Source organism: Streptomyces sp. NPDC059002 (genome assembly GCF_042740435.1).
Taxonomy (GTDB): Bacteria; Actinomycetota; Actinomycetes; order Streptomycetales; family Streptomycetaceae; genus Streptomyces.
Map to the genome: position 1 here is coordinate 30,595 of NZ_JBHYJI010000008.1, position 57,671 is coordinate 88,265.

At 71.3% G+C, this 57,671-nt stretch carries 46 protein-coding genes (1 of these 46 running past the window's edge); 17 read left to right on the plus strand and 29 right to left on the minus strand.

What is annotated here, in order from left to right; all coding sequences use genetic code 11:
- Positions 1-143: 143 nt before the first annotated feature.
- The 9 genes from ACFWZ2_RS09965 to ACFWZ2_RS10005 form a co-directional block, all read right to left on the minus strand.
- Positions 144-1,421 (minus strand): thymidine phosphorylase, encoded by a 1,278-nt coding sequence (locus ACFWZ2_RS09965; RefSeq protein ID WP_384544253.1) that lies wholly within the window; start codon positions 1,419-1,421, stop codon positions 144-146.
- 122 nt (positions 1,422-1,543) lie between these two features.
- Positions 1,544-1,948 (minus strand): cytidine deaminase, encoded by a 405-nt coding sequence (locus ACFWZ2_RS09970; protein WP_384544255.1) that lies wholly within the window; start codon positions 1,946-1,948, stop codon positions 1,544-1,546.
- Positions 1,945-3,207, minus strand: coding sequence for an ABC transporter permease (locus ACFWZ2_RS09975; RefSeq protein ID WP_384544257.1), 1,263 nt, complete (start codon positions 3,205-3,207; stop codon positions 1,945-1,947). Before ACFWZ2_RS09975 ends, ACFWZ2_RS09970 begins: the two co-directional genes overlap by 4 nt.
- Entirely contained in the window at positions 3,204-4,340 is a 1,137-nt protein-coding gene (locus tag ACFWZ2_RS09980) for an ABC transporter permease (protein ID WP_384544259.1), read from the minus strand. The genes ACFWZ2_RS09975 and ACFWZ2_RS09980 overlap by 4 nt, the downstream gene beginning before the upstream one ends.
- Positions 4,337-5,950: an ABC transporter ATP-binding protein gene (locus ACFWZ2_RS09985; protein ID WP_384544528.1), complete on the minus strand. Its 1,614-nt coding sequence runs from the start codon at positions 5,948-5,950 to the stop codon at positions 4,337-4,339. Before ACFWZ2_RS09985 ends, ACFWZ2_RS09980 begins: the two co-directional genes overlap by 4 nt.
- A 242-nt stretch (positions 5,951-6,192) precedes the next feature.
- Positions 6,193-7,245, minus strand: a complete 1,053-nt coding sequence (locus tag ACFWZ2_RS09990) for a BMP family protein (protein ID WP_384544261.1) — start codon at positions 7,243-7,245, stop codon at positions 6,193-6,195.
- 219 nt (positions 7,246-7,464) lie between these two features.
- Entirely contained in the window at positions 7,465-8,550 is a 1,086-nt protein-coding gene (locus ACFWZ2_RS09995; RefSeq protein WP_384544263.1) for a BMP family protein, read from the minus strand.
- A gap of 124 nt (positions 8,551-8,674) precedes the next feature.
- The gene (locus ACFWZ2_RS10000; protein ID WP_384544530.1) at positions 8,675-9,910 is read right to left on the minus strand and encodes a M20 family metallopeptidase; all 1,236 of its coding nucleotides are present in this window, start codon (positions 9,908-9,910) and stop codon (positions 8,675-8,677) included.
- 260 nt (positions 9,911-10,170) lie between these two features.
- Positions 10,171-10,881, minus strand: a complete 711-nt coding sequence (locus tag ACFWZ2_RS10005; RefSeq protein ID WP_384544265.1) for a DUF4232 domain-containing protein — start codon at positions 10,879-10,881, stop codon at positions 10,171-10,173.
- Between the two features lie 290 nt (positions 10,882-11,171).
- Between ACFWZ2_RS10005 and ACFWZ2_RS10010 the strand changes: the two genes are divergently transcribed.
- Positions 11,172-11,627, plus strand: coding sequence for a protein-tyrosine phosphatase family protein (locus ACFWZ2_RS10010; RefSeq protein WP_384544267.1), 456 nt, complete (start codon positions 11,172-11,174; stop codon positions 11,625-11,627).
- A gap of 7 nt (positions 11,628-11,634) precedes the next feature.
- On the opposite strand, the gene ACFWZ2_RS10015 is transcribed toward ACFWZ2_RS10010, so the two are convergent.
- The 4 genes from ACFWZ2_RS10015 to ACFWZ2_RS10030 all read right to left on the minus strand — a co-directional run bounded on the left by ACFWZ2_RS10015 (position 11,635) and on the right by ACFWZ2_RS10030 (position 16,508).
- The gene (locus ACFWZ2_RS10015) at positions 11,635-12,738 is read right to left on the minus strand and encodes a hypothetical protein (protein ID WP_384544269.1); all 1,104 of its coding nucleotides are present in this window, start codon (positions 12,736-12,738) and stop codon (positions 11,635-11,637) included.
- A 53-nt stretch (positions 12,739-12,791) separates the two neighbouring features.
- The gene (locus ACFWZ2_RS10020) at positions 12,792-13,751 is read right to left on the minus strand and encodes an N-acetylneuraminate synthase family protein (protein WP_384544271.1); all 960 of its coding nucleotides are present in this window, start codon (positions 13,749-13,751) and stop codon (positions 12,792-12,794) included.
- 13 nt (positions 13,752-13,764) lie between these two features.
- Positions 13,765-15,081: a cytidylyltransferase domain-containing protein gene (locus tag ACFWZ2_RS10025; protein WP_384544273.1), complete on the minus strand. Its 1,317-nt coding sequence runs from the start codon at positions 15,079-15,081 to the stop codon at positions 13,765-13,767.
- A 74-nt stretch (positions 15,082-15,155) separates the two neighbouring features.
- Positions 15,156-16,508: a DUF6716 putative glycosyltransferase gene (locus tag ACFWZ2_RS10030; protein ID WP_384544532.1), complete on the minus strand. Its 1,353-nt coding sequence runs from the start codon at positions 16,506-16,508 to the stop codon at positions 15,156-15,158.
- Positions 16,509-16,730: 222 nt separating this feature from the next.
- Here ACFWZ2_RS10030 and ACFWZ2_RS10035 point away from each other — a divergent pair, with 222 nt between their 5' ends.
- From ACFWZ2_RS10035 to ACFWZ2_RS10045, 3 genes are read left to right on the plus strand one after another with little or no spacing between them, the layout of a single operon-like run.
- Positions 16,731-17,708, plus strand: coding sequence for a glycosyltransferase family 2 protein (locus ACFWZ2_RS10035; RefSeq protein ID WP_384544275.1), 978 nt, complete (start codon positions 16,731-16,733; stop codon positions 17,706-17,708).
- On the plus strand, positions 17,708-19,096 hold the full coding sequence (locus ACFWZ2_RS10040) for a polysialyltransferase family glycosyltransferase (RefSeq protein WP_384544277.1): 1,389 nt from the start codon (positions 17,708-17,710) through the stop codon (positions 19,094-19,096). The genes ACFWZ2_RS10035 and ACFWZ2_RS10040 overlap by 1 nt, the downstream gene beginning before the upstream one ends.
- A complete protein-coding gene (locus ACFWZ2_RS10045) occupies positions 19,093-20,238 on the plus strand; it encodes an acyltransferase family protein (RefSeq protein WP_384544279.1) in 1,146 nt (381 codons plus the stop codon). The genes ACFWZ2_RS10040 and ACFWZ2_RS10045 overlap by 4 nt, the downstream gene beginning before the upstream one ends.
- Here the strand turns inward: ACFWZ2_RS10045 and ACFWZ2_RS10050 are convergent.
- On the minus strand, positions 20,222-20,872 hold the full coding sequence (locus tag ACFWZ2_RS10050) for a TetR/AcrR family transcriptional regulator C-terminal domain-containing protein (RefSeq protein ID WP_384544281.1): 651 nt from the start codon (positions 20,870-20,872) through the stop codon (positions 20,222-20,224). The genes ACFWZ2_RS10045 and ACFWZ2_RS10050 overlap by 17 nt on opposite strands.
- A 37-nt stretch (positions 20,873-20,909) precedes the next feature.
- Between ACFWZ2_RS10050 and ACFWZ2_RS10055 the strand changes: the two genes are divergently transcribed.
- Together ACFWZ2_RS10055 and ACFWZ2_RS10060 are read left to right on the plus strand one after the other, a co-directional pair.
- On the plus strand, positions 20,910-22,379 hold the full coding sequence (locus tag ACFWZ2_RS10055) for an FAD-dependent monooxygenase (protein WP_384544283.1): 1,470 nt from the start codon (positions 20,910-20,912) through the stop codon (positions 22,377-22,379).
- Positions 22,380-22,413: 34 nt separating this feature from the next.
- Positions 22,414-22,884 (plus strand): MarR family winged helix-turn-helix transcriptional regulator, encoded by a 471-nt coding sequence (locus tag ACFWZ2_RS10060; RefSeq protein WP_384544285.1) that lies wholly within the window; start codon positions 22,414-22,416, stop codon positions 22,882-22,884.
- Positions 22,885-22,974: 90 nt separating this feature from the next.
- Here the strand turns inward: ACFWZ2_RS10060 and leuE are convergent, their stop codons facing one another.
- Complete coding sequence (leuE, locus tag ACFWZ2_RS10065; protein ID WP_384544287.1) at positions 22,975-23,634, minus strand: leucine efflux protein LeuE; 660 nt, start codon at positions 23,632-23,634, stop codon at positions 22,975-22,977.
- Between the two features lie 164 nt (positions 23,635-23,798).
- Here leuE and ACFWZ2_RS10070 point away from each other — a divergent pair, with 164 nt between their 5' ends.
- Genes ACFWZ2_RS10070 through ACFWZ2_RS10080 form a run of 3 tightly spaced genes read left to right on the plus strand, consistent with a single transcriptional unit; the run spans position 23,799 to position 29,054 of the window.
- Entirely contained in the window at positions 23,799-24,953 is a 1,155-nt protein-coding gene (locus ACFWZ2_RS10070; protein WP_384544289.1) for a tetratricopeptide repeat protein, read from the plus strand.
- Positions 24,937-28,500: a CHAT domain-containing protein gene (locus tag ACFWZ2_RS10075; protein WP_384544291.1), complete on the plus strand. Its 3,564-nt coding sequence runs from the start codon at positions 24,937-24,939 to the stop codon at positions 28,498-28,500. Before ACFWZ2_RS10070 ends, ACFWZ2_RS10075 begins: the two co-directional genes overlap by 17 nt.
- 59 nt (positions 28,501-28,559) lie before the next feature.
- Entirely contained in the window at positions 28,560-29,054 is a 495-nt protein-coding gene (locus tag ACFWZ2_RS10080; RefSeq protein ID WP_384544293.1) for a hypothetical protein, read from the plus strand.
- 13 nt (positions 29,055-29,067) lie between these two features.
- Here ACFWZ2_RS10080 and ACFWZ2_RS10085 read toward each other — a convergent pair whose 3' ends face one another.
- Entirely contained in the window at positions 29,068-30,648 is a 1,581-nt protein-coding gene (locus ACFWZ2_RS10085) for a methylmalonyl-CoA mutase (RefSeq protein ID WP_384544295.1), read from the minus strand.
- Between the two features lie 91 nt (positions 30,649-30,739).
- Here ACFWZ2_RS10085 and ACFWZ2_RS10090 point away from each other — a divergent pair, with 91 nt between their 5' ends.
- Positions 30,740-31,597 (plus strand): L,D-transpeptidase family protein, encoded by an 858-nt coding sequence (locus ACFWZ2_RS10090; RefSeq protein WP_384544534.1) that lies wholly within the window; start codon positions 30,740-30,742, stop codon positions 31,595-31,597.
- 195 nt (positions 31,598-31,792) lie between these two features.
- On the opposite strand, the gene ACFWZ2_RS10095 is transcribed toward ACFWZ2_RS10090, so the two are convergent.
- From ACFWZ2_RS10095 to ACFWZ2_RS10115, 5 genes are all read right to left on the minus strand, one after another.
- On the minus strand, positions 31,793-32,935 hold the full coding sequence (locus ACFWZ2_RS10095) for a hypothetical protein (protein WP_384544297.1): 1,143 nt from the start codon (positions 32,933-32,935) through the stop codon (positions 31,793-31,795).
- On the minus strand, positions 32,935-33,600 hold the full coding sequence (locus ACFWZ2_RS10100; protein WP_384544299.1) for an RNA polymerase sigma factor: 666 nt from the start codon (positions 33,598-33,600) through the stop codon (positions 32,935-32,937). Before ACFWZ2_RS10100 ends, ACFWZ2_RS10095 begins: the two co-directional genes overlap by 1 nt.
- A 273-nt stretch (positions 33,601-33,873) precedes the next feature.
- Positions 33,874-34,134 (minus strand): hypothetical protein, encoded by a 261-nt coding sequence (locus ACFWZ2_RS10105; protein ID WP_384544301.1) that lies wholly within the window; start codon positions 34,132-34,134, stop codon positions 33,874-33,876.
- Entirely contained in the window at positions 34,131-34,757 is a 627-nt protein-coding gene (locus tag ACFWZ2_RS10110; protein ID WP_384544303.1) for an RNA polymerase sigma factor, read from the minus strand. The genes ACFWZ2_RS10105 and ACFWZ2_RS10110 overlap by 4 nt, the downstream gene beginning before the upstream one ends.
- A gap of 115 nt (positions 34,758-34,872) precedes the next feature.
- Positions 34,873-35,733, minus strand: coding sequence for a hypothetical protein (locus ACFWZ2_RS10115; protein ID WP_384544305.1), 861 nt, complete (start codon positions 35,731-35,733; stop codon positions 34,873-34,875).
- 357 nt (positions 35,734-36,090) lie between these two features.
- Here ACFWZ2_RS10115 and ACFWZ2_RS10120 point away from each other — a divergent pair, with 357 nt between their 5' ends.
- A complete protein-coding gene (locus ACFWZ2_RS10120; protein WP_384544307.1) occupies positions 36,091-38,715 on the plus strand; it encodes an FG-GAP-like repeat-containing protein in 2,625 nt (874 codons plus the stop codon).
- Between the two features lie 25 nt (positions 38,716-38,740).
- Here ACFWZ2_RS10120 and ACFWZ2_RS10125 read toward each other — a convergent pair whose 3' ends face one another.
- Both ACFWZ2_RS10125 and ACFWZ2_RS10130 read right to left on the minus strand, forming a co-directional pair.
- On the minus strand, positions 38,741-40,339 hold the full coding sequence (locus tag ACFWZ2_RS10125; protein WP_384544309.1) for an amino acid ABC transporter substrate-binding protein: 1,599 nt from the start codon (positions 40,337-40,339) through the stop codon (positions 38,741-38,743).
- A 77-nt stretch (positions 40,340-40,416) separates the two neighbouring features.
- Positions 40,417-42,627, minus strand: coding sequence for a hypothetical protein (locus ACFWZ2_RS10130; protein ID WP_384544311.1), 2,211 nt, complete (start codon positions 42,625-42,627; stop codon positions 40,417-40,419).
- Positions 42,628-43,031: 404 nt separating this feature from the next.
- Here ACFWZ2_RS10130 and ACFWZ2_RS10135 point away from each other — a divergent pair, with 404 nt between their 5' ends.
- A complete protein-coding gene (locus tag ACFWZ2_RS10135; RefSeq protein WP_384544313.1) occupies positions 43,032-43,856 on the plus strand; it encodes a Scr1 family TA system antitoxin-like transcriptional regulator in 825 nt (274 codons plus the stop codon).
- Positions 43,843-44,148 (plus strand): DUF397 domain-containing protein, encoded by a 306-nt coding sequence (locus tag ACFWZ2_RS10140; RefSeq protein WP_384544315.1) that lies wholly within the window; start codon positions 43,843-43,845, stop codon positions 44,146-44,148. The genes ACFWZ2_RS10135 and ACFWZ2_RS10140 overlap by 14 nt, the downstream gene beginning before the upstream one ends.
- Positions 44,149-44,160: 12 nt before the next feature.
- On the opposite strand, the gene ACFWZ2_RS10145 is transcribed toward ACFWZ2_RS10140, so the two are convergent.
- The gene (locus ACFWZ2_RS10145) at positions 44,161-44,748 is read right to left on the minus strand and encodes an RNA polymerase sigma factor (RefSeq protein ID WP_384544317.1); all 588 of its coding nucleotides are present in this window, start codon (positions 44,746-44,748) and stop codon (positions 44,161-44,163) included.
- A gap of 124 nt (positions 44,749-44,872) precedes the next feature.
- Complete coding sequence (locus tag ACFWZ2_RS10150; protein WP_384544536.1) at positions 44,873-45,271, minus strand: hypothetical protein; 399 nt, start codon at positions 45,269-45,271, stop codon at positions 44,873-44,875.
- A 276-nt stretch (positions 45,272-45,547) separates the two neighbouring features.
- Here ACFWZ2_RS10150 and ACFWZ2_RS10155 point away from each other — a divergent pair, with 276 nt between their 5' ends.
- The gene (locus ACFWZ2_RS10155; RefSeq protein WP_384544319.1) at positions 45,548-46,105 is read left to right on the plus strand and encodes a hypothetical protein; all 558 of its coding nucleotides are present in this window, start codon (positions 45,548-45,550) and stop codon (positions 46,103-46,105) included.
- Between the two features lie 97 nt (positions 46,106-46,202).
- On the opposite strand, the gene ACFWZ2_RS10160 is transcribed toward ACFWZ2_RS10155, so the two are convergent.
- Positions 46,203-52,910 (minus strand): DNRLRE domain-containing protein, encoded by a 6,708-nt coding sequence (locus tag ACFWZ2_RS10160; protein WP_384544321.1) that lies wholly within the window; start codon positions 52,908-52,910, stop codon positions 46,203-46,205.
- 280 nt (positions 52,911-53,190) lie between these two features.
- Here ACFWZ2_RS10160 and ACFWZ2_RS10165 point away from each other — a divergent pair, with 280 nt between their 5' ends.
- Positions 53,191-53,676, plus strand: coding sequence for a hypothetical protein (locus ACFWZ2_RS10165; RefSeq protein ID WP_384544323.1), 486 nt, complete (start codon positions 53,191-53,193; stop codon positions 53,674-53,676).
- Between the two features lie 5 nt (positions 53,677-53,681).
- Here the strand turns inward: ACFWZ2_RS10165 and ACFWZ2_RS10170 are convergent, their stop codons facing one another.
- From ACFWZ2_RS10170 to ACFWZ2_RS10180, 3 genes are all read right to left on the minus strand, one after another.
- A complete protein-coding gene (locus tag ACFWZ2_RS10170; protein WP_384544325.1) occupies positions 53,682-54,290 on the minus strand; it encodes a hypothetical protein in 609 nt (202 codons plus the stop codon).
- 70 nt (positions 54,291-54,360) lie between these two features.
- On the minus strand, positions 54,361-54,867 hold the full coding sequence (locus ACFWZ2_RS10175) for a hypothetical protein (protein ID WP_384544327.1): 507 nt from the start codon (positions 54,865-54,867) through the stop codon (positions 54,361-54,363).
- Between the two features lie 145 nt (positions 54,868-55,012).
- The gene (locus tag ACFWZ2_RS10180) at positions 55,013-56,596 is read right to left on the minus strand and encodes a glycoside hydrolase family 20 protein (protein ID WP_384544329.1); all 1,584 of its coding nucleotides are present in this window, start codon (positions 56,594-56,596) and stop codon (positions 55,013-55,015) included.
- A 285-nt stretch (positions 56,597-56,881) separates the two neighbouring features.
- Here ACFWZ2_RS10180 and ACFWZ2_RS10185 point away from each other — a divergent pair, with 285 nt between their 5' ends.
- Positions 56,882-57,481, plus strand: coding sequence for a 2-oxo-4-hydroxy-4-carboxy-5-ureidoimidazoline decarboxylase (locus tag ACFWZ2_RS10185; protein WP_384544538.1), 600 nt, complete (start codon positions 56,882-56,884; stop codon positions 57,479-57,481).
- 171 nt (positions 57,482-57,652) lie between these two features.
- Positions 57,653-57,671: the beginning of a succinate dehydrogenase, cytochrome b556 subunit gene (gene sdhC, locus ACFWZ2_RS10190; protein WP_384544331.1), read on the plus strand. It continues 362 nt past the right edge of the window; 19 of the gene's 381 nt are visible here — the first part of the coding sequence; its start codon is at positions 57,653-57,655; the stop codon falls past the right edge of the window.

The following is a 57,671-nucleotide window of genomic DNA, read 5'->3' on the forward strand; positions in this document are numbered from 1 at the left end:
CCGCACCCGAATCCTCACGCCCCCGTGGCCCCTGGGGCTCCGCCCCAGACCCTGCTCCTCAAACGCCGGAGGGGCTGGATTTTGCCCCGCCGGAAGGGCTGGATTTCGCTCCGCCGGAGGGGCTGATTTTACGAGGGGCTGAATCAGCCGATCCGGTCCAGCACAATCGCCCCCGGCGAGAAATCCGTTCCGGTGGGAGCGATGTCGTATGCCCCCTCCAGGGACTGGATCGCGTACGGGAAGCGCTCGGGCGTATCCGTGTGGAGGGTGAGCAGGGGCGCCCCCGCCTCGACGGAGTCGCCCGGCTTGGCGTGGAGTTGGACTCCCGCGCCCGCCTGCACGGCATCCTCCTTGCGTGCCCGCCCCGCGCCGAGGCGCCACGCGGCGACGCCGATGTCGTATGCGTCGAGGCGGGTGAGGACGCCGGAGGAGGGCGCCGTGACGACGTGGGTCTCGCGGGCGACCGGAAGGGCCGCGTCGGGGTCGCCTCCCTGGGCCGCGATCATCCGGCGCCAGGCGTCCATCGCGGAGCCGTCGGCGAGTGCCTTCGCGGGGTCCGCGTCCTTGAGGCCGGCCGCGTCCAGCATCTCGCGGGCAAGCGCGAGGGTGAGCTCGACGACGTCCGCCGGGCCACCGCCGGCGAGGACTTCCACCGACTCCCGGACTTCGAGGGCGTTGCCCGCGGTCAGGCCGAGCGGGGTGGACATGTCGGTGAGCAGCGCGACCGTGCGGACACCGCTGTCCGTGCCCAACTCGACCATGGTGGAGGCCAGTTCGCGGGCGTCGTCGAGGTTCTTCATGAAGGCGCCGGTGCCGACCTTCACGTCGAGGACGAGGGAGCCCGTGCCCTCGGCGATCTTCTTCGACATGATCGACGAAGCGATCAGGGGGATCGCCTCGACCGTGCCCGTGACGTCGCGCAGGGCGTAGAGCTTCTTGTCGGCGGGGGCGAGGCCGTCGCCCGCCGCGCAGATGACGGAGCCGACGCCGTCGAGGACGTTCAGCATCTCCTCGTTGGAGAGCAGCGCGCGCCAGCCGGGGATGGCCTCCAGCTTGTCGAGGGTGCCGCCGGTGTGGCCGAGGCCGCGGCCCGAGAGTTGCGGGACGGCCGCGCCGCACGCGGCGACCAGCGGGGCGAGCGGCAGCGTGATCTTGTCGCCGACGCCGCCGGTGGAGTGCTTGTCCGCGGTGGGGCGGGTCAGGGAGGAGAAGTCCATGCGCTCGCCGGACGCGATCATCGCGGCGGTCCAGCGGGCGATCTCCTTGCGGTTCATGCCGTTGAGGAGGATCGCCATGGCGAGGGACGACATCTGTTCGTCGGCGACCGCGCCGCGCGTGTAGGCGTCGATGACCCAGTCGATCTGTTCGTCGCTGAGCTCGCCCCGGTCACGCTTGGTGCGGATGACAGAGATGACGTCCATGGCATGTCCTTCCAGCAGTACAACGGCGTACGTACGTAAGTACCGTCGCGACTCTACGCGCATAGAGCCGGGAGATGAAGGCGGCCCCGCACCCAAGATCTCCAAGGGGGCGGGGCCCGCGTTCAGTTGAGGTGCTCGGGGCCGAACGCGTCCGGCAGCAGATCGCCGAGCGTGCGCACCCCCGACGACGTCTCCAGGAGGAGGCCCGCGCCCCCGAACTCGTACAGGAGCTGGCGGCAGCGGCCGCACGGCATCAGGATGTCGCCCTTGCCGTCCACGCACGTGAAGTGGGTGAGGCGGCCGCCGCCGGTGAGCTGGAGCTGGGAGATCAGGCCGCACTCTGCGCACAGGCCGAGGCCGTACGAGGCGTTCTCGACGTTGCAGCCGGAGACCGTGCGGCCGTCGTCGACCAAGGCCGCGGCGCCGACCGGGAAGCCCGAGTAGGGCGCGTACGCACGGGACATGGCCTCGCGCGCCGCCTCCCGCAGGGCGTCCCAGTCGGTGTCCGCGGCAGCACCGTTCGTCACTTGCCCTGGCCCTTTCTGTACGGCATTCCGTCCGCCTTCGGCATCCTCAGCCGCTGGGCGGAGAGCGAGAGGACCAGCAGGGTCACCACGTACGGGGTCGCGGTGACGACCTGGTTGGGCACCTCGTCGGTCAAGCCGTACCACAGGAACATCAGCGCGGAGACGGCCGCGGTGATCACCGCGGGCACATACCGCTTGCGCCACGCGAGGTAGATCGCGCCGATGACCAGCAGGATCGCGATGAGGAGCAGCAGCGCGTGGACGTTCGTGCCGCCGCCCCGGAGCTTCAGGCTGTCGGTGTAACCGAACAGGCCCGCGCCGAGCGCGAGTCCGCCCGGCATCCAGTTGCCGAAGATCATCGCGGCGAGGCCGATGTAGCCGCGGCCGCCGGTCTGGCCCTCCAGGTAGATGTTGGAGGCGACCAGGGAGAGGAACGCGCCGCCGAGTCCGGCGAGGCCGCCGGAGATGACCACGGCCAGGTACTTGTACTTGTAGACGTTCACGCCGAGGGACTCGGCCGCGATCGGGTTCTCGCCGCAGGAGCGCAGCCGCAGACCGAACGAGGTGCGCCACAGGACCCACCAGCTCAGCGGGACCATCGCGACGGCGACCACGGTGAGCGGCGACAGGTTGGTGATCAGGCCGCCGAGCAGCCCGGCGAGGTCGGAGACCAGGAACCAGTGCTTGCCGTTGAGGTCGGCCAGCCAGTCGGAGAGTCCCGGCACGGAGAAGCTGCCGAGCGAGTCGACGGGCGGCGACTGCTTGGACGTGCCGCCCTCCTCGCCCTCGAAGGCGAAGGTGGCGAGGTAGCGGGTCGCGCCCAGGGCGAGGATGTTGAGGGCCACACCGGAGACGATGTGGTTGACGTTGAAGGTGACCGTCACGATCGCGTGCAGCAGACCGCCGAGCGCGCCGCCGACGATGCCGAACAGGACGCCCACCCACGGGCCCCACTGGAAGCCCGCCCAGGCGCCGAACCAGGTGCCGAGGATCAGCATGCCCTCGAGGCCGATGTTGACGACGCCCGCGCGCTCGGCCCACAGGCCGCCGAGGCCCGCGAGGCCGATCGGCACGGCGAGTTGGAGGGCCGTCGACATCTGTCCGGTGGACGTGATGCCGTCGGCGCCGGTGATGATGCGGACCGCGGAGGTCAGCACCAGGACGCCCGCGATGACCAGCATGAGGACGGGGAGCGAGATGCGGCGGCGGCCCGGGGCGGGCTGCTTGGCCGGGGGCTTGGCCACGGATGCCGTACTCATCGGGCAGCCACCTCCTTCACGGAGTCGTTGTTGCCGTTGCCGTTCGCCCGTGCGGCGGCGGCCAGTTCCTCACCGACGCGCTGCTGCTGGCGGCGCAGGCCCCAGCGGCGCACGGCCTCGTAGGAGACGACGACCGCGATCACGATGAGGCCCTGCATGATCACCGCGATCTCCTTGTCGTACGCGACCGGGGTGGCGTAGTCGAGGGCGGGCGACGCCTTGTCGAGGAAGGCGATGAGCAGGGCGGCGAAGGCGATGCCGACCGGGTTGTTCCGGCCGAGCAGGGCGATGGTGATGCCGGTGAAGCCGAGTCCGGTGGGGAAGCTGAGGCTGTAGGTGTGGACGTCGCCGAGCAGGATCGGCAGGCCCGCGAGGCCCGCGACCGCGCCGGAGATCAGCATGGCGCTGAGCACCATGCGCTTGGCGTTGACGCCGGAGGCCGCGGCGGCCGACTCGGAGGCGCCGGTGGCGCGCAGGTCGAAGCCGAAGCGGGTGCGGTTGAGGACCAGCCAGTACAGGACACCGGCGAGCACCGCGACGAACACGAAGCCGTAGACCTCGCCGCCCGCCAGCTTGATGCCGGGGAACCAGCCGGACTTCTCCATGACGCCGGTGGTCTGGTTGTTGCCGACCGGGACGCCGAAGTTCTTGGTGAGCGTGAGGTAGCCGATGACGCTCGTCGCGATGGCGTTGAGCATGATCGTCGCGACGACCTCGCTGACGCCGCGGGTGGTCTTGAGGATGCCCGCGATACCGGCCCAGAAGGCGCCGGTGAGCATGGCGACCAGGATCAGGAGCGGGATCTGCAGCGGGGCGGGCAGCGCGACATGCGCGCCGACGACCGCGGTGACCATCGCGGCGAGCCGGTACTGGCCGTCCACACCGATGTTGAACAGGTTCATCCGGAAGCCCACGGCCACCGCGAGGGCGGCCAGGTAGTACATCCCGGCCTGGTTGATGATCAGCACCTGGATGTCGGAGTAGGTGGCCTGCTCGAACATCAGGGTGTACGGCTCGATCGGGCTCTTGCCCGAGGCGACCAGCACGACCGAGGTCAGCGCCACGGCCGCGATCAGCGCGATGACCGGACCGGCCACCGCGAGGAGCACGCGCTCCTTGTCGAACTTCTTCATCGGGCCTCGTCCTCCGGGGCGTCTTCTTCCACGTGCTCCAAGTGACCCGAGGCCGCGCCGGTCATCGCCGAACCCAGCTCCTCCGGCGTGATGGTGGCCGGGTCGGCGTCCGCCACGAACCGTCCGCGGTAGATCACGCGGAGGGTGTCGGAGAGGCCGATCAGCTCGTCGAGGTCGGCGGAGATCAGCAGGACGGCGAGGCCCTCGCGGCGTGCCTCGCGGATCTGGTCCCAGATCTGCGCCTGCGCGCCGACGTCCACGCCGCGGGTGGGGTGGGCGGCGATCAGGAAGCGCGGCGTGTGGCTCATCTCGCGGCCGACGATCAGCTTCTGCTGGTTGCCGCCGGACAGGGAGGCCGCCGTGACGTCGATGCCGGGCGTACGGACGTCGTACTCCTCGACGATGCGCCGGGTGTCGGCCTGGGCGCCCTTCGGGTCCAGCCAGAAGCCCAGTTTGCCGCGGGTGTTGGGCTGCTCGGTGACGTGGCCGAGGATGCGGTTCTCCCACAGCGGCGACTCCAGGAGGAGGCCGTGGCGGTGGCGGTCCTCGGGGATGTAGCCGATGCCGTCCTCGCGGCGCTTGCGCGTGGGGTGTCCCGTGATGTCCTCGCCCGCCATGCGGATCACGCCGGAGTCGGCGTGCTTGAGGCCGATGAGCGCGTCGATCAGCTCGGTCTGGCCGTTGCCCTCGACGCCCGCGATGCCGAGGACCTCGCCCTCGTGGATCGTGAAGGAGATGTCGTCGAGCAGCGCACGCCCTGACTCGCCGTCGGCGAGCAGCTTGAGGCCATCGACCTGGATCATCGGGCGGTCGGTGACCGTCGACTCCGCGGTCTCCGGCGTGGGCAGTTCGCTGCCGACCATCAGCTCGGCGAGCTGGCGGGGCGTCGTCTCGGACGGGATCGCCGTGCCCACCGTCGTACCGCGGCGGATGACGGTGATGTCGTCGGCGACGGAGAGGACTTCACCGAGCTTGTGCGAGATGAAGATGACGGACAGGCCCTCGGACTTGAGCTCGCGGAGGTTGTCGAAGAGCGCGTCGACCTCCTGCGGCACGAGCACGGCGGTCGGCTCGTCGAGGATCAGCGTGGTGGCGCCGCGGTAGAGGACCTTGAGGATCTCCACGCGCTGCCGGTCGGCGACGCCGAGGTCCTCGACGTACGCGTCGGGGCGCACCCCGAGGCCGTACCGGTCGGATATCTCGACGATCTTGCGGCGGGCGGCGCCGCCGATGCCGTGCAGCTTCTCGCTGCCGAGGACGATGTTCTCCAGGACCGTCAGCTGGTCGGCGAGCATGAAGTGCTGGTGCACCATGCCGATGCCGCGGACGATCGCGTCGGCGGGGCTGGCGAAGGAGACCTGCTCGCCGTCGACGGTGATGGTGCCCTCGTCCGGCTTCTGCATGCCGTAGAGGATCTTCATCAGGGTCGACTTGCCCGCGCCGTTCTCGCCGACGAGGGCGTGCACGGTGCCCTTGCGGACGGTGAGGTGGATGTCGTGGTTGGCCACGACGCCCGGGAAGCGCTTGGTGATGCCGTTGAGCTCAACGGCGGTGCCACCGGAGGCGGTTGACGTCTTCGCGGTGGGCGGAGGGCTGGTGGACGCGTCGATGGCGCACTCTCCTCGGAGGCCGAAAGGCCTTGAAGGGCCTGAGGGAAAGGGGCCGCCTACGCGCGCAGTGCCCCTGCTGTTAGGGAACTTCCCTGCTGTGGGGGGAAGTTGGGATGTGGCCCGCGCGAACGGGGCGCGGGTGAACCATCGTCCCCCACACCCCGTCACACGAGAATCACGCTGCTGTTACGGCAGTCGTACGGCCGCCGCGCCCGACGGCGTCCGGCGCGGCCGTCGCGCCGTTACGGCTTGGCCTTGACCTTGATCTTGCCGCTCTTGATGCCCTCTTCGGCCTTCTTCACGGCGGCCTGGACATCGGTCATCTTCTTGAACTCGGGGTTCGAGTCGGTGAGCGCGACACCGCCGGAGGCGAGGTCGGCGCGGACGACGCCGCCCTTGGCGGTGCCGCCCTCGACGGCCTTCGCCAGGTTGTAGACCGAGCCCGCGACGTCCTTGGTCGCCGAGGTCAGGATGTACTTCTTGTACTTGGCGAGCGCGTCCTGCTTGTACTGGTCGGAGTCGACGCCGATCGCCCAGACCTTCTTGGCGGCGGCGGCCTCGATGACGCCCTGACCGGAGAGGCCCGCGGCGTGGTAGACCACGTCGGCGCCCTTCTCGATGTGGCCCTGGGTGGCGGTCTTGCCCTTGTCGGGGCTGGTGAACCCGCCGTCCTCGGCCTTCTCCGTCAGGTACTGCTTGACGACCTTGACCTTGGGGTTGGTGTCCTTGACGCCCTGCACGAAGCCGGCCTCGAACTTGTGGATGAGCGGTACGTCCACGCCGCCCACGAAGCCGACGGTCTTCGACTTGGTGACCTTGGCGGCGGTGACGCCCGCCAGGTAGGACGCCTCCTGCTCGCTGAAGACCAGGTCGGAGACGTTGTCGGCCTTGACGGTGTCGTCGTCGACGATGCCGAAGGAGACCTTCGGGAACTTCGCCGAGACCTCCTTGATGGCCGGGGCGTAGGCGTAGCCGACACCGATGACCGGGTTGTAGCCCTGCTTCGCGAGCTGTGTGAGGCGCTGCGCCTTGTCGGCGTCGGACTCGCCGTCGACCGGCTCGACGGCCTTCTCGCCGGTCTTGAACTCGGCGGCGGCCTTCTTCATGCCCTCGGTCGCGGCGTCGTTGAAGGACTGGTCGCCGGCGCCGCCGACGTCGTAGGCGATGGCGACGCCCTTGTTCTTGTCGTCCTTGCTCGCGGCGGCGTCGCTTGACGTGCCACCACAGGCAGAGACGGAGACGGCGAGGGCGGCGGTCGCGGCGCCCGCGACAGCTATTCGAGACACCCGGCGCATAGAGACGAACTCCTTAGTACAAGCAAGCACAAGCACGTACGAGCGCCTCACCCGGCGCTGATTTCGCCGCAGCGTAACGCGCGTAGACCTGACATAAGAACCCTTCTGTCCGGTCCGTTATCGAGCTGTGGCCACGAGGCGTCCGGGGGAAGAACGGACGGTGGGCGCCCCCTTGTCGGGGACGCCCCAAGCGCCGCAAGACGTACTACGTAAAACGTTTTACGGGACGGTCTTGACCTCGACCTTCCCGCTGATGATGTCCTTCTTGGCCTTCTCCACGGCGGCGACGACGTCCTTCATCGCCGTGTATTTCGGATTCGAGTCGGAGAACCCCACCCGTCCCGACTTGAGGTCGTACCGCTGCTCGCCCTTCATGGGCTTGCCCTCGACGACCGACTTCGTCAGGTCGTACACCGCGCCGCCGACGTCCTTGTACGCCGAGCCGAGGATGTGGTCCTTGTACTTGGCGAGGGCCTTCTGCCTGTACTGGTCGGAGTCGACGCCGATCGCCCACTTCTTCTGCGATCCCGCCTCCTGGATGACGCCCTGCCCGGAGAGGCCCGCCGCGTGGTAGATGACGTCCGCACCGGCCTCGATCTGTCCGCTCGCGGCGTTCTGCCCCTTGTCGGGGCTGGAGAATCCGCCCTCCTCGGGCTTCTCGGTCAAATACCGCTTCTCGATTTCGATCTTGGGATCGACGGACTTCACGCCCTGCACGAATCCGGCCTCGAATTTGTGGATGAGCGGAATGTCCACTCCCCCGACGAATCCGACGTGCTTGGCCTTGGTCGCCTTCGCGGCGGCGACGCCCGCCAGATAGGAACCCTGCTCCTCGTGGAAGACCAGGTCGACGACGTTGTCCGCCTTCACGGTGTTGTCGTCGATGATCCCGAAGGTGGTCTTGGGGAACTTCTTCGCCGCGGCCTCCACGGCGGGCGCGTAGACGAAGCCGACACCGACGACCGGGTCGTAGCCCTGCTGGGCGAGCTGTTCGAGGCGCTGGACCTTGTCCGCGCTGGACTCGCCGTCGCCCGGCTCCATGTCCACGCCGCCGATCTTCAGCTCCTTGCGGGCCTTCGAATAGCCCGCGTACGCGGCGTCGTTGAAGGACTGGTCGCCCTGCCCGCCGATGTCGTACGCCAGGCCGATGCCCTTGCCCTTGTACGAGGACGAGCCCGCGGAGCCCCTGTCCTTGCCGTCGTCGTCCTGCGAGGCCTCGCTGCTGGTCTTGCCGCACGCGGAAGCCGCGAGGGCGAGGGACGCCACCGCCACGGCCACTTGGGAAAGTTTCGATACACGACGCATAGGACGTACTCCTTACGTTCCCCAACGCACCGTTGACGGCGCTGATTTCGGCGCACAGTAACGCGCGTAGAAAGGGAGGGGAACGGGGATCAGCACGGCTGTTACCTATTCGTGCCGAGCTGAGTCACTCCCGTTCCGCGTCCAACAGGGCTGCCGCGGTGAAGAGTTCCACGCCCACGGCGATGGCCGACTCGTCCGCGTCGAAGTCGCCCTGGTGCAGATCGCGGACCGTGCGCTCGCCCGGCCTGCGCACCCCGAGCCGCGCCATGGCGCCCGGCACGTGCTCCAGATACCAGGAGAAGTCCTCGCCGCCGAGGCTCTGTTCGGTGTCCTCGACGGAGAGCGGGCCGCACCGCTCCGTCATCGCCTCGCGCAACAGCTCGGTCACCTGCGGGTCGTTGACGACGGGCGGCACACCGCGGATGTAGTTGATCTCGGACTTGGCGCGGTAGAGCTCGGCGATCTCCTGGATGGCGCCGTGCACCAGGTCGGGCGCCTGCCGCCAGGCCTTGAGGTCCAGGCAGCGCACGGTCCCGGAGAGTTCGGCGTGCTGCGGGATGACGTTGCAGGCGTGCCCCGACTCGATGCGGCCCCAGGTCACCGAGAGACCCGAGCGGGCGTCGATGCGCCGGGCGACCAGGGCCGGGACCTCGGTGACGACCTTGGCGGCCGCGGTGACCAGGTCGGTGGTGAGGTGCGGGCGCGCGGTGTGTCCGCCGGGGCCGTCCAGGGCGACTTCGAGGCGGTCGCAGGCGGAGGTGATGGGGCCGTGCCGCAGGCCGATGCGGCCCGCGTCGACGCGGGGGTCGCAGTGCACTCCGATGATCCGGCCGACGCCATCGAGGACACCCGACTCGATGGCGTCGGGTGCACCGCCCGGCAGGACCTCCTCGGCGGGCTGGAAGATCAGCCGGACGGGGCAGGGCAGTTGGCCCCGCGCGGCCAGGTCGGCGAGGACCAGGCCCGCGCCGAGCACCACGGTGGTGTGCACGTCGTGACCGCAGGCGTGGGCGCGGTCCGGCACCGTCGAGCGGTACGGAACGCCCAGCTTGGTGTCGGGGATGGGCAGCGCGTCGATGTCCGCGCGCAGCGCGAGCATGGGGCGTACGCCGTCCCAGTCGCCGATGTCGCAGGTCAGCCCCGTGCCGATGGCGAGCACACGGGGCTCGAGGCCCGCCTCCTCGAGCCGGGCCTTGAGGGCCGCGGTGGTACGGAACTCCTGGTTGCCGAGCTCGGGGTGCGTGTGCAAGTCGCGCCGGAAGGCGACGAGTTCGGCGCGCAGCGACTCGGGCAGCGCGCCGGGCAGTGCTTCCGCGGGAGCGGACTCGGATCCCGGCTCGGCTTCGGACTCGCGGGACATCAATTGGTTCACCCTGTGAAGGGTAAGGCGACGCGGGGGTCAACTGACCCACGATCAACAAAAGTTCAGTCCGATAGGGGAAGAATTCGTGGCCTCGTGGCGCATGGCCGTTGGTCGCGATGGGTAAACTTTTATGCCGCCACGGAGGATGCGGATGCCGTCCGGCCCCTGTAGTGGCGCGTCGCGGCGGCGGGCGCCACTCCGGCAAGGGCCTGATCTGCTCGGCCGTCAACCCCGCCGGGTCCATCGGCCCGGTCGGCTCAGAAGTCGTCGGCGCCGTTACGGAGTTCGGGCGTCCAGTAGCCGGTTGCCCACGCCGCCGGGTCGACGGCGATGCCGCTGCCGCCCGGCGCCTTGACGGCCGCCTGGCCACTGCCGCCCTGGAGCATGACGGAGAACGCCGAGACGGGCTCGGTGTTCTCGTCCTTGCCGCCGTCCGACAGCTTCACCAGGGCGTACGCGGGGGCTCCCGCGGTCAGTACGACGGGGGCCGCGGGCTTGCTCTTGGCGACCGCGGGGACGTTCTCCTTGTGGCTCTCCAGGAACTGGATCTGCGGGAAGCCGTTCATCGTGCAGCTGTGGCCCGAGGTGTTCTTCGCGGTCAGGACGATGTGGGTGTAGGGCGGGCCGCCCCGGTGGGCGGCGCTGATGCTGACGTCCTTGGTGGTGCACAGCGGTGCGGCCTCGGAGCCCGATCCGGCCGATGCCTTCGCGGCACCGTCGCCGCCCGACGTGCCGTCACCGCCCGACGTGCCGCCGCCGTTCGCGGTGTCGGTTCCGTTCGCCGTGTCGGTGCCCTTCCCGGATCCTCCGGTCGACTTCGACGAGGAGGACGAGGAGCTGTCGGCCGCCGAGCCCGCGGACTTCGCGCCGGACCCGTCGTCCCCGCCGCCGCAGGCGGTGAGGGTCAGGGCGAGGGCGGCGGTGGCCGTCGCGGCGAGGACGGTGGTGCGGTTGCGGAAGGTGCGCATGAGGGATCCCCCGAGAGTGGTGACGTGCTGGTGTGCCGGCGTGCTGATGTGCTGGTGCGCTGGTGCGCTGGTGCGCTGGTGCGCTGGTGCGCCAGCATGCTGAAGTTCCGGCGTGAAATCCGCGTATGACCTGCGGACATCCATGAGTCTGCAGCCTGCCGCTCACGCTTCGCCGTCACACCGCTGACGTTCCGCTTACGTCGGGTCGACGGCGTCCTCGGCAAGGGCGTCCGTGCGGGCGTGCAGACGTTCCGCGCACCCCGTGCGGGCCCGCGCGTGACAATGACGGCATGACCGAGGAACACCGCGCGACGACAGCGACCTGGCAGCCCACCGACCCCGGAGTCCTCCGGCTGCCGTCCGGGCGGCTCGTCCGCGGGCGGGGGCTGCGGCATCCGCTGCCGGAGGGTCCTGTCCCCGCCTTCGGGGTCTATCTGCTCGGCAAGGAGCCGGACCGCTTCCCTTGGGAGCAGGACTGGTTGCGCTGGCCCGACTTCCGGCTGCCGAGCGACCGCGCGCGGGCCAGGGACGTGCTGCGCGACGTCTGGGCCCGCGCGAAGAACGAACGCGTCGAGGTCGCCTGCGCGGGCGGGCGGGGGCGGACCGGGACCGCCCTCGCCTGTATCGCCGTCCTGGACGGGGTGCCCGCCGGGGACGCCGTCGCCTTCGTGCGCGCGCACTACGACCGGCACGCGGTGGAGACTCCGTGGCAGCGGCGCTACGTGGCGCGCTTCAGCGGCGCGTGACCCCGCCTCACGCCGGTGCCGTATGGCGTACCGACGTCAGCCGGTGCACGTCCCGTGCCGTCCCCGTCACCCCCGAAAGGAAGCCCTGGGCGCGCGGGGACGCCGTCTCGGTCAGCCAGGCCGGGTCGATGTCGCAGACCGCGACCTTGACGTCGGTGCCCGCGAGGGCGAGGGGCAGGGTGTGCACGACGGTGGAGGGGAAGCTGAGGATGGTGCGGCCGATGGGGCCGCGGCGGGCGATCAGTTCCAGCGGCAGGTCGGGGCGTACGACCTGGAGGCCGGTCTCGACCGCGAGCCGGTGGAGCTTCTCCGCGCTCTCGCGGCGGTGCGCGAAGTAGCGCGTCGCGCCGTGCGTGCGGGACAGGGCGCGGACCGCCTCCACATAGCGGTCGGGGTCCACCACGCCGGTCTCCACCAGGGAGGTGCCGACGAGGTCGGCGCCGCGCGTGATGCGGGGCGGGCCGAAGCGTTCGCGGGTCCAGGCGAAGGCGTTGACGGAGCGGGTCACGCCCTCCGGTGCCTGGTCGATGGGCATGGCGGAGAAGACCTCCACGCTGCGCGCCCTGCCGGGTGTCAGACGGCGCCGCGCCGAGGCCGAGACCGGTGCGAAGACCAGGTCGCGGGGGCCGGGGCGGCCGCCCTTGCGGTGCCAGCGCACCAGGCGTTCGCCGCGGGCGAGCTGGGAGATGAACTCCATGGTCGCCGTGCCGTCGTCGACGACCACCAGGGAGCGGGCGCGGGTGATCGTCAGGAGGAGTTGTACGTAGCGCGAGAAGGGGTCGCCGATCACTATCCGGTCGGCCCTGCGCAGCGGGCCCGCGAGGCCGCCGATGGTGTGGAAGGGGGCCGCGGTGCCGCCGCGCGCCTCCTCCCAGCGGACCTCGACGCCCTCGTCGCGGGCCAGTTGGGCCATGCGGCGCAGCTGGCCGCGGGTCATCGGGTCGTTCGGGGAGAGGACGACGACGGTGAGGCCCCCGGTCGGGCCCGTCGCGGCCGCGGCGTGCGCCCACTCCAGTACGTTCAGCAGCTGAACAGGGCTCTCCACGAAGGCGAGCGTGGAGGGGGCGGTGGCGCCGGTGACGTCGGCGGCTCGGCCGACTCGGGGGCTCATCGTCGTATGTCCGTATCCCGTTAATCCGATTCCGGTTAAAGCGGGCCGCGCGCTCAGACGGCGACCGGCTCGGTAGCTGCGTCTCCGGCGGACTCGCTCTCGGCGACGACGCCGGTGACGCGGCGCAGCTTCTTCATCGGGCCGAGCTCCGACTCGTAGACCTTCTTGACGCCGTCACCGAGGGACGCCTCGATGGTGCGGATGTCGCGGACCAGGCGGGTCAGGCCCTGCGGCTCGACGGAGGCGGCCTGGTCGGAGCCCCACATGGCGCGGTCGAGGGTGATGTGGCGCTCGACGAAGGTGGCGCCGAGGGCGACGGCGGCGAGGGTGGTCTGCAGGCCGGTCTCGTGGCCGGAGTAGCCGATCGGGACGTTCGGGTACTCCTGCTGGAGGGTGTTGATGACGCGCAGGTTGAGCTCCTCTGCCTTGGCCGGGTACGTCGAAGTGGCGTGGCAGAGCAGGATGTTGTCGCTGCCGAGGACCTCGACGGCGTGCCGGATCTGCTTCGGGGTCGACATGCCGGTGGAGAGGATGACCGTGCGGCCCGTCGCGCGCAGGGCACGCAGCAGCTCGTCGTCGGTGAGCGAGGCGGAGGCGACCTTGTGGGCGGGCAGGTCGAACTTCTCCAGGAAGGCGACGGCCTCGGTGTCCCACGGGGAAGCGAACCAGTCGATGCCGCGCTTGGCGCAGTGCTCGCTGATGGCCTGGTACTCGGCCTCGCCGAACTCCACGCGGTGGCGGTAGTCGATGTACGTCATCCGGCCCCAGGGGGTGTCGCGCTCGATGTCCCACTGGTCGCGCGGGGTGCAGATCTCCGGGGTGCGCTTCTGGAACTTGACCGCGTCGCAGCCGGCCTCGGCCGCCACGTCGATGAGCGCGAAGGCGTTCTCCAGGTCACCGTTGTGGTTGATGCCGATCTCGCCGGTGATGTACACGGGCCGCCCGGGGCCCGCCGTCTTCGAACCGAACTGACGGAGGCGGGAGTTGGCGCCGATGGAGGTGATGGTGCTCATGGCAGAACAGTCCTTAACTGTGGAGGGAGTCGAGAGAGGGGCCGAGGATCCAGGTGGCGATCTCTCGGATCGCGCCTTCACCGCCGGGGACGGTGGTGACCGCGCGGGCCGCGCCGCGCACGACGTCGTGGGCACTCGCGACCGCCACGGGCCAGCCCACGAGGGCGAAGCACGGGAGGTCGTTGACGTCGTTGCCGACGTAGAGCACGCGCTCGGGAGCGATGCCCTGCTCCTCGCACCACTGCTTCAGTGCGAGGTCTTTCCTGTCGATGCCGTGCAGGACGGGAAGCTTCAGCTTCCGGGCCCGCGCGGCGACGACCGGGTTCTGTTCCGTGGACAGGATCAGCATGTTCAGGCCGCTCCTGCGGAGGGCCGCGATGCCGAGGCCGTCCCCGCGGTGCACGGAGACGAACTCCCGTCCTTCGGAGTCGATCAGCACCCGGTCGTCGGTCTGGGTGCCGTCGAAGTCGAGGACGACCGCGTCGATGTCGGCGGCGGTCGGGAGGGCGGCCTCGTCTCCGGGACGGGCCGCGTCGAAGAGCGGAGCCAGCGCGCGGGCGCGCGCGAGGTCGTGCGGGTCGTCGACCTCCAGGACGCGGGCCGGGTCGGTGCGGACCGGCTCGGTGTGGCCGAAGAAGCGGTGCTTCTCGGCGCGGAAGCCCGCCGCGTCCATGGCGTAGGCGGCGCCGGTCTCCAGGAGGTCCTGGGGGCGGTCCTGGCGGCGCGGCCGGAAGGACTTGTCGTGGTTGACGCCGTAACCGCCGCGGGTGCGGGTCGAGTTGGCGAGCGTGGTGGTGCCGCCGACGGCGTCGGTGCGGCGTGTCTCCAGGGCCGCGCCCTCGTCCGTGGCGTCGTCCGCCGCGTCGCGCCAGATGAAGCCGTGGAAGGGGGCGACGGTGACGGCGGTGTCCGCGCTGTTCTCCACGACCGCGCCCGCCACCCCGTCGATGTCCTCGCGGGTGAGGAAGGGGCTGGTGCACTGCACGAGCAGGACGACGTCCACGGCGGCGCCGTGCAGGGCCTCGTGGGCGTCCATGGCGTGCAGGACCGCGGCCTCGCTGGTCGCGGTGTCCCCGGCGATCGCGGCGGGGCGCAGGACCACCTCGGCGCCCGCGGCCCGGGCGGCCTCGGCGATCACGTGGTCGTCGGTGGAGACGACGACGTCCGTGACCAGGCGGGCGGCCAGGCACTCGCGGATGGCCCTGGCCACCAGGGGCACACCGCCGACCGGGGCGAGGTTCTTGGCGGGCACACCCTTGGAGCCGCCGCGGGCGGGGATGACGGCGAGGACGCGGCGCACCTGCGTGCCCGCCGGGTCGGGGTGGGGCATGGGGGCTCCTGGGATGTCGGCGGAGGAGGGGTGGGGGTTCACGTCGGGTCCGGGGCCCGGTCCGCGAGCGGGGCTCACAGCTCCCCCATCCGCCGGATGACGGGGGCCACGCGCTGCACTCCGTGGCGGTAGGCGCCGCGGGCCGCCCGGCGCACGATCTGCCGTACGGGGCCCGGCTCCTTGTCGGCCGTGGGGGCGCCGGGCAGCGGCGCCCCGTCGGGGCCGAGGTGGTGGCGGGCGAGGATGCCGGGCAGATAGCCGCGGGCGGTGGTGAGGCTGTAGTACGGCTTCAGGGGCGGGAGTTGGCCCGCGGCGGCCGCGGCGAGCAGGCCGGTGACCCGCTCGCGCGCCCCGTCGAAGGCGCTCTCGTACGTCCCGTCGGCGGCGACGCCCTGCCGGGCCAGCCACGTCTCGTCCGGTTCGGGCAGGTGGCCCGCGTCGAGCCGGTCCCAGGAGGTGAGGCATCCGGAGCCGGTGAAGTGGTGGTTGCCGAGCGCCTCGCGCACCCCGAGGTCGGTGAGGACGGCGGTGGGGATGCGGCGGTGCAGGGATTCCAGGGCGGCGGTGGAGCTGACGGTGACGAGCAGGTCGGTGCGGTCGAGGACCTCGCCCATGTGCCCGTAGACGAGGCGGCAGTTGGCGGGCAGGCCGCCGTCGACGCGCTGCGCCAGCTTCTGGTAGGGCAGCTCCTCGATGTGCGTGGTGTGCTCGCCCGGCTTGCTGCGCAGCTTGAGCAGCACCTCGCGGTCGGGGTGCAGCCGGGCGTGTTCGACGAGGCGGCGCAGCAGGTAGCCGCGCTGGGCCGCGCTGTCCGGCACGGAGGGCTGGGCGGCGAAGACGACGGTATAGGGGTCGTGCTTCTCGTACGGGGCTCCGCCGAGGAACGGCAGCGCGGCCTCCGTCACCGATGCGGCGTTGGCGCCCACCCCTTCGTACACGGCACGGAAACGCTCCGCGTCCTGGCGGGAGTTGGCGAGGACGACGTCGGCGCCGTGCCGCAGGAGCAGGCCGTCGGCGAGCTTCTCGTAGACGACGCCGACATAGCCGGTGACGACGACGGGGCGCCTGCCGCGGCCGCCCGCGATCCTGGCGTCCTCCGTGACGCGGGCGAGGCCGTGCAGGACGGCCTGGACCGCGCCGCCCACCAGGGCGAGCACGATCACGTCGGGCGCGTCGCGCTCCATCTCCCGCAGGAACTCGATCGCGGTGACCTCGCGCAGGGAGTCCGCACGCACGCCCACTTCTTCGAGCTGCCGGGGCGTGGGAGTGGCCCGGCCGCGCAGCAGATATCCGCTGAGCCGATGCCCGTCGGAGGTAGGCCCGTCGGAGATATGACCGTCGGACCGACTGTCCGATACAATGCGGTTCGCGGTGAGAGCGCCCCATTTCCATCGCGTATCGGAATCGGCGAGCACGGCGACCCGCAGCGGGTTTCGATGACTTCCTTGCACGTCCCAGACGCTAGGAAGGCATTTCGATTCGCGGCCCAACTCAGGTGCAACAAACGGTTAACAGCATGCCGACGAATGGCGAATCGACCCCGGAAATGGCAGGCGGGAGGGCCGGTTAACCATTCCGCCACGCGTCGTTCACCTGACATCCCACTGCGGGTCGACCCGAATCACGGGCCGACACCTAACGTCACCCACGTGGTTAAGCTCTCCGTCATCGTGCCGTTCTACAACGTGCAGCAATACGCGCCCGACACCTTGAAGAGTCTGCGTGCGAACGCGCGTGACGACTTCGAATTCATTCTCGTCGACGACTGTTCGCGCGACGAGACTCCGGACATCCTGGAGCGAGCGGCGCGCGAACTCCCCGGTGCCGTCCATCTCAGACATGAGACGAACGGCGGCCTGGCGACCGCCCGCAACACGGGCCTTGACGCGGCGCGCGGCGAGTACCTCACCTTCCTGGACGGTGACGACTGGCTCGCCCCCGGCTATTTCGCCCAACTGGTCGCCGCCATCGAGGAGTTGGGCTGCGACTTCGTCCGCACCGACCATGTGCAGTGCACCGCGCGGGCCCGCAGCGTGCACCGCGTCCCGCACGGCAGGCGCGGCGTGGTGCTCAATCCGCGCGACGTCATCCTGCCCGCCGACCGCTCGACGTCCGTCGACTACGCCTACGCCTGGGCCGGCATCTACCACCGCCGCCTCGCGGACGCGGGGCTGCTCCACTTCACCGACGGGCTGCGCACCGCGGAGGACCGGCCCTGGATCTGGCGGCTGCACCGCGAGGCCGAATCCTTCGCCGCGGTGGGGCTGCTCGGCGTGTTCTACCGGCGCGGCGTCGCCTCGTCGTTGACGCAGATCGGTGACGTACGACAGCTCGATTTCATCAAGGCATTCGACCAGGTGGTACGGGAAACGGCCGCCGACCGGGACGCGGACGAACTCCTCCCGAAGGCCGTGCGCACCTATTGCGCGATCATCTCCCACCATTTGGGATCCATCGAAAGGTTCGAGCCATCCGTGGCGCGCAAATTGAAGTCAATGAGTGCGGCCGCGCTGAAGCGGATGCCGCAGGGCGTGCTCGACGACGCGCTCGACTCCATGGACATACAGCGGGCGACGCGACTGCGCAGGCTGCGCAGGCGCCCGGTGTCGGCGGAGGTGGCCGCGTAATGGCGAAGCCCGAGACGGCGCCCCGCAGCAGGCCCCGTACGACGCAGATCTTCCTGGCGTCCACGCTGTACGGCGCCGCGACGCTCGCCGCCGCCCTGGACGCCGACCGCTTCGGCCCCGCCGACCGGCGCATCCTCCTCGTCAGCAACAACGCGGCGACGCCCGAGACGACGACGCCCCTGGACGAGATGCCGGGCTTCGAGCGGCTGCGCGGCAGATTCGACGAGGTGCGGTCCTGGAACGAGGCCATCTCCCCTTTTCATCCGGGTGGCTGGGCCCCGCGCGGCGACGACGTCGTGCTGTGGGAGCGCTACGTCCGGCTGCTCTGGGACCTCGGTGACGACGCCGTCGAGCTGGCCGTCGAGTCGATCCAGGTCAACCCGGCGCTCGCCCTCGCGCAGATCTTCACCGGCGCCCCCGTGGACGTGTACGCCGACGGCCTGATGAGCTACGGCCCGACCCGCAACAAGATCGACCCGCTGGTCGGCACGCGCGTGCGCCGCCTGCTCCACCTCGACCTGGTGCCGGGGCTCACCCCGCTCCTGCTCACCGAGTTCGGGGTCGCCCCCGAGGTCGTACCGACGGAAACGTTCCTGAAGGTGCTCGGCGAACTCGCCGAGGACGACCGGGAGTTGGCGCTGCCCGAGCTGGAGGCGCCCGCGCTCGTCCTCGGCCAGTACCTCTCCGCGCTCTCCATCCTCACCGCCGAGGAAGAGGAGGAGCTGCACATCCGCATGGTGCGCGGCGCCGCCGAACTCGGCCACACCCGCGTCGTGTTCAAGCCGCACCCCACGGCCCCGGCCCGCTGGTCGCGCTCGCTGGAGAAGGCCGCGCAGACGATGGGCGTCGAACTGACCGTCCTGGACACGCCGGTGCTCGCCGAGGTGCTCTACCAGCGGATGCGGCCCGCGCTCGTCGTCGGCTGCTTCTCGACCGCGCTGCTCACCGCGTCCGCGCTGTACGGCCTGCCCGCCGCCCGCACCGGCACCGACCTGCTCCTCGAACGCCTCGCGCCCTACCAGAACAGCAACCGCGTCCCCGTCACCATCGTCGACGCGCTCCTTCCCGAACTCACCGACCGCGCCGCGGTCACCGAACGCAGGGCGGGCATGGGGGTCGGCGATCTGACCGGGCTCCTCAAGGCCGTCGGCTTCGCGATGCAGCCGCAGATCTACCCCGGCCTGCGCGCCGACGCCGAGCGCTATCTCACGCGGAACCTCGGCGCCCGCACCTGGCGGTACTTCAAGCGGCGCCGGCTCACCGCGCTCGCCCTGCCCGGCGCGCTGCCCTCGCAGCTCGCCTTCATCCCGCGCAACGCGGCGGTACGCAGGGTCGCCCGCCGCGCCCGTTCCGTGCAGCGCACCATCAAGCGGACCGCGCTCGGATGACCGCTCCGGCAGCCACGCTCCCGAAGACATCCCCGGGAGCGGACACCACGTCCCGCACACCCCCGAACGGCACCGTGCACGCCCGCGCGAGACCGCGCCTGCGCGCCCTCGACGGGCTCCGTCTGGTCGCGGCGCTGATGGTCGCGGCCTACCACTACGGCGGCAGGGACGGCGAGATCGCGCAGGCCTGGGGCAGCTCCCCCAGGGACCAGTTCCCCACCGCGAGCAGCTGGTTCGCCTACGGCTGTCTCGGCGTCCAGATCTTCTTCGTGATCAGTGGCTTCGTCATCTGCATGAGCGGCTGGGGCCGCCCCCTGCGGTCCTTCTTCGCCTCCCGTGCCTCACGTCTGCTGCCCGCCTACTGGGCGGCGATCGTCCTGGTGACGGCGGTCTTCGCGCTCCCCGTGGTCAGTTACGCCGCGGTCTCGCCCAGCGACGCGCTGGTGAACCTCACCATGCTCCAGCAACCGCTCGGCGCGGACCGGGTGCTGGGCGTCTGCTGGACGCTCTGGGCCGAGCTGCGCTTCTACGCCCTGTTCGCGCTGTGCGTCGTCCTGCCGGGCGCGACGCGCGCCCGCGTGGTGCTGTTCTGCGCGGTGTGGACCCTTGCCGCGGCGATCGCCGACGCCGCGGACGAACCGCTCCTCGACGTGGTCCTGATGCCGGAGTACGCGCCGTTCTTCATCGGCGGCATCGGCATCTATCTGCTGCACCGCGACCGCCGCGACGTCACGGCCTGGGGCATCGTCGGGGTGAGCTGGCTGATCGGCCAGCACTACGCGGTCGCGGGGCTGTGGCACGCGCCGGACCCGGACTTCTTCTCCTACCGCTCCTCGCTCGGGATCATCGCGGTGGTCACCGCGGGCTTCGCCGCGGTGCTCCTGATCGCCCTCGGCTTCCTGCACCGGGCCGACTGGCGCTGGCTGACGGTGGCGGGGGCGCTGACGTACCCCTTCTATCTGGTCCACGAGCATCTGGGCTGGGTGACGGTGGCGGCGCTGCACCGGAAGCTGGGCCTGCCCTCGTACGCGACGTTCGCGCTGACGATCACCGCGATGCTGCTCCTCGCGTGGCTCCTCCACCGGTTCGTGGAGAAGCGGCTCACCCCCTTGATCCGCGGGGCGCTCACCCGGAGCCGGTAGCTCCGAGCGTCGCCCCGATCCCCGCGACGACCGCGGCGAGTCCCGTGTCGAAGCCGCGGTCGTAGTCGCGGAACATCTCCGCGCCCGCGGCCGCGGCGAGCGGGTACGCGGCCAGGCGCTCGGCGCGCGCCACCAGGTCGTAGCCGCCGTCGCCCTGCGCGGGGTCGGGGCCCATCGCTTGTTCCTCGATGACGTGCCCGATGGTGTAGCTGTACGCCGTGAACCAGGCCCGCGCGGCCGCGCCCGGCGTGAATCCCGCCTCGGTGAGCACCCGCAGATGGGCCTCCATGGGGTCCGCGTAGGACAGGTCCGTGAAGTGCGTGCCGCTGAAGACCTTGGCGCCGTCGCGGTAGCGCAGCAGATGGGCGCGAAGCAGCCGCATCGAGGTGGTGAGCGCCGTCCGCCAGTCCGTGTGCGGCGCGGCGAGGAACTCCTCGCCCATGCGCCGCTGCATCTCGGTCGCCATCTCGTCGAGCAGCGCCTGCTTGTCCTTGAAGTGCCAGTACAGGGCGGGCGCCTTCACGTCCAGGCGCTGCGCGATGGCGCGCAGGGTCAGCCCTTCGAGTCCGGTCTCGTTCAGCAGGTCGAGGGCGGTGCGCGCCACCAGGGCGCGGTCCAGCTTCGTCGTGGCCACCTTGACAACTTAACACCGTTAAGCGCACCCTCTCGCCATGGAACTTAACAACGTTAAGGAAACCGGTGTCCTCATCGTGGGCGCGGGCCCCACCGGCCTCGCCCTCGCCTGCGACCTGGCCAGGCGCGGCGTGCCCGCCCTCGTCGCCGAGCAGGCGCCCGCCCTCTTCCCCGGCTCGCGCGGCAAGGGCATCCAGCCCCGCACCCTGGAGGTCCTCGACGACCTCGGGGTGGCCGAAGCGGCCCTCGCCGCGGGCGGGCCCTACCCGGTCGGCATGGTGTGGCGGGACGGTGCACGGCAGGGCGAGCACCGCATGTTCGACGCGCCGGAGCCGACCGCGTCCGCGCCGTACACCGCACCGCTCATGCTCCCCCAGTGGCGCACCCAGGAGATCCTCCTCGCCCGCCTGCGGGAACTCGGCGGCGACGTCACGTTCGGCGCGGCGGTGTCCGGTCTCGCGCAGGACGCGGCCGGGGTCACCGCACGGCTCGCCACGGGCGCGACGGTGCGCGCGGCGTACGCGGTGGCGGCGGACGGCGGCCGCTCCACCGTGCGCCGGGCCCTCGGCATCGCCATGACGGGCGAAACGGTCGACCCCCATCCGGTGCTCGTCGCGGACGTCCGCATCCCCGCGCTCGACCGCGACCACTGGCACATGTTCCCGCCCGCCGACGACGACGGCCTGCCCGCGGCGCTCTGCCCGCTGGCCGGGACCCCGGACTTCCAGCTGACCGCCCAGTTCCCCGCGGGGGCCACCCCCGACCTCTCCCTCCAGGGCGTGCGCGACCTGGTCGCCGCCCGCACGCACCTGTCCGCCGAGGACGTCACCGAGGTCCGCTGGGCCTCGGACTTCCGGCCGCGCGCGGCACTGGCCGACCGCTTCCGCGCGGGCCGCGTCCTCCTCGCGGGCGACGCGGCGCACGTCCACTCCCCCGCGGGCGGGCAGGGCCTGAACACCAGCGTCCAGGACGCGTACAACCTCGGCTGGAAGCTGGGCGCGGTGCTGCGCCACGGAGCTCCGGACACCCTGCTCGACACCTACGAGGAGGAGCGGCTGCCCAACGCCGCGCGGATGCTGGGCCTTTCGACCCGCATCCACCGCGGCGAGGCACGGCGCGGGGCGGCGACCCGGCAGCTCGACATCGGCTACCGCGACGCGTCCCTCACGGCGGAGACCCGCACGGGCCTGCCCGACGAGGCACTGCGGGCGGGCGACCGTGCGCCGGACGGGCCGTGCGGCGGCGCGGGCGGGCGGCTCTTCGACGCGTTCCGGGGCCCGCACTGGACGCTCCTTGCGGTGGGCACGGACGCCGAACTCCCGCCACTGGACGGCACACTGGTCCACCCGCACCGCGTCCCCGCATGCCAGCCCTACGGCAAGGGCCTCTTCCTGGTCCGGCCCGACGGATACGTGGGCTGGGCGGGCGACGACGCGACGGGCCTGCGGGAGTACGCGGCGGCCCGGCAGCTCACCCGGCCGCGAACGGCGGCCCGGCCGACCGGTTGACCTCAAGTCGACTTGAGGTCATACGTTCGCGGTCATGACGACCTTCACGTACTCGCACGACGACGCCGGCCTCATCAACCAGCCCATCGGCTACTGGAGTTCGGCCGCCGGTTCCGCCGTGGTCCACCACATCCGCACCAACCTCGCCGAGCTCGGCATCACGCAGCCCCAGTGGTGGGTGATCGGGCAGCTCATGAACGCGCCGGAGAACGGCCGCGACCGCAACGAGGTCGTGACCACCCTGCGGGGCTACCTCGACCTCGGCGACGGCGCCCTGATGCACGACATCAGCGCCCTGCACGACCGCGGCCTGATCACCGAGGACACCGCGGGCCGCATCGCCCTCACCGACGAGGGCCGGGCGCTGCAGGCCCGCGCGGCCGAGCGCCAGAAGCGGATCCGCGCGGAGATCCACGAGGGCATCACGGACGAGGAGTACATCCTGACGCTCAAGGTCCTGCAGCGCATGATCCACAACGTGGGCGGCACGGCCTGGCACCACTGAGCGACGGGCGGGCGCCCGGCCGCGGGCGCACGCTCAGACGCGCCCGGCCGCAGGCGCACGCTCAGACACCGCCGGGCGACGGGCGCACGCTCAGACGCTGCTGAGCGACAGCTTCACCGCGAACCCGAGGAACAGCGCGCCCGCCGCCGACGTGGCACCCGCGGAGAGCCGCTTGCGGCGGCGGAACGCGGCCGCGAGCTTGGTGCCGCTGAAGATCAGCGCCGTGAGGTAGAGGAAGCTCGCGATCTGCGCGAGGACCCCGAGCACCACGAAGGAGAGCGCCGGGTAGGCGTACCCGGGATCGACGAACTGCACGAAGAAGGCGATGAAGAACAGGATCGCCTTGGGGTTGAGCAGGCTGATCACCAGCGCCCTGCGGAACGGCCGCTCGCCCGCGCCCTCGGCCCCGCCGTCCGCCGGATCCGCGTCGGCGATCCGCTCGCGCCGCGCCCGCCACATCCCGAGGGCGGCCCGCAGCATCCCGAACGCGAGCCAGGTCAGATACCCGGCGCCCGCGTACTTGACGATGCCGAAGAGCACCGCGTTGGCCTGCAGCAGCGAGGCCACACCGGCCGCCGACAGCGTCATCAGCACGGTGTCGCCGCACCAGACGCCCGCGGCGGCGGTGTACCCGGTGCGTATGCCCCGGCGCGCGGCGACGGAGAGCACGTACAGCGAGTTCGGCCCCGGCAGCAGCACGATGAGGACGAGGCCCGCGAGATACGTAGGAAGGTCTGTGACACCCAGCATGGCCGGAGTGTCGCATGTGCATACGACATCGGGAACATGCGTCCGAAGAACGGACACCTGCGGGCGACGCCGCCCCGTCACCCTCTTGCGCCCGGTACGCGGAGTGCGGACCATGCGCTCTACGGGACGTGCACGGAGCATCGGGCGACGCACACGGGGGCGCGATGGCGCGAGTACTGCCTTCTTGGGAGGTGCCGTTCGCCACGGAGTCGCTCCCCAAGGAGCATCTGTCCCTCCTCACGGCCGTCGGCACCGGCATGACGGACCGGATCCGCTTCCTGGAGCACTTCGAGGAACACGCCGCCGAGCAGCGCGAGGGCACCTACCTCCTCGGCCTCGCCCACCTGCGGTGCGGCATGCCGTTCGGGGCGCTGCTCATCCTGTCGGACCTGGCCGAGGAACGGCCCGAGCACATCCCGCTGCGGGTCGACGTCGCCACGGCGCTCGTCCACGCGGGCCGGGCCGAGGCCGCGCGGGCGCTCCTCGAACAGGCCCGCGAGACGCTGCGGCAGCGCGGCGGCGGGCTGAGCACGCGCTGGCTCGCACGGATCGGGGAGCGCCTCGCGTGGCTGGACCGGTCCGCGGAACTGCGGGACCTGGAACGGAAGTTCCTGGTGCTGCGGGCCGCCGCCTGGGACGAGGTCCCGCACGACACCATGCCCGTGGAGACCATGCTCCGGTACGCGCAGACCCTGTGCGCTCTCGGTGAACTGGACGACGCCGCCGAGCCGTTCTGGGACGCCGCGCGGGTCGTGACCCGGGCGATGAAAGCGGGTCCGGTCCGCGTCGCCATCCTGGAGATGCTCGTCCGCATCACCCGCTCGGGCCTCCCTGTCTCGCTCCAGCGGATCGCGCTGGACGCCCTGCGGCGGCAGGCCCCCGGCTCACCCGTGCTCCGGGCCGCGCGGGCCCTCACCCTGGAAGAACGCACGCTGCGCCGCCGCGAGGCCCGCTCCGAATGGCACGTCATCCGGGAGGACTTCGAGTACGGCGACGACGAGACCCGCGCCCGCGCCCTGCAACGCGTCCAGCAGCGGGCCATGTGCGGGGACCACCGTTCGCCCTTCCTGGCCGTCTGGGTCTCCGTCAACGCGCGGTCCGGCCGGACGGAGATGGCGCGCGCGATGAGCGCGGAGGTCGCGGAGGAACCCGACATGGAACCCGGCGACCTGCTGTGGATCGCCGAGTCCCTCGCGTCGTGCGGACTGCGGGACGAGGCCCTGGACCACGCGCGCCGCTGCGCCCGGCACACCGACGCCCCGGAGGAAGCGGCCCTCGCCGAGGCGTTCTTGGAGGGTCTCGATGGCGCAGCTCGGTGAGGAGGCCATGTCGGCCGTCGTACGCATGATGGTCGCCGCCACCTTCGACGAGGTGACGACGCTCCTGGAGCAGATCCCCCTGTCCCAACGGGAGTCGGCGGCGCATCTCTTGAGGTGGATGGACGGCCTGGACGGGGATGAGGGCGGGGACGAGGACGGGGGCGGCGACCGTCGGCCCCGTACGGCGGAACTGCACACGTTTCTGGCGGAGTTGTGCGTGTCCGGGTTCGCCGCACCGGGCGGCGCGGGGGCCGACGCGGCGGCGGCGACTGCGGCTACGGCTACGGCTACAGCTACAGCTGGTCCGGCTACCGCGACCGGCACCACCGGCACCGCAGCCGATGCCGCCCCCGCCGAAGCCCCCTCCCCCGACGCTCACACCCAGCCCGCCGACTTCCCCGCCCTGCTCGGCCTCGCCGCGCGCGCCCCCGGCCTGCTCGCCGCCCACCGGAGCCTGCGCAGGCATCGCGCCCTGCTCCCGGACGAGCCCGTGCGGGCGGCCCTGCGGCTCATGGAGTCCGGCGGGCCGCTCGCGGAGGAGGACGACGCGGTGCAGGCGGGGCTGCTCGCGGCGCTCACTCCGTTGAGCGGGAGTCCGCCCGACCGGGTCACGGGCCTGTGCAACTGGGCGCTCGCGCTGGCCAGGCAGAAGCGGACGCGCCGCGCCCTGTTCCACGCGTCGCGCGCCGTCGCGCTGCAGGAGGCGGCGGGCGACGACCGGTCCCTGCTGCCCGCGTATCTCGCGCTGACCGCCGCCCTGGCCGACCTCAACGACCGCGCGCAGGTGCGCCGCGCGCTCAACCACGCGCTGGACCGGGCCCGCGGCCGCCCCGACGCGTCCCCGCACGACGCGGCCAACGCCCACGCCCAGCTCGCGGCGCTCTGCGTCTTCCAGGACGTCCGCCACCAGGAGGCGCTGGAGCACCTGGCGGCGATCCAGGCCCTGCGGGAGGCGGGGGCGAGGTCGCCGCTCCCCGAGCCGACCCTGCGGGAGCTGCAGGCACGCGCGTGGGAGGGCGTCGGCGCGTACGGGGCGGCCGTGCGCGCCTTCCGGGGCCTGCTCGCCGACGCGGGCGACGACGGCACCGGGGAGCGGCGCCGCCAGACGACGCTGTGGCTCGCCCGGTGCACGGCGGCGCGCGGCCGCCACCGCGAGTCCCTGCAGCTCCTCCTGGCCGAGATCGCGCGGAACGAGGCCGAGGCGACGCAGCAGCACCCCCAGATGCGCCTCCAGGTGGCGCTCTCCTTCCTGCGCGAGGCGCGCGAGGGCCGCGGGAACCGCGAGGAACTGCTCCGGCAGGCGGCGCACTGCCTCGTCCTGTGTCTGTTCGACGCGGCGGGCCTGATCCGGTGGGCGGGTCTTGGCGAACTGTTCCTGGGCCTCGCGGACCTGGCCGTGCTCGACGGCGAACCCGACGCGGCCGCCGACCACTTGCGGGACGCGCTGGTCATGACGACCCCCGCCGCACGGGACGACGAGCCGCACGCGATCCGCGTGACGACCCGCCTGATCGCCCCCTTCCTGCGGGCCCTCGGGGAACAGCGGGCCGACATGGGGGAGCTCCTGTCCTACGCCTGTCATCAGGCGCGAGCCGCCATCGAGGGCAACCCGCAGATCGGGATCGCGCTGACCCGCATCCGCATGCTGGCCCTGGAGCGCCTGTCCCGCGTCGCGGCCACGCCGGAGCAACGCGCCGCCCACGAGGCCGAGTTGACGGATCTCTACGCGGCCTGTCTCGCCGACGACACCTGGTACGTCGTACGCGACCTCTGCCTGCCCCTCGCCGACCTGCTGGCCGCCGCGCACGGCCCCGCGGCCGCCGAGGCCCACCTGCGCGCCACCCTCGCCGCCGCCGAACGCCACGAAAGGACCGGCGACACCGTCGGCATGCGCCTCGCCCTCGCCCGGGTCGTCGCCGAGGACCCGGACCGGCGGCAGGAGGCCTTCGACCTGCTCTGGGAGTGCCGCGGGCTGTTGCTGCGGCAGCAGGCGAACGACCACGGCGCGCACTCCTCGCAGGAGTGGGCGGGCCAGACCCTGCCCGTGCACGAGGAGCTGCTCGCCCTGCTGCTCGGCGACGGCGCGGACCTGCTGCGGCTGCCGGACCACCGCTCCGCCCCGTGGCTCGCCTTCGAACTGCACGAGGAGGTGAAGTCGCGGGGCATCGTGGAGGACAGGTCACGGCTGCCGTTCCCGCCGCCCGCCGCCTCGTACGTCGATCCCGAACTCCTGGCGGCCGAGGCCGGGTTGCTGCCCGGTCTGCGCAGGCTCCTGCGCGAGGCCGACCGGGCCGAGCCGGGCCGGGGGCAGCCGGGGGCCGCCGCGCTCCTCGAACGCGTCAGGGAGAGGGTGGCCGAGAAGGCCGCCGAGATCGGCCGCACCGCGCCGGGACACGAGCGCATGCGCCTGGCCCGTGGCATCGACCTGGCGGGGGCGCTGCGCCTCGTCGACGCGCACGCGCCCGCCGAAGGGCTCGTCCTCGCCTCGTACTTCATCGGGGAGCGGCACAGCTTCTGCTTCGTGATCGCCTCGGGCGAGCGGCGTCTGCGCACCTACCGCGTGCCCATCACCCGGGCCGCCCTGCACACCGCGGCCGACACGATCCGGCGCACCGTGGACGGCGACCCGGAGACCTTCCCGCCGCGGCCGAAGATCCATCCGCGCCGCCCGGTGCCGCTCCCGCTCGACGAACTCGCGGGCCCGCTCCTGCCGTTCCAGGACGCGCTGGAGGGACGCGCGCTGCTGTGCGTCGCCCCGCACGGCCCGCTGTCCGTCCTTCCGCTGCACGCGCTGCGCCTCGCCGACGGCCGGTACGTCGCCGAGCGGGCCGCCCTCGTCTATGCGCCGAGCGTGTCCACCCTGGAGTATCTGCTGCTCGACCGGCCCGCACGGCCCGAGCGCGTGCTGCGCGTCGACGTCGCCTCGCTGGAGGATCTGGCGGCCACGGACACCGTCCAGGGCTTCGACGACTCCGTGCCCGCGGGGCTCGAAGGCCCCGGGCGGACCGCCCTGACGGGCACCGCGGCGACCCCGCGGAGCGTGCTGACGGCGCTCGGCGAGCACGACCTGGCGTACATCGCCTGCCACGGCCACTCCGGCGACGGCGAGCCCGGCGACGCCGCGCTGATCCTGACCGACGGCCGCGCGCACGCCAGCATGCACGCGAGCGCCGCGCTGCCCGACGCGCTGCCGTTCCTGCTGCGCGCCCGGGACATCACCACCACGTCGGCCACGCCGGACACCGTCGTGCTGCGCGCCTGTTCGGCGGGCTGGCACGATCCCGCGCACCTCGGCGAGGACTTCACGGGCCTGACGCAGGCGCTGTTCCGCGAGGGCACGCGGACCGTGGTGGCGCCCATCTGGCGGGTGAACCAGCACAGTTCGGCCGAGCTGCTCGACGGCATCGCGCGCGAGCGCCTGGCCGGTGAGCCGCTGTGGCGTTCGCTGTGGCGGGCCCAGCGGCGGCTGATGACCGACGGCGAGCGCCCCTGGCTGGCGCACCCCTACCACTGGGCGGGCTTCATCCCGCTCGGCGACTGGCGGTGAACGCCCCGGCCACGGCGGCCGGGCCACCGCGACCCCACGAGCACGGGAGACACCGGACCATGAGCAGCGTCGACCTCGACTTCGCCCACCTGTCGGACCGCACCGTCGTCCTCGCCCTGGAGGAGATCACCCACACCCTGACCGGCGCCGCGCCGACGCCGCTGCCCGTGTCCAGTGCCGGGGAGGCCGCCGAGGTGGTCGACGCGCTGTTCGCGGCCGCGGGGGTGGCGCCGCCCGCGGGGGGCCCGGCGGCTCCCGGTGCCGCCCGCGCCGTCCTTGCCAGGCTCGCCGCGGACGAGGACAGCGCCGCGGTGAGCGCGCCCGTGCTCGCCGATCCCCCGGCCGACGACCAGATGGGGCTCGCGGAGTCGGCGGACCACATCGTGGTGATCGGCGCCGTCATCGCCTGGCTGCGGCTCAAGGTCGACTTCCGGTTCCACCGCAAGGACGGCGTGAACGAGGTCGAGTTCGAGCTCTCCCAGAAGCCGCCGACGGCCGGTTATCTCCAGGAACTCGCCCAGATCGTCAGGGACTTCTTCCAGCCGCAGCCGTAGGCGCCGCGGCCCGTCAGAACGCGTCCGTGGGCACGTAGGACCCCCACACCTCCCGCAGCGCCCCGCACACCTCGCCCACCGTCGCCCGCGCCCGCAGGGCTTCCTTCATCGGGTAGAGGACGTTCGCGTCGCCCTTCGCCGCCTCCTTGAGCGCGGCGACGGCGGCGTCCACCGCGCCCTGGTCGCGGTCGGCCCGGAGCGCGGCGAGGCGGGCGGTCTGCCGCTCCTCGATGGCCGGGTCGACGCGCAGCGGCTCGTACGGCTCCTCCTCGTCGGCACGGAAGCGGTTGACGCCGACCACGACGCGTTCGCCCGATTCGGTCTCCTGGGCGATGCGGTAGGCGTTGCGCTCGATCTCGTTCTTCTGGAAGCCCTGCTCGATGGCATGCACGGCGCCGCCCAAGTCGTCGACGCGCCGCATGAGTTCGAGCGCGGCCCGCTCCACGTCGTCCGTCATGCTCTCCATCACGTACGACCCGGCGAACGGGTCCACCGTGGCCGTCACGTCCGTCTCGTACGCGAGGACCTGCTGGGTGCGCAGCGCGAGGCGCGCGGACTTGTCGGTGGGCAGCGCGATGGCCTCGTCGAAGGAGTTGGTGTGCAGCGACTGGGTGCCGCCGAGCACCGCGCCGAGGCCCTGGACGGCGACCCTGACCAGGTTCACCTCGGGCTGCTGCGCGGTGAGCTGAACGCCCGCGGTCTGCGTGTGGAAGCGGAGCATCAGCGACTTGGGGTTCTCGGCGCCGAACTCCTCGCGCATGACGCGAGCCCAAATGCGCCTGGCCGCACGGAATTTGGCGACCTCCTCCAGGATCGTCGTACGGGCGACGAAGAAGAAGGAGAGGCGCGGGGCGAAGTCGTCCACGTCCATGCCCGCCGCGACCGCCGTGCGGACGTACTCGATGCCGTCGGCGAGGGTGAAGGCGATCTCCTGCGCGGGCGACGCCCCGGCCTCCGCCATGTGGTAGCCGGAGATCGAGATGGTGTTCCACTTCGGGATCTCGGCCCCGCAGTACCGGAAGATGTCCGCGATCAGGCGCAGCGACGGCTGCGGCGGGAAGATGTACGTGCCGCGCGCGATGTACTCCTTGAGCACGTCGTTCTGGATCGTGCCGGTGAGGCGCGCGGCGTCGACCCCCTGTTCCTCGGCGACCAGTTGGTACATGAGGAGCAGGAGCGCGGCGGGCGCGTTGATCGTCATCGAGGTGGAGACCTGGTCCAGCGGGATGCCGTCGAAGAGCACCCGCATGTCCTCGACCGAGTCGATGGCGACCCCCACCTTGCCGACCTCGCCGTGCGCGATCGGGGCGTCGGAGTCGTGGCCCATCTGGGTCGGCAGGTCGAAGGCGACGGAGAGGCCCGTCGTGCCGTGCTCGATGAGCTGCCGGTAGCGGGCGTTGGACTCCGTCGCCGTGCCGAAGCCCGCGTACTGACGCATCGTCCAGGGGCGGCCCGTGTACATGGAGGGGTAGACGCCGCGCGTGAAGGGGTACGCGCCGGGGGCGCCGAGCCGCTCCGCGGGGTCCCAGCCCGCCAGCACCTCGGGGCCGTACACGGGCTCGATGGGCAGTCCTGACTCCGACTCGTGTGTCATGTCTCCAGCTTGCGCCCGCGCCCGGCACGCGTCACTCGCGGCAAACGGGGAAACACTTCCAGGAGTGGTGTCCAGGAGCACGGGGGGCGTGATGGGCAAGGGCGCGATATCGGTGGGAGCCGTGGCGGTGCTGATGCTGGCCGCGGGGTGCAAGGCGGCGGCGGTCGACACGGACGGCGGGCGGCCGAGTGCGGGAGGCACGGGCGGCGGTGACGCCAGACCGGGGGCGTCGGCCCCTCGGACACCGACACCGACACCCACGCCCAGCCGCACCCCCGATCCCACTCCCACACCCACCCGCACGGAGCGTCCGGCGCCGAAGATCCTCATGGCGACGGGCGCGCGCGGCGGCCAGGTGCGGGAGCTGCAGGCCAGGCTGCGGCAGGTCGCCTGGCTCTTCGAGAACCCCACGGGGACGTACGGCTCGGCCACGACCGCCGCGGTCAAGGGCTTCCAGGGCAAGCGCGGCCTGCCCCGCACCGGCGCGGTCGACACGGTCACCTGGCAGCGGCTGCTCGCCATGACGCGCGAGCCGACGCGGTTCGAGCTGTACTCGGGCGGCGGCATCCCGCCCGCGAAGCCGGATCCGCGCTGTCTGACGGGCCGCGTCCTGTGCATCGCCAAGAGCACCCGCACGCTGACCTGGATGGTCGACGGCAAGGCCGTGTCGACGATGGACGTGCGCTTCGGCGCGCAGTACACGCCGACCCGCGAGGGCACCTTCAGCGTCTACTGGAAGTCGCGGCACCACGTCTCGACGCTCTACCACACCGCCATGCCGTACGCGATGTTCTTCAGCGGCGGCCAGGCCGTGCACTACTCGTCGGACTTCGCGGCGACCGGCTACAACGGCGCGTCGCACGGCTGCGTGAACGTCCGGGACCAGAAGAAGATCGCGCGGCTCTTCGCCGAGGTGCGCAAGGGCGACAAGGTCGTCGTCTACAAGTAGAGAGGTCGCCCGGAAGCAGAAAGGCAGCGTGGGCGGGATCGGGGGAACGTATCCCGCCCACGCTGGTGGCACGGAGCCGAAGGTACGGGGGGAACCCCCGGCTCGTGCGCGGGCCGATGACCAGTCGGCTCACTTCTTACTGCGTCAGAGGGCCGAAAAACGTCACACCTCGCGCCATGATCCGCCGGGTCGGCCCTACGGCAGGTGCGGCAGGGCGCTGTACGTAGGGGCGGGCACCGATCCCGGCATGCTCGGGGACGCCTGCGGCGGGCCTGGGTCGCCGCCCGAGTCGCCGCCGGCGCTGCCGTCCTCACCACCGCCGCTCGACCCGTTGCCGCCGCCGTTGCCGCCTTCGTTGCCGCCGTGGCCGCCCTGACCGCCGCCTTGGCCACCGCCCTGGCCGCCACCTTGGCCACCGCCCTGACCGCCGCCCGTGCCGAGCACCCGGCCGCAGAACTCCTCCACACGGGCGGCGCCCTTGGCGGCTGTCTCAAGGCGGCGCCGCTTCTCGCCCTGGAGTTCACCGCTGCGGTAGTCGCGGCAGGCGACGACGACCTTGCGGTACCAGTCCTTGGTCTTCTCGCCCCGCGGCGTCTCGTCGCCGCCGGGCCGCTGGGTGACGCCGCTGTTGTCGCCGTCGGCCTCGGCCTCGGGGGGCGACGAGGTCGCCGGGGCCCGCGTGTGCTCCTCGTCCGGCGCGGTCCTGTCGTCGGGGACCAGGTCCTCGGAGGGCTCGCCCGCGTCGTCCGACGGCGAGGTCAGCGGCTCCTCGGGAGTGGCGGCGGGCGATGCGGAAGCGGCCGGGCCCGGGTCGTCGTGCCTGCTGAACGGCGAGGGCAGCACGCCCGTGCCCGCCGCCACGGCGACCCCGCCGACCATGCAGGCCGAGAGCGCGGCGGCGAGCCCGAACCGCACGGGTCTGCCCCAGCGCGAGGGTCGCGGCCGCTCGCCCGCCCGGCCGAGGCGCACGCTCTCGCCCGCGGCCGTCTCATGGGCGGGCGTCGCATACGGCGCGGACCGGCTGCCGGTCCGCGCGGAATCCGCGCGGGCCGCGCGGAAGGCCGCCAACGCGGCCGCCTCGCCGGGGAGTTCGCCCTGCGCCTCGCTCCGCAGTGCCGCGGCGCCGGCCGGGAGTTCCGCGGTGTCGGCGGGGAGTTCCGTGGTGGATCCGGCCACGTCCCGCGCCGCCCCGCGGTCGTCGGCGGCCAGCGCGCCGAGCGCCTGGGCGAGCCGGTCGGCCTGTGCGCGCACCTGGGGGTCGAGGCCTTCGACGGGCTCACCGCGCAGCAGACGCTCCGCCGCGTCACGGTCCAGCCACTGGTACTGCTCGTCGGCCATCACATGTCCTTCTGCGTCCGCGTACGCGATTGCGTCACACCGGCGGACGTCACCGCGTGCCCGCGCGGCTCCCGCTGCGGGGGTACGGTGCTCAGCGCGCCCGCCGGGTCGGCGCCGTCCGCGCCGAGCAGTTCCGCGAGTCGCTTCAGGCCGCGGTGCGCCGCCGTGCGGACCGCTCCGGGGCGCTTGCCGAGGGTCTGGGCGGCGCTCTTCGCGTCGAGGCCGACGACGACGCGGAGCACGACGGCCTCGGCCTGGTCCTGCGGGAGCTGGGCTATCAGCGCGAGGGCCCGGCCGGTGGCGAGGGACTCCATCGCCTCGCCCGCGGTGTCCGCCTCGCCCGGCTTGCCGGTCAGCTCCGACTCGTCGCCGCCTATCGCGGGGCGGCGGCCCCGCATGCGTATGTGGTCGAGGGCGCGATTGCGCGCGATGCGCGCCGCCCAGCCCCTGAACCGGTCCGCGTCACCGCTGAACCGGTCGAGATCGCGCGCTATCTGCAGCCAGGCCTCGGACGCGACGTCCTCGGCGTCCGGCTCGGCGACCAGCGTGCGTACGTATCCCAACAGCCGCGGGTGCACAGCGCGGTACACAGTCCGGAACGCGGTCTCGTCCCCGTCCTGCGCCGCAAGCACCGCGGCGGTCAGCTCCGCGTCGTCCCCCAGCACTCTCTCAATCCTGCCACTCGGAGATCTGCGCCCGGCCCCGGCGCGAAGCAGCACGCTACGGCCTCGTCAGGGCCTACGTCCATGTTTGTACAACGTGCAACTAACGCGTGACAGAGCGGGGTGTGACAGAAAACGCACCCGCGGCGCTGAAGGGAGTACGGACCGCACGCGGTTCGTGCCGTGTGCCGGCCGGGGCCTCTCCTGTGGGGGGTGGCGGCCCCGGCCGCGCACGTTGTCTCGCGGGACGCGGTACATGTCACAGCCCCGCGCCCCTTACGGGGCGCTCTCCTGTGCCTCCGGTGGAGCGGGAGACCAAGACGTGGTCGACCGGGCCGGGCGCCAGTCGTCGCGGCGGCGGGTCCGCGCCCGGTGCGCGCCTTCGTCGCGGGCCGCGCGGAACGCCGCGACCGCCCGCCGCTGCGCTTCCGCGTCCACCCCGGTGTCCGCGCCGGCCCGCACCGCCGAGGCGAGCAGTGCGTCGAGGGGAGGCCTGCCCTGCGTACCCCCAGGGCCCAAGGGTTCGTCTGCGTTCATCTCGATTCCCCCAGCGTGCCGGGCCCTTCATCCGTCACACCGTCGAGCCCCAGCCATTCACCGAGCGTGCGCAGTCCGCGGTACGCGGCCGTCCGCACCGCGCCGGGGCGCTTGCCGAGCACCCGGGCCGCCGCGGGGCCGTCGAGGCCGACGACCACCCGGAGCAGTACGGCCTCGGCCTGGTCGGGGGGCAGCCGGGCGATCAGGGCGAGCACGTGCCGGGTCGAGATCGCCTCAAGGGCCTGCGCGGAGGTGCTGTGCGGTGCCGGCAGTTCGAGCATGTCCTGTTCCAGGACGGCGGGGCGGGGCCTGCTCTTCTGGCGGCGCAGATGGTCGAAGGCGCGGTGCCGGGCGATCGTCGCGGTCCAGCCGCGAAAGCCCGCCCCGTCCCCGCGGAACCGCCCCAGGTCCCTGGCTATCTCCAGCCAGGCCTCGGCGGCGACGTCCTCGGCGGTCTCGCCGTCGGTGCCGACGAGTCCGCGCAGATAGCCGACGAGTCCGGGCTGGACGATGCGGTACGCGATCGCGAAGGCGGCCTCGTCGCCCCGCTGCGCCGCCGCGACGGCCCTGCCCAGCTCCTCGTCGTGCGCCTGCGCGCGACGGGGTTCCCCACCCTGGCCCAACGCTTTCCCATCCGGCCGACGCGGCACAGTTCACCGTGCCCGTGCCCCCACGGTCACCAGCGTCCCCGGGCACGGAAATGTCACACGGCGCGAGCGCACGCGGCACGCGTGGGTCTCACACCTCGAAGAGCGAGTCCGGTCCTGTGCCGCCGCCCATCTCCGAGATGTCGATCGTCTGCGCCGCCGCCGGGGCCACCGCGTCGACCGGCTCGTCGTACCGGGAGAACCGCATCTTCATGGCGCGGCCGTTCTCCTCCGCCTCCAGGCCGATGAGGTACGGCTTGCCGCGCGCGGCCACGTACACGGACGTCGCCTCGCCCTTCCCGTCCTCGTTCTCGACCAGCGGGATGACGTCCATGCCGTAACGCCGGGTCTGGGGAAGGGCCTTGATGACGTCGTCCGGGCCGGGGCTGCCGGGCATCTGGCGGAGCATCTTGTCGAGGTCGCAGCTGTCCACCGGCATCGAGGAGCCGCCGACGCTCTTGCCCGTCGGGATCTTCAGGTACTTGCCGCGCGCGAGCGCCGTGCGTTCCCTGGCCCGCGCCGCGACCTGCGGGCCCTGCCGCGCCGCAAGATCGCGGATCTCGTCGAGGGACTTGTCGTTGAACCGCACATAGGTCGCGTCGCCCGCGACCATGATGAGGTCGCCGCGCTGCGCGGGGCCCGCGTCGAAGGTTCCCGTGCAGTTGCTGTCGCGGTCCATGTGCAGGGAGACCTTCTGGTGGCCCTGCGGGGTGGCCATGTCGACGCCGAGGCGCAGCGATTCCGCGTCCTGGACGAGCCCCATGGCCTCGACGGAGAGGTCCCTGCCGCGCCGCTCGTCCTCGGGCGTGACCTCTTCGAGGGTGCCTCCGGAGTACGTCACCGTGCCGCCCTTGGTGCCGCAGGACGTGAGCGCGCCCGCGATCGCGCCCACCGCGAGCGTGAGCGCGGCCGCCCGCACCCATCGTCTGTCCGTCGCCGTACGACCGTTCACGCGTCTCCCCGCCCGTTACCCGATTCCCCGCCGCACAGGCGCCTCATGGACACCTCACAGCATCACAACTGTCACATGACCCAGCGCACCGGCCCGGCCCGTTGTCACACCTGTGGCGTGCGGGATACATCACGCGACAAATCGCCCCCGCGGCTACAACCCTTTCCCCCTTCGGTCAGTCGTACGGACTCGCTTGGTTCATCTGGAATTCGCTGAGGGGTGGGGCACATGAGCCCGCGCAAACCACGTGAAAGAGCGCGTACCACGCATGCGTACAGGCCGCTGAGTCTCCGGCGCAGGGCGTGGCTGACGATCGGAGCCGTCGTGCTGGGGGGCGCGGGGGCGGTGACGTACGCGATGGCGTCACCCGATTCCGGGGACAGGCCCGACGTCGACCCGCGGGCGAAGCGGCCGGTCAGTGTGCACGACGTCGCCCTGCGGTCCGACGGTGCGGGCAAGCGGGAGCTGCCGCGCACCACGACCGGGCAGTTCTCGCTGCTCGGTGTCTCGTGGAGCGGCGTCACCGAGGAGCTGGAGGGCACGGCGGAGGTCCGCACGCGCGCCGTCGGTTCCACCGCGTGGAGCGGCTGGCGGCGCCTGGACCTGGAGACGCATCCGCCGGAGCAGGCGGAGGCGGGCATGCGCGCCGCGTCCGAGCCGCTCTGGGTCGGGCCTTCGGACGGCGTCGAGGTGCGGGTCGTGGCGGCCGACGGCACGTCACATGCCGTACTGCCCAAGGGACTTGAGGTCAATCTCGTCGACCCGGGCGTGACGTCCAAGGAGGCGGCGAACCCGGCGCTCGACGGCGGCACCGACGCGACCGGCGGCGGCACGGCACTGTCCCCCGCGGCCTTCGCGGCCGAGGACGCGACCCCGACGCCGGCCCCGACCTCGGCTCCGACCCCGGACGCGTCGGCACCGGCCACCGAAGGACCGACGGAGCCCGCGGATCCGACCGGTTCCCCGACCCCGCCCCCGTCCCCGTCCCCGACCCCCGACCCCACCCCCACGAAGCCCACGCCCCCGCCGTCCACGGTCACCCAGCCGCCCGTGATCGGCCGCGCCGCCTGGGGCGCCGACGAGTCGCTGGTGAAGGACCCGCCGGAGTACATCGACAAGGTCAAGGCGGTCTTCGTCCACCACACGGTCGGCACGAACGACTACAGCTGCGCGCAGTCCCCGGCGCTGGTCCGCGGCATCATGACGTACCACGTGAAGACCGAGGGCTGGAACGACCTCGGCTACAACTTCCTCGTCGACAAGTGCGGGCAGATATTCGAGGGCCGCGCGGGCGGCATCGACGTACCCGTGCGCGGTGCGCACACCTACGGCTTCAACGGCGAGTCCACGGGCATCGCCGTCCTCGGCGACTTCGAGGGCGACCCCGCGACGGACAAGCCCGCGGGCAGGCCGTCCCGCGCCGCCCTGGAGTCGGTGGCGCGCGTCGCGGCCTGGAAGCTCGGCCAGTACGGCGGCGACCCGACCGGCAAGGCCACGCTGACCGCGGCCGACGACACCGGCGTGTGGAAGAAGGGCGAGCAGGCCTCGCTGAACACGGTCTCCGGTCACCGCGACGGCTTCGCGACCGACTGCCCCGGCAAGAATCTGTACGCCAAGCTCGGCGAGATCCGCCGCTACGCGAGCAGCGCGGGCAAGAACTCCGCGATCCCGACCGGGGACTTCAACCGCGACGGCATCACGGACCTCGTCGCGGGCACCCCGAAGGCGTCGTCGAACCGCGGCCGCGTGACGGTGGTACCCGGCGGCCTCGAAGGGCCCGTGGGCTCGTCCCGAATCTCCCTCACCCAGGCCAGTGAGGGCGTCCCCGGCGCCTCCGAGACCGGCGACGACTGGGGCGCGGCGACCGCGTGGGGCGACCTGAACGCGGACGGGTACGCCGACCTCGTCATCGGCGCCCCCGGCGAGGACGACGCGTCGGGCCACAAGGACCGCGGCGCGGTCACCATGCTGTACGGACCGAAGTTCACCTCCGGCACGGACATGCAGCTCTCGGACGACTTCCACTACCCCGGCGCCCGGTTCGGCTCCGCGGTCGCGTCCGGCGACTTCAACGCCGACGGCAAGGCGGACGTCTTCGCGGCGGCCACGGGCACCGGCGGCTCATGGGCCGCGCGCCTCGACCAGGACCGCGAGTCGGGCGGCAGCCTCACCTCGGGCGACACCGCGATCTCGTACGCCGACGCGGCGTCCGGCGACTTCAACCGCGACGGTTACGCGGATGTGGCCCTCACCTTCCGCGACCAGGCGGGCAAGGGCAAGGTCAGCTGGTTCAAGGGCGGCCGCTCGGGCCTGTCCCGGGTCGGCAACCTCTCCGTGCCCGGCGGCCGTTCGGTCGCCGTGGGCGACGTCAACGGCAACGGCTACGACGACCTGGTCATCGGCCAGCCGTACACCGCCGAGTCCGGTGCGCACGCGGGCGGTCAGGTGACGGTGGTCCCCGGCACGTCGACGGGCTTCACCACGACCGGCATGAAGACGGTGCACCAGGCCACGACCGGCGTCCCGGGCGCCGCGGAGGCGGGCGACGCGATGGGCTGGTCCGTCGCGGCCGGCGACTACAACGCCGACGGCTACGCGGACGTCCTCACCGGCGCCCCCGGCGAGGACATCACCCGCTCCGGCGGCAACCGCAAGGATGCGGGCACCTCGCTGCTCCTGAAGGGCTCCTCGTCCGGCCTCACCGGGTCGGGCGCGAAGGCCTTCTCGCAGGACGAGCCCGGCGTCCCCGGCGCCACCGAGTCCGGCGACCGGCTCGGCTCCTCCGCGACCCTCGCGGACCTGTCCGGCTTCGGCCGCGCGGACCTCGCCATCGGCGTCGACGGCGAGGACTCGGGCGACGGCACGATCCTCCAGCTGGACAGCGGCAGTTCGGGCGTCCCCGGGTCGAGCGGCGTCTACTACGGGCGTACGGCGCTGGGGACCCCGGCCGCCGCACACCTGGGCCAGGCGCTGACGCCGTAACGCGCACGGCAGGGTGCCCGGCGGATCATCCCGTTCCGCTGGGCACCCGGCAGTCCTCCGGCTGCGGCCTGCCCTTGGGCCAGCCGATGCCGACGAACTCCAGCTTCCGTGTCGACGGGTTCAGTTCGACGACGGCCACCGGCTTGTCGTAGGCGTTGCCCGCGTTGGTCAGACAGATCCAGCCGCTGGTCCCCGCGACCCGGTTGGCCGCCTCCAGGCGCTGCCACATGTCGGAGACCCGCTTCAGGGGCGGCACCGTGCCCTCGGTCTGGGCGTTGGCGAGCAGCACGGCCTTGGCGATGGTGCGTACGCCGTCGTGCACCAGCATGGTGCGGGAGTCCTCCAGGCGGACGGGCCCGATGTCGCCCGCGCTCCCCCTGCCGATCAGGAGCCGCAGTTCGCGCAGCTCCTGCTGGGGCTCGGTGAAGTAGGCGGGCCGCTTCTTCGTGCTGCCCCTGCCGCTCAGTTCCCTGTCCCACGCCTCGGGGTGTCCCGGCGCCGCGTACTGCACCGTGATGGCGGGCTCCTTGCCGTCGCCGCCGCGCAGCTTCGCCCAGTCGTCGTCCTTCATATAGCGGTTGAGCGTGGCCGATCCGGAGCCGCTGACGATGGTGTACTTCTTGCCGCGGCACGGCACCTCGGCCAGCTTCAGGGCGAAGAGCCGCAGATGGACGGGGCGGCCCGCGAAGTAGACGTAGCGCGCGGAGGACTGGCAGATGTTCTGCGCGATGAGCGAGAAGTCGTTGCCGGTGTCCCCGGGGTCGCTGATCGAGGGGGAGTCGAACGTCTGGTCCTTGGGTCCCGGCGGGCCCGGCTCCTTGCGGCTGAACGCCTTGGCGAGCGAGTCGTTGTAGATGTCGTGCGGCCGCTCGTCCTTGACCAGGACGGTCTCCTCGTCCTTGAGCCTGCCGTGGAAGCTGGCGAGCGCGTCCGCCTGCTGGCGGTTGGTCGGGATGATGCGGGCGAGGCCGGGATAGGGGTCCTTGCCGCCGCTCTTCTCGGGGTTGGCGAGCTCGTCCGCGCTGACGCGGCTGGCGAGCACCGGGATGTGCAGTTCGTTGGTGAGGCGGGAGATGGCCTTCTTCGTGGCGTCCAGGCTGAGGTTGAAGCCCGTGACGGCGCGCAGGTTGTCACGCTTGTCGGCCGCCATGTCCGCCAACTGGTCGACGACCCTTGACTGTTGGGCGTACGCGTCACCGGGGTTGGCGAGGACGAGGCGCATCAGCGGGGTGCTCTCGTTGCGGTTGGCCCGGTACTGGGCGAGGTAGGCGCCCTGGATCTCGCTGCGCAACTGCTTGCGCTCGGCGGCGAGTCCGGGCTGCAGGGGCAGCATCAGGGCGACGGTGACGTGCGGTTTGTCGCCGACGAACCGCTCGTTCTCCTTGGCGATCGCGCGGGCGACCTCGGCTATCTCCGGCGTACCGAAGGCGTAGCCGGTGCCGTTGACGCCGATGCACTCGCCGTCGTGCTTCTCGACGCCGGTGGCACAGCTGTCCGGTTCGCCGAAGGACGGCAGAGTCATGGCCAGGAGCACGCCCACGGCCGCGAGGCCGAGCAGCGTGAGGATCCTGCGCATCCAGTTGGCCCAGAACGTGTTGTACAGCCAGTTCCCGAACTGCCTCAACGCTGCCCCTCCCTCTCCGTGCTTCGTCCGTGTCGGCCGGATCCGTGTCGGCCGGATCCAAGTCGGCCGGATCCGTCTCAGCCGAACCCGATGTGCTCCGTGCACACGCACCGCTTCAGCGGCTGCTTGTCCTCGGCCCTGTCCCCCCAGTCGCGGGCCATCCGGATGAGCAGCGCGGCCCCGTCCGCGGCCCTGGCCACGTCGGCCCCCTCGGGGCCCTGGTCGCGCACCGCCTCGTCGGCGATCTGCGACAGCTCCTCGCTGAGGTCCCGCAGGGGCCCGCGCAGCACCCCCGGCACCGTCTCGTCCAGCGGCTGCGTCCGGTCCTCGGTGAGCCACACCGCGTGCAGCAGCCGGTCGATCTGGCGCCGCCGCGCGTCACCGCGCACCTGGGTCTCGCCGAGCGCGCGGGCGTACCGGTCGTCGTCCGCGCCGATCAGCGCGGCGTCCGCGACGGCGAGGAGTTCCTCGCACCATTCGGCGATGGGGCGGGTGAGGAAGGTCCCTGCCAGATACCGCGTGACGAGGTCCGCGCCGTCGGAGGCGAGGAGATGGTGCATGCGGTGCGCGCCCGCGGTGACGAACAGGGCGTCGGGATGGCCGTCCCCCAGGTCCCGGTAGTGGCCCTGCAGCAGTGCGTGGTCCGCGTGCCAGGCCGCCCCGCCGTCGCGCAGCCGGTACAGCCGCCGCGTGAGGAGCCGGCGCAGGCCGATGTCGCCGATGAAGTGCCGGGGGCAGCGGGGCCAGCCGGTGTCCTCCAGGAGTTCGGCGACGCGGTAGGCGTTCAGGCGCTCCGTGCGCCCCTCCTGCACCGCGCGCACCAGCGTCTGGGCGCACTCCACGTCGTGCGCCACCGACAGATGGGTGAGCAGGTCCAGCCAGTGGCCGCGGTGTTCCGGCGGAAGCTCCTCGGGGCGCTCGCGGTCGAGCAGTTCGTCGACGAGCACGTCGGCCACCGGACGGTCGGCCACGGGCCGCCCCTGGTCGTCCTCGCCCGCGGGCACCCGCGCGTCCAGGATCGCCCAGTCGGTGCACTCCTCGGGCGTCGGGAACGACGCCGCGGCGGTCGCCTCGCCGAGCCGGGTCACGAACAGCGGGCGGCCGCCGCTCAGCCGGTGCACACCGCTGTGGACGCGCAGCCGTACGGCGTTGTCCGACGGCGCCCGGCCGCCCCGCAGCCTGCTGAGTTCGTCCTTCTGCTGGTCGCGGGTGAGCACGGGCATACGGACGCGCAGGACGCCGCGCCACAGCGGCGCATGGTCGGGAACGGCGTCCGGCGGACGGCTCCACTCGGGCAGCGCGCCCATGAAGGGCCGCCACGTCGCCATGCCCTCGGCGGAGCTGCCCGCGCGGTGCAGAAAGCGGCCGCCGTCCTCGCGCCGGGCGGTCGCGAAGATCACAAGACGGTCGTGGTGCCCGCGCTCCCGGTCCTCCAGAGCGGGCTTCACGAGCCGCCTGCCCAGGGAGCCGTCCGCGTGGTCGAGGAGCAGTGCGGGCCGCCCGACCCGCGACATGCGCCCGCGTACGGAGTGGTAGGCGGCGTCGATGTCCTGCCGCAGCGCCCGGAACAGAAACCCCTCGGCGATCCGCCGCGCCTCCCCGCCCTGCTGGAAGTCGTCGCCCAACGACCGCAGCCCGGCGAGGGGTTGGCCTCCCGCGCCGGGATACTCGCCGTAGCAGGCGGCGAGTGCGGCCCTGCCCTCCGTGGACGCGCGGGCGAAGAGTCCGTCGAGCAGGGCGTTGACGAAGGGGCCGACGACCGGACTGCTGACGAGCCCCGCCAGATACCCCAGATAGTTCTTGGCGGTCCCTTTGATCACCCCGCGCCAGAAGGACCCGGGCGGCAGGATCCCGTCCAGCCGCCCCACCTCGTTCACCAGGGGCGCCGCCCGGGCAAGCCGGTCACTCGCCGCCACGGCCGCGAGCCCCGCGTACAGCCGCGGAACGGCGATCCCGCCGCCGTCGCCGCCCCAGTCGCCGTACTGCAGCGCGATCTTGCGCAGCACCTCGGTCACTTCCGACCGGCTGCCGGGCTGCTCCTCGGCCTGCTCCCGGCAGTCGGTCAGCGCGCAGTCGACGTACGCGGTGGGGACGCGCGGCCCGAACTGCTTCCGTATGCACCGCAACAGCCGCCCCTTGCCCATCCCCGGCCCGCCGACCAGCAGCACCACGGGCAGGTCGTCCCCGTACAGCAACTCCCGCCTGCGCCCGGCCGCGGTCCTCCCGAGCAGCCGGGCGACCAGGCCGCCGTCGTCCAGCAGCTCATCGAATCCGAGTTCGTCAGGCACGGGCTTCTCCGTGGCCGGGGCGGCCGGGGGGCGCGAATGATGGCACGTCAGGCTAACGAGGCACCTGAGGCTTTGGGGAGAGTTTCCACATGCCGGTGAAATTAGGCCGGTTACCTGCACCGGGGACACCTGCACAGCGGGTACCGCGCACCCGCCGGAAGCGGCGCGACGTCCCTGGCCGGGTAGTAGACGAGGCGAGGCCCCCAGGTGCGCCCGCCGTCCCGCGAGACCCGCAGAGTGATGCCGGGCCCCTTCCACTGCTCCTCGGGCACCCCTTCGCCGACCTCGACCATGACCCCACCTCTCGCTCTGCGTGCTGTTCCGGTCACAGAGTGAGGTGGGCGCTCGTACGCTGGGTAGATGGCTCAGAGTGACAACGGAACCTGCACATGGGGGAGTTGGGCGTGGCAATCGAGGACAACCCGGAAGCACGTACGAAGTACGGCGAGGAGCTGCGCCAACGCCGCGAGGCGGCCGGGCTCACGCAGGAGGAACTGAGCCAGCGTGCGGTGATGTCGCACACGCACATCGCGCACATCGAGGCGGGGCGGCGCAGACCGGACGCGGAGGACGCCCGAAGGCTCGACCAAGTCCTGGGAACGGGCGGGTTCTTCGTGCGGTTCCTGCCGACGTTGGATGGGCGGAGGGTGGCGGAGCACTTCGCGGAGGCGCTGGAGTTCGAACGGCAGGCAACGGTTATCAGGGAGTACGCCTGCACCCTGGTGCCGGGTTTCCTGCAGACCGAGGCATACGCAAAGGAAGTACTTGGCTCAGGACACCCTCCCAAGAGCGACGCAGAACGTGACAAGCTCCTGAGCACACGCCTGGAACGCACCCACATCCTTGACGACTTCGGCTCACCTGTTGTGTGGGTTCTGTTCGGTGAAGCTGTCCTGCGCCAGGCCATCGGCAGCCCCGCTGTCATGTGCGAACAGCTCGGTCACATTGCCGAGTTGGGAGCCACCCGCCGCATCCGCGTCCACGTACTGCCGTTCCGCGCCGGCGCCCATGCCGCACTTGAAGGGCCGGTCAAACTCATGTGGTTCGAGGACCTCCCACCAGTCGCCTACGTGGAAGGCTTGAAGACCGGCCGAGTGTGGGAACTCCCGTCTGTAGTACGCCAGTGCCAGGAGGTCTACGATCACGCGCTGGGCGACGCTCTGTCGCACCGAGATTCCCTGGCCCTGATCAGATCCGTCGCAGAGGACTACGAACATGAAGCGCAGTGAGCACAGCATCCCCGATGCCTCGGTTCTGCCGTCCTGGCGCAAGTCCAGCTACAGCGGCGAAAGCGGCGCCAACTGCCTGGAAGTCACCACCCCCGCCACCTACACGAGTTGGCGCAAGTCGACGTACAGCTCCAGCGATGCGGCCGACTGCCTAGAAGTGAACGACACCGCCTACGAGACCCACGCCCACGTCCCCGTCCGCGACAGCAAGCACCCCCACGGCCCCGCCGTAGTCTTCGCGGCCCCCGCCTGGACCGCGTTCATCGCCTCCGTGAAGACCGGGACCGCCTAACGACGCCCGTGCTCACGGACGGCAACAACCCCCGGCGCCCAAGCGAGCCAATCGCCGCAGTCCTCGATGGGGCGCCGCCCGCACCGCCGCGGGCCGCTTCCCGAGGAGTCGCGCGGCCGCGGGCCCGTCGAGCCCCACCACGACACGTAGCAGAACCGCCCTCCCCTGATCGGGCGGAAGCGCGGCGACGAGCCTCAGCACGCACACGGTGGAAAGGGCTTCAAGGACCTGCCCGGAGGTATCGTCCGCACCGGCCAGTTCGAGCACGTCCGAGGACAGCATCGAGGCGCGCGGCCGACTCCTCTGGCGCCGCAGATGGTCAATGGCGCGATGGCGCCCGACAGTTGAGGCCCACCGGCGAAAGTCCGCCCCGCCGCCACGAAACCGCCCCAGATCGCGAACGATCTGCAGCCAGGTTTCGGAGGCAACGTCTTCCGCATCCTCACGCACAAGCCCGCGCAGATACCGAAGAAGCCCCGGATGAACACACCGATAAACAACAGCAAAAGCAGCCTCGTCCCCCGCACCGGCCGCCCGCAGAGCCCGCGTCAACTCCTCGTCATTTCCCGCCGCATGGCGATGGTCCCCACCCTGCCCCACGCTCTCCTCTTAACCCCGCTGACACTGCTCACCGTGCCCGTGTCCTGCCACCCGCGTTTCCCACTCGTCGGCTCACTCTGCAGCAGCACCCCGAAACAAAAGAAGCCTTCTTAATTCCCCTGTATCACGCAGCGTGTCGCACACGTCCCGGCAAAGTGAGGTAAAAGGTCTGAAGCGAAGGTTCGGAACCACCAATTCCGCCCCGCTCAAGGCAGTTGATGACCTTGCCCAAGGGATTCCACACCCGCCCGTCCGGCATCCGGACGCCGACGGACTGCCCGAAGAATTCCCGCTGTTCCTCGTCGAAGTCGACCCAAACGGCACCAGCGCGACGCACAAGGACTTCCCCGACATAGGCCCCGAGCCCGAAGAGCGTCCCTGGAACCTCATCACACCCGCGGCCGCCCTTCCGCAGCCCGTCGATGAGAAAGTCGACCACTCGCAGGCTGGCGACGGAGAAATCGAGGGGAAGCCGATTCCGCAGGGTCACCTGCGCGACAAATCCCCGCGCCCGCCCCCGCATCTCCCCCGCTCTCGGCGCCTGTCTTCCCTCACCGTCCATGACTTCCACCCCTTCGTCTCAGCAGTCGAGAGGGCGCCGAAGCACCCTCACCCTGCCAAGCGGAAGACCTCTCCTTGCCATGACGGCTTCGGTTCGTGCCTCTTCTCACACGAACAAGCACCGCGTTTCGTACAACCATCGGCCCAGCTCAGGCGTCACGCCGTTCTCGTGTTCCTCCCAGGGGTCAATTCCCTCCGACCACAGCCGCCGCAATTCATCTCTGGAAGACTGATCGCCGTGTCCAACTCATACGCGCAACCCATCTTCAGGACGGCCGAACTCGCGGACGGGCTGAGCATCGTTGATCAGCTGCTCGGCCTTGCCGACACCAGTGGCCTCGAAGTCGACTTCGAGGCGCGGGCCCGCTCGCAGCAGGACCTGGACCCGCTCTTCGCCGCCCTCCCGGCAGCGGACCGCTGGACCGAGGAGAACGGCGACGGCCTGTCGGCGACGGCGAACAGCTCATCGCCGCATCTCCCCGCCTGGCTGCAGAGCTGGGGCATGGCGCCAGACATCGTGCCCGCCCTCCTTCCGGCGGTGGGCGGCATCCCTGCGGCGCTGCGATGGGACTTCGCCGGTTGGCCCGAAGCTCCCGAGGCGGGGCTGGGGGGAGGTGGCTCCCGAGGCGCGTTCGTGACGCTGTGCATGAATGTCCGCGACCTGGATCTGACGGAACCCTCGGCCGATCACACGGTTTTCGTGCATGTGAAACAGTTCGAGGCGGAACGGGCTCCTTGGCTGGCGGCCCGTGTCGGCTGCCGGGTGATCGGCGATCTGGTGATGGCGCCCCATTGATCCCGTCGCGAACGAGAAAGAACGCCAGCACGCCACCGCTCGGAAATCCAGCGGTGGCGTGCCTTGTTCAGCAGTGCTCTGTTTCAGCAGAAACCGCTCAGGCGCAGTTCCCGGAGGACGGATCGCAGACTCCCCCTGAACCCGAGGGCGGCGCCACGGAATCCGCGACTCCGAAGGGGTCGATGAAGGTCTTACTCATCTCGAGGACGCCTCTGCCGAAACCGTAGCTCCGAATGTAGCTGTTGGACTGCGCGAACGGCATCGCGAATCCCGCGACTCCGAGGACTCGGCCACTGATCCTGGGGCTGACACGTCCAGCATTGGCACGGCCGGTCACACCGTTGAACACCGGCCTGCTGTCGAAGCCGCTACTCGGGTGGAGCACGCGAACGCGGGGGTCATCCGCGTAGCGACCGGCCACTGCTTTGGCCTGATCCGCGCTCTGGGCGACATAGACGACATTGTTCGCCTGCCCCTTCTTCTGGGGATCCATCTTGTTGTCGATGTCGCCCATGACGTACTTCATTGCCTTGCCGTCCTGGGAACTCGTCGCATCGAAGTCGATGACATCCGATATCTTTCCGTTCTCATACGTGACTCGGATGAGATCGGATGTGGTTCCGTTGAATCGCAGATTGCCGTCCCTGTCGGTGAACGATCCCTTTTCCACGAGCGGCTTGAAGTCGTCCTGAGCCAGGTACTGCTCACCGGTCCCCTTTCCGGAACCGTCCGAGAAGATGCCTGCCTTCTTGAGGTCGTCGTTCAGCACCTTGAGGGCGGTCCTGGAAGCGGCGTTGTCGCCTTTCGCGGCAACAATGTGCCCGATTCCGTACTCGTCGTAGATCGCCGTGCGGCCGTCGGCGATAACGCCCTTCGACAGAGCGGGACCGCCGCCGCACGACGACTTGACGCCGTCGACGCACGGCAGGTGGCCGTCCAGCTCGACGTTGGAGACGGGGTTTCCGCCGGTGAACGCGTACCGGTTGCCCGTCAGCGCGTCCGCGCCGAGCCTCATGTCGGCGGCGGCCCCGTTGTACATGTCCCGGGTCGTAAACCGATTGAGCCCAGGACTGTAGTCCCGGAACCCCATGTCATACGTCCCCGAAGCCGCGTCCCACCTCTTCGAGTTGAAGCGGTACGGGTTGTACGCGGCCTTCGCGGGATCCCCCGCCTCCGGCTTGTCGATACCCGTGAAGTCGGCCGTGTCGTCGGAGCCGTACGCCGAATACCCGTACGTCGCCTTGGTGTTGCCGTCCTTGTCCGTCAGCGTCTCGACGTCCGTGTGGCCGTTGTACCCGTAGAACGTGGACTCCCCGGCCGTGCCATCGGCCGCGTGCTTCACCTGGGAGAGACGCTCGCCCCACGGCCCGTACTGGTACGACTTCGTGAGCTTGCCTGCGGCCTCCTCGCCGAGGACCTCGCCGGACATGCCGAGGTAGGTGTAGTCCGTCGACTTGCCGGAGGCGTCCGTCCGGGTGGACGTGCGGTCGAGCGGATCGTACGCGTACTTGGTCGCCTTCAGCGCGCCCGACGCCCCCTCCGCCCTCTCGTGCTGCCTGACGCGGTCGAACCCGTCGTAGGAATTGCGCTCCACGACCTTGCCGCCCGCCGTCACCGACTCCTGACGCCCGAAGGCGTCGTACGTGTGCTCAGCCGTGGCGCCGCCCACCGTCGTCTTCAGGAGACGGTTGCGGTCGTAGCCGAACGTCGTCTTCTTGCCCTTGACCGTCTGCGAGACGACGTTCGCGTTGTCGTCGTGGACGTAGGTCTCCGTGCCCGCCCCGTCGCCGGTACGGACCGACTCGGCCAGGCGGTCCACCGGGTCGTAGGTGTACTTCGTCGTCGACGACACGTACTTCGCGTGGTCGTCGGCGTTCATCTTCTTCGCCACGTCCTGCGCCTTGTTGCCGTTGGCGTCGTAGGCGTACGCGTGGGAGGCGACCAGCGTGCTGCCGTCCGGCTTCTTCTCCGTCTGGGCCTTGAGGGCGCCGTCCAGGTAGTAGTCGTAGGTGACGGTGTTCTTGTTGGCCTTGGTCTCCGTCTTCCGCTCGCCGCGGTAGGTGTAGTCGTAGGACGTGACCTTCGGCGAGGTGTCCGAGTCGGACTTGCCGACCGAGACCGTCTTCACCAACTCCCGCAGGTCGTACGTGTACTTGGCGTACTGATCCGGGTGCTTGAGGGTCTCGGGCTGGCCATTGGCGTCGTACGTGTACGACGTGGCCTTCCTCTCCTGGCCCGCCAGCGCCTCGACGACCTTGTCGACCTGGTTCAGGCCCGTGTACGTCATCGTGTACGCGTCGACCTTGGTCCCGGTCGAGGTGTCGTCGATCGAGGTGAGGTTGCCGTTGACGTCGTACGCGTACGCGAAGCGCTTGCGCTCGGTGTCCGCGTCCGCGGAGTGGTCGCGGACCAGCTTCACCGTGTCCGCGGCCGCCGTCAGTTCGGCGTTCTCGCCCTTCTTGTAGGTGTCGGTGCCGAGCTTCGTCCACTTCCCGGTGCCGTCGGACTTCGCGTACGACGTGTACGTGCCCGCCTTGGCGACGTTCAGCTTCCAGACGTGCGGCGAGGACTCCGTGCCCGCGCCCTTGCGGGCCTGCGCCTCGGACGCGACGAGCTCGCTCGCGCCGACCGGGATGCCGTCGTCGTCACGGGACTTGAGCTTGCCGTCGGGGTAGTGGCCCCAGCGCATGGTCCGGCTGGTGGAGCCGCCCGCCGAGGTGAGCTGACGGGCGTTCTGCTGGCCGAGGTCGTTGTAGTCGTAGGTGGTGCGGATGTCCCACACGTCCCGCGCCGTCCTGACCCAGCCGTTGTCGTAGTAGCCGTACGTCGTGTCGTTGCGGGTCGTCTCGCCCTGCGACGGCGGCGCCGACACCTTCTCCACGCGGCCCACGGCGTCGTAGGTCGTCTCCGTCCAGACCTTCCTGTTGTAGCGGGGGTCCTTCGGGTCGTACGGCTGGATCTGGCGCGCGGGCCGGTTCAGGGCGTCGTACGTCGTCTCCGCCACGAAGTCGTCGGGCTCGCTGTCCGTGGCCACACCGCGCGGAGTGAAGACCTTGATCCGGTTGCCGACCTCGTCGTAGCCGAACTTCGTGGTGCGCGGCGTCGTGCCCTCGTGCGGCACCTCCACCACCGCGAGCTTGCCGCGCTCGTCGTAGTGGTTGACGGTCGTGTTGTTCTCCTGGTCCGTCGTCGAGACGACCAGGGAGTCCTTGTCGTACGACTGCCGCACGGTGCGACCGGTCGCGTCCGAGACGGCCACGACACGGTGGTTCATGTCGTAGTCGGTCTTGGTCGTGTAGTCGTCGGGGTCGGCGGTCGCGTTCTTCTTGGGGTCGATGACACGGACCGGGTTGCCCGCGCCGTCGTAGACGTAACTGACCTTGTCCTTCTTGGCGTTGACGACCGAGGTGAGCTGGTAGACCTCGTCGTAGTTGTTGGTCGTGACGTAGTCGTCCGGGTCCGTGGGCGTCGCCGTGCCCTTGGGCTCGGTCGTCGTCCTGAGGTTGCCGACGCTGTCGTAGGTGTAGGCCGTCTTCCGCTCGCCGGATGTCGCCGTGTCCCTGGGCGCGGTGGCGGTCACGACCTGGTCCGCCCGGTCGTATGTCGCCGTGGAGACCGCGCCGTTGGGCGCCGTCGACGTGGTGACGTTGTCGTTGGCGTCGTACTCGGGCGCCGGGGTCGTGATGAACACGCCGGCCGCCTGGTCCTTCGGCACCTTCGACACCAGCGGGCGGCCGAACACGTCGTACGTCTGAGTCGTCTTCTTGCCCAGGGCGTCGACGACCTCGGTCACCTGGCCGCGGGCGTCGTACTCGGTCGTCGTGTTCTTCGCGAGGGCGTCCGTCGTCGTGCGCGGGTAGCCCGCGGCGACGAAGTCCTTGTAGGCGGTCGGGTTGCCGTTGGCGTCCGTCGCCCGCGTCAACTGGCCGTAGCTGTCGTACTCGTACGACGTGGTGTAGTCGCCGTCCTCGGCCGAGGCGACGCCTTTGGGGTCCGTGACCGTCTTCAGATTGCCCTTGGCGTCATGGCCGAACCGCCAGACGCGGTTCTCCGCGGAGGTCTTCTCGACCAGGTCGGCCACGTAGCCGTCCGCGCGGGTCCGGTACTCGTAGCGGACCGAGTGGGGCGGGAACTTTCCGGGCGCGCAGTCCGCCGCGGAGGGCAGGCCCTCCTTGTTCTCCTCCGCCGAGCGCTCCCAGAGCGGGTAGCCGGTCTTCTCGTCGTAGCAGTAGGCCGTCTTCGCGGTCCTCGGGCCGTTGTCCTCCTCCAGGAGCGTGACGTTGTGGCCGGCGTCCCAGGTCAGCCTCGTCTGCTCGGACTTGGCGTTGGTGACCTGGACAGGACGGTCCTGGCCGTCCGTCACGTACGTCGTCGTGTGCTTCTCGGCGTCGGTGACCTTGGTCTCGGTGCCGTCACCCTTCGCCGTGTACGTGAAGCCGGTCGCCGCGCGCAGCCGGTCCGTGATCGTCCTGGTCGACCAGCTGGACTCGGGCCCTTCGCCGTACTCGACGTCGGTGGCGTTGCCGCGGGGGTCGGTGACCTTGGTCAGCTTGGTGTTCTTGTTGCCCTGCGCCGTGTCGTACGAGAAGGAGAAGACCTTCGGCTGCGTGGCGCCGTCACCGTCGGTGAGGCGGCCGAGAAGACCCTTCGCCGTGTAGTGGAAGGCGAGCCTGCGGCCCGAGACGTCCGTCATCGACTTCACGTGGTCGTAGATCTTCGGGTTCCACAGGTCCTTGCCCGCGACCTTCTCGCCCTTGTCGTCGATGTAGTCGTACGTCGCGTCGCCTGCCCGGTAGTAGTCGAGCTTCAGGGAGCCGCGCCCCGCCGGGTCCTTGATCTCGGTGAGGAACTTGACGCGGCGGTTGCCGGAGTCGCGCAGCTCGTAGACGTACGTCTGGGTGTTGCCGTTCTTGTCGACGACCGAGGTGAGGTAGCCGTCGCAGCCGATGAGGAAACGGGTGCCGTCGGGGCGGGTCAGGGTCCAGGCGTCCGGCACCTCGGGGCTGCTCCCCGTCCGGCACACCGATGTGACGTCCGGCTTGGCGGTGAGCCGGTAGTGGTATCCCGCCGAGGACGTCCAACTCCCGTCGCCCTGCTTGCGGAACAGGTGCTGTGTGCCGTCGCCGTCGACGACGTACGCCTCCCCGGGTCCCTCGTCCGGGTGGAAGTCGAGCGTCGAACCGAGCCGCAGGGGCCCGGCCGCCTGCGCCGACCAGCCGTGGCCGAGCTGGCTGTCGGAGGTGTCCTGCGCGTTGTAGGTGAAGCGCGCGAAGGTGTTCAGGCCGCGGCCCGGGTTGGTGAAGGCGTTGTACGACCAGACGGTGTTGCCCGAGCCGAGGTTGCCCATCAGGGTCGAGCCCGCGCCGGTGTTCTTGCCCGTGAACGCGTGCTGCTTCTCCAGGCCGACGCGGTCCGCCGTCGGATCCTCGACGGCGGTGGTCTGCGCCAGACCGCCGATGCCCGGCTTCTGCGAAAGCCAGCTGTTGTCGGTCTTGTTGAGGACGTCCCAGGTGAGGGTGTAGCCCGAGCGCCGGTTGCCGTCGGCCGTGGCGGGCGACTTGACCGTCGCCTTGACGGTGGCGGACGCGCCGGGGGCGAGGGCCGGGATGTCGGCCTTCAGCTGGTTGTCGGCGGTGGTGGCGTCGGTGCCGTCCGGCAGGGCCCACTTGTACGACAGCGCGCGCTCGCCCTCCGGCCAGGCCGCGGTCGTGGTGTTGGTGACCGTGACGTCCACCGGATAGGTGTTGTTCTCGGACATGCGGGTGGGGGTGGCCGGCGCGTAGTACGTGCCCCACGGGGTGGGTTCGGCGGCCACGACGCGGAGTTGGGGCCGCCGCGCGGGATCGGACGCCTCACTCGACGCGAAGCGCACGCTCCCGTGCCGGGCCGTCAGGAGGACCCCCTTGTTGGTGCTCGGCCGCTTCGCCCACTGGCGGGCGAGCGACGTGACGTCCCAGGCGTACGTCCCGCCCTGGCCGGTGGTGTCGGAGACGGCCTCGGAGGCGTCCCAGGATGCGGAGTCCCCGTTGAACTTCCGCTTGAGCGGGCTGAGTTCGACGAGCGGCATCCCGGCCTTGGGCGCACCGCCCTTGGGCCCTTCCGCCCGCAGGCGCAGCTCCGCCTCGAGGACGGTCGCCTTCTTCGGTATGCCGGAGACCGGAATCCGCAGAGCGGCCCGGGTGCCGCCGTCCGCGCCGTGCTCCGCACGGGCGCCCGACTGCCCGGCCCGCAGGATCCGCAGCGTGTGCCCGGCCTTGGGCACACCCACGCGGCGCACCGGCGACGCGAGCAGACGGCCGTCCCTGGTCTTCGCCAGGAGGCGGTACGAGTAGCGGCGTGCGGTCTCCGTCGCGCTGTCCGCACGGGTGGGTACGGCGGTGGTGTCCGTGTAGGAGGTCGCGCCCTTGCGGAGCGGGGCCAGGAGGGTGGCGCCGGTCGCCTTGAAGCCGGGGCGGGCGGAGCGGTGCAGCTGGTACCCGACCAGCTCGTCGCCCTTGCCCTTGCCCGGGGCGTACTTGGGCCAGGACAGCTCGGGGCCGGTGCCGTGCACCACGGTGGGGGCGTCGAGGGCGACACCGCCCGCGCCGTAGGTGACCTCGGGGTCCGGGGAGTTGGCCGGATACTTCCTCGGTGGCGTTCTGGGTATCTCGGGAGGTCTGGGCGGTTTCCCGTCGGCATCCACCCCCGACACCCGCGCCGCCGACGGCCCTTCCGTCGCGTCCGCCAGGGCGGTCTGGGGCAGCGCAGCGCCCACCACCGCCGACGCGACAAGCCCGATCAGCAGCCTTCGGTAACCATTTCTCACCGTGCCAACCACCCTTCCGAAGCCTTCTTCCGGAAAGCAGGAAGAGGGCAGGTTCGAGCACCGCTCAAGGAATTCCCGAGCGGTGCGAAATCGCGGATCACCTAGCAGCCGAGAGTTCTACGCAGGCATTCAACGCCCCGTCAAGCAGCCAGACATGACGGATAATCAGAGGCTAAGTCCGTTATCTCCCCGCCCTGGCGGACAGCCGTACCGGTGTTGTATAACCGGCCGGATTTAAAGGGCCAGAAGCTCATGGCCCGTTTCGCTATGGGGTGGGGAAATGAAAAATGAGACTGCGCTCGAAGCGGAGATCGGGGAAATCGTCATACCGGAGAGTGCCCTCGACCACAAAACGGTCGGCGAGATATCCGACCGGCGCGTCGTGTCCGTGGGCGCCCTGCTGTTCGGCATCTGCGCCGCGTTCGTCGGCTACGCCTTTCTCGGCGATGACGAACCGGAACAACGCCCCGTCCCGACCGCGTCGGTGACGTACCGCATCACCGGCACGGGAGCAGCCGACATCACGTATCTGGCGCGGAGCGCGAAAGGCGCCGCCACCGTCGAGGCGGGCGTCGAGCTGCCGTGGAAGAAGACCGTGCGTGTGCCGCTCGGCAAGGACCCGGCCGTCAGCATCCAGCTCGGGAAGCGGGGCGGCGAGGCGAGCTGTGCCCTCTCGGTCCGCGGTGAACACCAGCAGCGGGCCACCGCGTTCGGCGCCTACGGACGCGCCACCTGCACCGCGGAACTGCCTGCGAAGCGGGGCTGACCTCGTCAGCCCCGCCCCCGCTCCCTGCGCGACACGACCGCGCGCAGCACCCTGCGCCCCTCCATCGACACGTCGAGGGCCTGCCGCAGGCCGCCCGCCGGGCCCGCGCCCTTGTTGGAGAGCAGTTCCAGGATCCTTATCTGGCGGCGGAGTTCGGCAGCGACGAGCGGGGACATGGCGTCCGTGCGGCCCTCCCGGCGAGCCCTTACCGAGCGGCCCGCGCCGTCGGGTGCGGTGTCCAGGAGGCGGTGGACCTGGAGCGCGGCGACGGAGCAGCCGTCGGCCCACTCGCGGACCTCGGCGCCCGAGTGGGTGGCGGGGACGGCGTCGAGCATGCGCCGGGCGAGCGCGGCCGCCTCGCCGGACGCGTCGGCCGGTTCTCCCGCGGGACCGAGCGCCGAGCGGGCGTCCGCCAGCTCCCCCGCGGGGCCGAGCGCCGAGCGGGCGTCCGCCAGCTCCCCGCCCCAGTCGCCGCCCTCCGCGAGCCTCGCCCACAGCGGCCGCAGCAGGTCGTCGTCGCCGCCGAGCACCGGCACGCACCGGTCGAGGCAGGCGAGACCGCTCGCCGCGAGGTCCCGCTCGTCGGCCTGCGCGATCAGCTCCACCAGGCTCATGCTGTACGTCTCCCGTCCCGGACTTGCACTGCCCCTTACTGCGTGCACTGCGCCGGGAACGTCACTGCCGTCACTGCGGCACGACACCGAGCCGGTCGAGAAAGCGGAAGAAGAGCTCCTCCGCGGAGGGTTCGGCCTCCGCGTTCAGCACGTCGAGCAGGGGCCCCGTCCGCGCCGTACGGCCCGACTCGGCGGCCCAGGCGACCGCGCGCTCGGCGGCGTCGCGCGGCTCCAGGAAGTAGTCCTCCACGGTGAGCCCGCCGTCGCCGAGGTAGCCGGCCATCGCGCGGCGCGCCAGGCACGTGGTCCACGCGCCGCTCTCCGGGGCCGCCGCCTCGATGACGACGCAGTCGCTGTCCATGACGTATCCGAAGAGCGCGGGCGCGCCCGTCTCCAGGGCGAGCGCGTTCATGTTCCCGACGTCACGGGTGCCGTCGCCGCTCGGGACCTCCCACACCTGCCAGCCGTCGTCCCTGCTCACCAGGAGGCTGAGCTCGTCGCGCACGCCCGCCACCGCCGTGAGCTCCGCGAGCGGACGCTCGCTCCTGCCCACGACGTAGTACCCCCAGTAGCCCATCGCCGTACCCCCGCTGTGCTCCGCCGTGTCCCGTTCGGCCTTCTTCGGGCGAATACACCACAGGCGTGGGCGAGTTCGCCACAAGAAAACAGAAACCAAAGGACAGAAAGCCAAGCGGAAGAAAGCCCTGGGCGTGCCGCGCAGGTCAGCCCGTCTCGTCGGCCAGCTTGACGAAACCGGCCCAGGAAAGCCCCGGCTCGCGCGGGTCCCACAGCTTCTGCACCGTCGCCCGCAGCGGCATCCGGATGCCCTGCGCCACCTGCTCCTGGGTCTGGGATCCGGCCAGGTCGCACCAGACGGCGAAGGTGCCGCCGAGGATCTGGTCGTCGTACTCCTTGCTCACCGGCCGGGTGCCGCGGAGGATCAGCGGGGTCCAGTTCTCGTAGATCCGCTGCCCGGTCGGGTAGCGGAAGGTGTTGGGCTGGCCGAGGACGTAGTAGAGGTACTCGTCGTTGTAGTTGACGAGTTTCCGCCCCGCGCGCAGATACTCGACGGGCTCGCGCGCGCCGTACTCCTTGCCCGTCCAGTACGCGACTTCCAGGTCGTCGGCGGCCTCGGCGATCCCGCCGCGGAAGAACCCGTCGTTCCAGGCCTTGAGCTTCTTGTCGTAGGACCGCATGACGTCGGCCCGGTCGTTGAGCCAGCCGGTCGCCAGGTCCTGCACCCGCCCGTCGGGCCCGTACCGCTCGCGCGCCGCGGCGGCCAGCTGCGGATAGGACGCCTCGGGGTCCTTCACCGTGAGGGCCCGGTACTCGTCGGCGCCCAGATGCCAGGAGGCGCCGGGGAACAGCTCGCCGTACTCCTCCAGGAGGTCGTCCACGATCTCCGCGGCCGCCGGCTTGGAGATGTCGACGGCGCCGCGCGTGGCGATGCCCCGTGCGTCGCGCAGCTGGAGGGCGGGGTGCTGGCGGATGACCGCGCCGAGGTGCCCCGGCGAGTCGATCTCCGGCACGACGGTGATGTGGCGACTTTCGGCCAGTTTCAGGATGCGCCGGACCTGCGCCTTGGTGAGGTGGTCGGTCGAGACGATCTCGGGGTGCGAGTCGGACTCGATGCGGAACGCCTGATCGTCGGAGAAGTGCAGCCCGAGCTGGTTGAACTTGAGGTCGCCGAGCTCACGGATGCGGTCCTCGATCCACCCCACGTCGAAGTGCTTGCGCGCGATGTCCAGCATGAACCCGCGCTGCGCCTTGGCCGGCCGGTCCCGCACGACCCCCTCGGGCGCGGTCCTGTCCCCGCCCACCTCCTGCTTCAGGGTCCGCGTCCCGTAGAAGACACCCGCCTCGGCGGGCGCCGCGATCCGCACCCTGCGGTTCTTCACGGTGAGGGTGTACGACTCCGGGCCCGCCCCCTCGCCGGACGTGAGCGCCAGCTCCACATCACCCTGCCGGGGATCGTCCTCCCCTGCGTACGTCAGCTTCAGCTCCCCGGCGAGCAGCCGCCCCTCGTCGGCGAGGTCCTCGTCGCGCACGACCACCCGCCCGTTCTCCGCGGGCCGCCACCCGGGCCCGCGCGCCGCGGTGTGCTCACGCACCGAGGGGATCGTGGCAGGCGCCTTGGAGAGTGCGTAGCTCCTGGCGGGGCTGGGAGAAGGGGACGAGGCGGACTTCCCGTCCGAGGGCGGCGGATCCCCTGGCCCCCCGTCCCCACCGGGCCAGACCACCACGGCCAGCACGACGGCCCCGGCGACAACGGCACCCCCCGCAGCCACGACGGGCCCGCGCTTCACACGACACCTCGCGGAGCGAGACAGAAGGGTGGGTGGGTGGGGGAATTCCGCCACGAAGCGGCGGCACAGAAATCCCCGGACGACGCCGCACCAAATGTCAGACCCATGAACCCACGCTACGACGCGCCCCCGCGAGAAACCTCGTCCACAGCGCGAAGCGAAACCCTCCCGTCCGAGTGAAATTCGCTCATCCATCGGACACCTGTCACCACGTCTCGCTAGCGTTACGACTCCCCCCACACCGCACCGCCCCCACCTCTGCCGTCCCCTGCCCAGGAGCGCACGCTGCCCCCGCACCGACTCAACTCCGCCACGCAGGGCGCCGCCGAAGCCGCTCTCCTCACCTGCTGCGGCAGCCGCCACTGGGCCAGCCGGGTCGCCGCCCACCGGCCCTACCCCGACCTGGACGCGCTCCTCGCCGCCGGCGACGAAGCGGCGTACGACCTCTCGCCCGCCGACCTCGCGGAGGCGCTGTCCCGCGAGCCCCTCGCCGTCACGGTCCCCCACCAGGGAGCACACCCGAGCGCGCCCCAGGGCACCGGCACCGGCACCTGCACCGCCGTGCACACCGCGCTGCGCGCCGCCCACGCCGCGTACGAGAGCCGCTTCGGCCACTCCTTCGTGATCTGCCTCGACGACGCCGCGCCGGACGAGGCCCTCGACCAGCTGCTCTCCGGCATCCGGTCACGCCTCGGCAACGATCCCGAGGAGGAGCGCGCCATCGCCGCCGAGGAGCTGCGCAGGCTCGCCCGCGGCCGCCTCACCCGGCTCGCCCTCGGCCCGGCCAGCCACGACGCGGAACCCGCGCACGGCAGAAGCCCCGAACACGCCGCCCGCGAAACCCGCCCGCAATCGCGTCCCGATAGCCCGTACGTGCCTGTTTGATTGCCTGTTTGATCACACCGGCGGACCCGGGGCAGGTCCACCGACAACTCGTCGATACGATGACGAGCGGCCGGTGGACCGTACCCGGCCGGGCTCGTCCGACAGAGCTGCTCTTTCTTTAGTTAGAAGACTGGCGGCCGGCCCCAATCCCCGCTCCCGGAGGGTTCTTCCGTGCCGGCTGGAACGCTGT

Bases quoted from the DNA above. Each gene is read 5' to 3' on its own strand.
- ACFWZ2_RS10175 (WP_384544327.1), bottom strand. From the start codon at position 54,867: ATGGGCTACTGGGGGTACTACGTCGTGGGCAGGAGCGAGCGTCCGCTC.
- ACFWZ2_RS10105 (WP_384544301.1), bottom strand. From the start codon at position 34,134: ATGAACGCAGACGAACCCTTGGGCCCTGGGGGTACGCAGGGCAGGCCT.
- ACFWZ2_RS10025 (WP_384544273.1), bottom strand. From the start codon at position 15,081: ATGCCCCACCCCGACCCGGCGGGCACGCAGGTGCGCCGCGTCCTCGCC.
- ACFWZ2_RS10095 (WP_384544297.1), bottom strand. From the start codon at position 32,935: ATGGCCGACGAGCAGTACCAGTGGCTGGACCGTGACGCGGCGGAGCGT.
- ACFWZ2_RS09995 (WP_384544263.1), bottom strand. From the start codon at position 8,550: ATGCGTCGTGTATCGAAACTTTCCCAAGTGGCCGTGGCGGTGGCGTCC.
- ACFWZ2_RS09975 (WP_384544257.1), bottom strand. From the start codon at position 3,207: ATGAGTACGGCATCCGTGGCCAAGCCCCCGGCCAAGCAGCCCGCCCCG.
- ACFWZ2_RS09990 (WP_384544261.1), bottom strand. From the start codon at position 7,245: ATGCGCCGGGTGTCTCGAATAGCTGTCGCGGGCGCCGCGACCGCCGCC.
- ACFWZ2_RS10170 (WP_384544325.1), bottom strand. From the start codon at position 54,290: ATGAGCCTGGTGGAGCTGATCGCGCAGGCCGACGAGCGGGACCTCGCG.
- ACFWZ2_RS10020 (WP_384544271.1), bottom strand. From the start codon at position 13,751: ATGAGCACCATCACCTCCATCGGCGCCAACTCCCGCCTCCGTCAGTTC.
- ACFWZ2_RS10000 (WP_384544530.1), bottom strand. From the start codon at position 9,910: ATGTCCCGCGAGTCCGAAGCCGAGCCGGGATCCGAGTCCGCTCCCGCG.
- ACFWZ2_RS10080 (WP_384544293.1), top strand. From the start codon at position 28,560: ATGAGCAGCGTCGACCTCGACTTCGCCCACCTGTCGGACCGCACCGTC.
- ACFWZ2_RS10055 (WP_384544283.1), top strand. From the start codon at position 20,910: ATGGAACTTAACAACGTTAAGGAAACCGGTGTCCTCATCGTGGGCGCG.
- ACFWZ2_RS10165 (WP_384544323.1), top strand. From the start codon at position 53,191: ATGAAAAATGAGACTGCGCTCGAAGCGGAGATCGGGGAAATCGTCATA.
- ACFWZ2_RS10140 (WP_384544315.1), top strand. From the start codon at position 43,843: ATGAAGCGCAGTGAGCACAGCATCCCCGATGCCTCGGTTCTGCCGTCC.
- leuE (WP_384544287.1), bottom strand. From the start codon at position 23,634: ATGCTGGGTGTCACAGACCTTCCTACGTATCTCGCGGGCCTCGTCCTC.
- ACFWZ2_RS10010 (WP_384544267.1), top strand. From the start codon at position 11,172: ATGACCGAGGAACACCGCGCGACGACAGCGACCTGGCAGCCCACCGAC.
- ACFWZ2_RS10005 (WP_384544265.1), bottom strand. From the start codon at position 10,881: ATGCGCACCTTCCGCAACCGCACCACCGTCCTCGCCGCGACGGCCACC.
- ACFWZ2_RS10085 (WP_384544295.1), bottom strand. From the start codon at position 30,648: ATGACACACGAGTCGGAGTCAGGACTGCCCATCGAGCCCGTGTACGGC.
- ACFWZ2_RS10120 (WP_384544307.1), top strand. From the start codon at position 36,091: ATGGCGTCACCCGATTCCGGGGACAGGCCCGACGTCGACCCGCGGGCG.
- ACFWZ2_RS10070 (WP_384544289.1), top strand. From the start codon at position 23,799: ATGGCGCGAGTACTGCCTTCTTGGGAGGTGCCGTTCGCCACGGAGTCG.
- ACFWZ2_RS09965 (WP_384544253.1), bottom strand. From the start codon at position 1,421: ATGGACGTCATCTCTGTCATCCGCACCAAGCGTGACCGGGGCGAGCTC.
- ACFWZ2_RS09980 (WP_384544259.1), bottom strand. From the start codon at position 4,340: ATGAAGAAGTTCGACAAGGAGCGCGTGCTCCTCGCGGTGGCCGGTCCG.
- ACFWZ2_RS10150 (WP_384544536.1), bottom strand. From the start codon at position 45,271: ATGCGGGGGCGGGCGCGGGGATTTGTCGCGCAGGTGACCCTGCGGAAT.
- ACFWZ2_RS10075 (WP_384544291.1), top strand. From the start codon at position 24,937: ATGGCGCAGCTCGGTGAGGAGGCCATGTCGGCCGTCGTACGCATGATG.
- ACFWZ2_RS10040 (WP_384544277.1), top strand. From the start codon at position 17,708: ATGGCGAAGCCCGAGACGGCGCCCCGCAGCAGGCCCCGTACGACGCAG.
- ACFWZ2_RS10060 (WP_384544285.1), top strand. From the start codon at position 22,414: ATGACGACCTTCACGTACTCGCACGACGACGCCGGCCTCATCAACCAG.
- ACFWZ2_RS10015 (WP_384544269.1), bottom strand. From the start codon at position 12,738: ATGAGCCCCCGAGTCGGCCGAGCCGCCGACGTCACCGGCGCCACCGCC.
- ACFWZ2_RS10090 (WP_384544534.1), top strand. From the start codon at position 30,740: ATGGGCAAGGGCGCGATATCGGTGGGAGCCGTGGCGGTGCTGATGCTG.
- ACFWZ2_RS10045 (WP_384544279.1), top strand. From the start codon at position 19,093: ATGACCGCTCCGGCAGCCACGCTCCCGAAGACATCCCCGGGAGCGGAC.